This is a genomic window from Aeromonas sp. 2HA2 (assembly GCF_029237345.1).
GTDB lineage: Bacteria > Pseudomonadota > Gammaproteobacteria > Enterobacterales > Aeromonadaceae > Aeromonas > Aeromonas salmonicida.
On sequence record NZ_JAACGB010000013.1, the window covers coordinates 57,672 to 112,903 of the forward strand.

Genomic DNA, 55,232 nt, shown 5'->3' on the forward strand with positions numbered 1-55,232 from the left:
CAGGTACTTGCCTTCCAGAACTGTGTTGAACTCACCGATCTGGGTGACTGTCTTGTCTGCCTGGTTGCCTTCGCCATACACAACCGTTGCCGGTATATGGCTCACCTTGCCACCATCAACCATGCGGCTGAGGGTCGCGGTCCAGAAGGCTTCCAGCTCTTCGCTGGAGGGCAACTCCTTGCTCTCTGCCAATTTGGTCAGCAGTTCGGATTGCTCCGGATGCAGGATCCGCATGGGCGATGCATGGAAAATGCCCTTGAACTCACCGGCAAACTGGCGCACTACCCCGAACATCTCACCCATGTTGCCAGAACGCTGGCGCAGGGTGTCGGTCAGTTCGGTCAGCTGCTTGTCATTGGCATCGAAGGTGGCCTTGAGCTGCTCGCCCTTGGCGGTTTCGGCGGCGAGCTCGGCCTTGGCCTTGGCCAGCAACGCAGTCTGCTGGTTCTTGTCGGCCAGGAAGCGGGCTTCCCGTTCCTTGTTGAGCTGGGATTCGCTCAGGCTGGAGGCCTTGACCTGGTTCAGCAGGGCGTTAAGGTCCACCGGTTTCTCGGCGGCGGTCACCGGCAGGGTGAACAGGGTAGCTCCCGCAATCAGGGAGGCAATGGCGAGTTTGATTCCTTTCATGATGCTTTCTCCGCAGTTTGTACCGGCAGCTTGATCAGTGCGGGCGGTGCCTGCTTCTTGGCGATACGCAAGCCCTGTTCGACTGCACTGCGATACTCTTGTGGCAAGGCTTCCCACTGGCGGGTCTGCTTGTTCCAGACCCCTGTTTCCATGCCGTCCGGGGACTGGTAGAGCAGGGCGATGCGGCCCACCCGCAGGAATTCGTAGGTTTTCTCGCCGCCATCCTTGTCCAGACTGGCCTTGTAGGCCTCTATGGTGCGGCTGAAGCCCTCCTCGATCTGGTAGGCCTCCAGGATCTTGCGGTACTTCTCGGAGATGGTGACATCGGCCCGGTTCATCAGGTCGGTCAGGGCCGCCACGCGGTCCTCCCGTTCGACCTTCTGGAACGGCAGATCCAGCGATACAAACTGCTCGAGGGAGTCGATCATCTTGAGCATCAAGGGCACCACTTCGGTGCTGGTCTGATCGATCTGGGCAATCTGGCGCTGCATCGAGGCCAGCTCGCTGGCCTGGGAATCGACCATTTTGCCCACTTGTTCGTTGTAAGCGCGCAGGCTGTCCGCCTGACGCAAGGCTGCCTTGTACTGGGCCAGGGCAGACTCGGCAGATTCGGCGTAGGTGTCGATCTTCTGCTGGGAAACTTTGGATGCATTGTCGGTGGCGGCTTGAGCGTCCACTGCCTGACCGGCAGAGGCGGCACTCAGATTGAAGCTGGTCAGCAAGGCAGCGGATACCAGGCTGCCGAGGAGCGCTTTCTTCATTTTAATAGTCCTTGTCTTCATAGGATTACCCTATCTCCGTAACTTCCTTGGACGTTGGGCAAAGCCGGCCCGACCGGGCCGGCTTGGGTCATATATCAACGGCGTTGATTAGAACTTCTGGGTGTAGTCGAGGTAGTAGATGCGACCATCGATGCTGTACAGACTTGATGATTCTTCACGGTCATAAGTGAAACCATCGCTTTCCAGTGATGGACCTACGTTGAACATGTTCTTCACGCCGACCTGGATCTTGCCATCCCAGGGGGCTTCGACACCGACGTTCAGGTTCCAGGTAGTCTGGGACGCAATGTGACCCACTTCAGCACCGGTATCGGCGATGTAGTCCTGGCTCTGGGAGTCGATGTAGTTCGCACTCAGGTAGGTGTCCATGTTCCACCACTGGGGCACATTGACACCGACCCCAGTGTTGAAGCGCATCTGAGGCTTGCCTCTTTGGCCGACCTTGTCGATGACGGGACCACCGGCATACAGACCTTCCTTGTACTCCAGGATATAGGTACCACCGAAGTCATAACGCACCGTCGCCACGTTCAGGTCGTACTTGTAGTCCGCCTTGAAGTCCAGACCGCTGGTGTTCAGCTCACCCAGGTTGACCATGGGGGCGATGGCACCTTTGATTTTGCCCTGGCTGTTACGGACTATGTTGCTTGAGCCACCGTTGTTCAGCTCGTCATAGATGATGGACTGAAGTGAGTTCAGCTGGATGACATCGGTGATCTTGATGGTGTAGTAGTCCAGTGACAGATTCAGATCATCCAGCGGGCTGTAGGCCACACCGAAGTTCCAGGTATCGGCAGTCTCTTCTTTCAGGTTCTCATTGGCGGTACGGGTGGTGTCGTATTGGCGATTGGGACAGTCCGCCGCCGAGACGCCGTTTGCTGCGCAATAGACATAATCCTTGGCCCAGTCGGCAGAGAAGGAGTCAGCAGCATAGAGATCGCTCAGGCTGGGGGCGCGGAACGAACGGGACCAGGAGGTACGCAGCATCAGGTTGTCCAGCGGCTGGTAGCGCAGGCTGGTCTTGGGCGAGAAGGCGCTGCCAAAGTCGCTGTACTTGTCGTAACGACCGGCGACGTTGAGCTCAATCTCATCCGTGATGGGGACCAGTGATTCGATATAAGCAGCCGTTACATCACGAGAGCCACCGGATGAGTTGCCCGCTGAGCCTATGATGTTGCCAGCTTCGGACTGGGCATCGTACTTGTCGGCATAGACCCAGTCGTTGTACTCGGCGCCTGCGTACCAGCTGACCGGCCCTGCCGGCAGTTCGCCCATATCCCACTGGACACCGGCATACCACTGGTAGAAGTCCATGGTGGCCCGGCGACTGGTGTCGGCAGCCATGGAGGCAGTGGTGGAGGCATCAAATTCGCCACCGACGAATTTGCCATCTTCGACCGCTTTCTGGGCGGCGGACTTCAGTACATAACCGGTGCCGTTCTCCTTGTTGTCAGTCTTGGAGTACATGTAGCCGGCGTTCCACTGCATGTCGCCGACGCTTTCGGTGGCTAGGGTGCCTTCAAAACCCAGGTTCATGCTGCCGGTGGTGTCAGTGACCAAATTGTCACGGGGGCCGACGTTGTTGAAGCGGTAGTAGGCATAGGCAGCCTCGCCCAGGCCCTGGGTGGCGGCGGCATCCAGGCCGTTGTCGGTAAAGAACTGGGCGTTTTTAGGGTTGGCAGGGTCTATGGTGAAGGCGCCTGCTGCGGGTGCAAAGCGACCGAAACTCTCGACCCGGGAGGCAACGACTTGTGGCACGAAGTCAACGTTGTCGTTGATATGATAACGACCGTTCAAATAGAGGGTGTCACGACTGCGTGAAGCTGTCTTGGCCGCTACCTGGCCGTAGTTGAAGTTGCAACCGCCTTCGAAATTGGTGAAGGGTTCCTTGCAGGTGCCGTCTGCATTGGCTGCACCCGCCAGCGGACCATATTTCCAGATGGGGTCGCCATTGCCATCCAGGCCAGTGATCCCTTCCACGTTGCGGCCATAGACGCTGGGGGAGTCGTTGCCCTGTTTGGCGAGATAGTCGCGATCTCGGCTGTAAATGACGTCTTTTTGGTCGTGCTCGTAGACCGCCATCAGTGAGCCTTTCTCGCTGGCGACACCGGCGACGATGGAGCCACTCTTCTCGTCACCGCCCTCTTCGGTCGGGCTGCCAATGCGGCCCTGGAAGGTCAAGCCCTCATAGCCCTCTTTGAGCACCACGTTGATGACACCGCCGATGGCATCGGAGCCATAGATGGCTGAGCCGCCATCCAGGTTCACTTCCACCCGTTCAACCGCCGCCATGGGGATGGTATTGAGGTTGATGGCTGTGCCACCCATGGTGGGAGAGCCCGCTACCCGCTTGCCATTCAACAGTACCAGGGTGCGCTCCGAGCCAAGGCCGCGCAGGCCTACGGTAGCCTGGGATTGGAAAGAGCTGCCGGAGGAGGGGGATACACCACCGAAGGAGTTGTAGGAGGCTTGTTTCAGGTAGTCGGCCACTGTCTGCTGACCTGATTGCTCAATCTGGGCTTTGCTGACGGAGACAACAGGGGTGGCACCTTCCACATCGACGCGGGAGATGCGTGAGCCGGTAACCTTGATTTTTTGCAGCTTTTCGACGTTTTGGCCTTCTTCGGCCAAGACAGGGGTGGTCATAACTGCCGCGCTCGCCAAGGCAAACGCTACGGCAGCAGAGAGTCTGCTTTTCCTAAGCATCGCTTATATCCTTCCTGGTTGTTTTTTGTTTGCTTCCATACCGCCCTCGTTGGAGCGATGCGTAAGGCTTATCAATCTTTGGCTGGTGACGTCAATGGAGCAGGGGAAAAGCAGAGCGCCGAGTGCAAGCTGAGTGCAATAAGAGGAGTGTGTTATTTGTGTGGCGTCTTCTCAGTGAATAATTCTATGAATAACATTCAAAACAATGTGAAAATTTTGTTAAATGCCTTTTTTGTCGCCTAACTAAAAAGTGATGAACTTATTATTAATGCTGATGTCTCTTTGTATCTTGTTTTGTGAAAATGAGAAAAAAAAGGAGGAAACACTATTTTAGTGGCGATAGATACCATTGGTCGTTACCCGTAGAACAATATAGAGGTGTTGTGTTGATATCGTTTTCAATTCGGTGGGCTGGAAGCTAAAGCCATTTAAATTCATGTGGTTGGGTTTTCTTTAATAGCAGTTAAACAACTGTTTATTGTTTTTAAAATTTAATTGATAGCCAGCGTTTTGTTTTGATTTTTCTTTTTTAAATAAAAAACGTCATTTTCTTGCAGCTTTTACACCAAGTGGCCATTTCCATCGGTTTTACCCTTTCTTGTACTTGATTTTTGTTGCAGAGCTTTTACAGTGACCGAGCGGATTGTCTGCCAATAAACAGACTATCCAGTGAGTAATGCCAGGAAGGACAGGCAGGTCATCGGAATTGACTAGCCACACAAGAACAACAAGGACGAGGTTTCACCATGCTGTCGTATTTCTTACGTCGGATGCTCTTGATCATCCCGACGTTTCTCGGTATCACCCTGCTCGTCTTCTCCATCACCCGTTTCGTGCCGGGCGGCCCGGTCGAACGCATGCTGTTGCAGGCTCAGGTCTCACAGAATGAGACCGGGCGATCCAGTGGTAGCAAGGGGGCTCAGGCGCTCTCCGATGAACAGATCGAGGAGTTGAAGGCATTTTACGGGCTGGACAAGCCCATGCTGGTCGCTTATTGGGAGTGGCTGCAGAAGCTGGCTGTGCTGGATCTGGGGGAGTCGACCCGCTACTACGAGCCAGTATGGGGTCTGATAAAGGACAAGCTTCCCGTGACGGCCTTTTTCGGGTTGGCGACCTTTCTGCTCAGTTATGCGGTATCAATACCGCTCGGGGTTGCCAAAGCCCTCAGGCATAACAGCCGCTTTGACTCTTTAAGCTCAATGCTCATTTACATGGCCTATGCACTGCCCGCTTATGTGGTGGGGATCTTCCTCATCACAGTGTTCGCCTTCCATCTGGAGTGGCTGCCCATGGGCGGTTTTCCGGGGGACGACTTTGAATACATGGAGAGCAGCTGGGATCGGGTCCGCACCGTCTTTGCCCATGCCCTTCTGCCGCTCATCGCCTACGCCATCGGGGATTTCGCCATCCTGACCATGACCATGAAAAACAGCCTGATGGAGAATCTGTCGGCGGATTATGTGCGTACCGCCGTGGCCAAGGGGTTGCCGTTTCGCAAAGCGGTCACCGACCACGCCATGCGCAACAGCCTGATCCCCATCGCAAGTCACTTGGGGTCTGTGCTCACTGTTTTCTTCGGCGGCTCCTTCCTCATCGAGACCATCTTCAACATCGACGGTATAGGCCTGCTTGGCTACGAGGCGATCGTCGAGCGGGATTACCCTACCGTCATGGGCATTCTGGCCATCACCTCCATGTTGATGCTGGTGGGCAATATCGTTTCCGATATCTGCGTGGCCCTTGTTGACCCCCGCGTGCGGTTTGGAGAGTGAACGTGAACCAGAACCAGAACTCTCTTGTCATGCCGATGCTGATATCACGCCATGTCGTTTCCGATATCTGCGTGGCCCTTGTTGACCCCCGCGTGCGGTTTGGAGAATAACCATGAACCTCAACCCGGTTACGCTGAAAAAACTCAAGCGCTTCAAGTCGATCAAGCGCGGCTACTACTCCTTTGTCATCTTCACTGCCCTGGTGGTGCTCTCCCTGCTGGCTGAGCTGCTGGTCAACAGCCGGGCACTGATGGTGAGCTATCAGGGCCAGCTCCACTTTCCCACTTACGGTGATGTGATCCCGGGCCAGCACTTCGGGCTCGATTACGAGTACGAGACCAATTACCGCCAGCTCAAGGCCAAGTTCGCAGCACAAGGCAAAGGCGACTGGGTACTGCTGCCGCTGGTGCCCTGGAACCCTTATGAACAGGACTTCAAGGAGGATGCCTATCCCCCTTACGCGCCCAGTGTGGCGGAGCGCCACTTCCTCGGCACCGACACCAGCGGTCGCGACGTGCTGGCGCGGCTGGTCTACGGCTTTCGCATCGCAATCGGCTTTGCCTTTATCGCTCTGGCGGCCAGTTACGCCATAGGGGTGACCATAGGCTGCATGATGGGGTTCCTCGGCGGGCGCTTTGACCTCCTCCTGCAACGCTTCATCGAGATCTGGTCCCAGGTGCCGTTTCTCTACGTCATCATGATCCTGGTGTCGCTGGCCAAGCCCAACTTCGGCCTCTTTGTCGGCATCAACGTGCTGTTCGGCTGGATGGGGATCACCTGGTACATGCGCACCCTCACCTACAAGGAACGGGCACGAGACTATGTGATGGCGGCGCGGGCCTTGGGGGCCACCACCAAACGCATCATCTTCAACCACATACTGCCCAATACCCTGATGATGATCGTCACCCTGGCGCCGTTTGCCGTGGTGGGCAACATCTCCACCCTGACGGCGCTGGACTATCTGGGCTTTGGTCTGGCGCCGCCGACCCCGAGCTGGGGGGAATTGCTCTCCCAGGGCATCAACAATCTGGATGCCATCTGGATTGTCAGCTCAGTGGTGGCGGCGGTGAGTCTGGTGCTGATCATGGTCTCCTTTATCGGCGAGGCGATCCGCGAGGCGTTTGACCCGCGCAAATTTACCCGTTATCAGTGATAAAGCTGGCGCCACCGCGCGTCGGCATGCGCTGGGCTACGAACAGTAATTAATGAAGGGCGGGCTGCCACCACAGGCGGTCCCGGGAGCAAGGGATAAACCCGTTATCAATCAAGACCCCCAGTGCAGGGGCTAGACTTGGAAGTCAAACATGAACAATAAAATCAAATGGATAGGTGCTCTTTTTCTACTGGTAAACGGATCCTGGGTCTGGGCCGCCAATCTGCCCGCGGATCTCAAGTGGGAGACCAATGATACTGACCCGATATTCGCGTCTCCCAAGGCGCTGCCCGGTGGTGGCATCACCATGTTTGTCGACAGCTTTCCCCTGACGTTTCGCACCGTGGGGCCGGACTCCAATGGTTCGTTCCGCTCCTATATTCTGGATAACCAGCTGCGACTCATCAGTTTTCACCCCAATACCGGCAATCCCATACCATCGCTGGCGACCCACTGGGCCATAGCGCCAGACAGCCAGACCGTCTATTTCAAGCTGGATCCGCGCGCCAAGTGGTCCGATGGCAAGCCGGTCACTGCCGATGACTACACCTTCGGCTACGAGATGATGCGCTCCAAACACATCAAAGGGCCCTGGTTCAACAACTACTACACCACGGAAGTGGTGGCGGTAGACAAAATTGATGCCCACACCATTCTGGTCAAGGCGGGCAGCCGCAAGGCCAAGCTGGACCTGCTCAACACCACCGAGCTGTGGCCCCAGCCCAAACATTATTACAAGCTCGACCCCAACTGGGTGAAAAAGTACAACTGGGCCGTGGTCCCGACCACGGGTCCCTATGTGATGAGCGAGGTCAAGAAGGGCAAGTCCATCACCTTCAGCAAGCAGCAAGACTGGTGGGCCAAAGACGATCGTTACAACCAGCACAGATTCAATATCGACACCATCAAGGTGCAGGTGATCCGGGATCACAACATAGCGTTTCGCCACTTCCTGAAGGGGGAGCTCGATACCTTCGAGATGATATTGCCCAACTGGTGGCATGAAAAAGCGGTCACGCCGGAATACAAGAAAGGGTATGTGCAGAAGGTGATGGCCATGACCGACACCAAGCAGGGGGGGCAGGGGGTACACCTCAATGTCAGTAACCCCAAACTGTCGGACGTGAATGTGCGCCTTGGCATTCAGCATGCCATGAACCTCGACAAGATGATCGAGACGGTACTGCGTGGCGACTATGACAGGGCGACCACTTTCGGCTCGGGTTTCGGTGACTTTACCGACATGTCACTGCCAAGTCGGGCTTATGATATCACCAAGGCACGGGAGTACTTCGCCAAGGGCGGCTATGGCAAGCAGGGGCCGGACGGCATCTTGCAAAACGACAAGGGCGAGCGGCTGACCCTGGCGCTCACTTACACCACCCAGGAGCACTCCAAGCGACTGACTGTGCTCAAAGAGGAAGCCAAGAAGGCGGGCCTGGATCTGGAGCTCAATCTGGTGGATGGCGCCACCGGCTTCAAGGTGATGCTGGAGAAGAAACACGAGGCAGCCTGGCTCGGTTGGGGCGGCGGCGGTCTCTATCCCCAGTATTGGGAATCCTTCCATTCGGCCAACGCCAACAAGCCCCAGACCAACAACTTGTTCAACGTGGCTGACAAGGAGCTCGACACTCTGATCGACGCTTACAACATAGAGTTCGACATGGCCAAACGGGCTAAGCTCTCACAACAAATCCAGCAGCGTATCTATGATCTCGCCATCTTCGTGCCCGGTGTACAGCTCAACTATGTGCGGGCCAGCAGCTGGCGCCATGTGATGCTGCCCGAGGTGCCTGCCACCAGAAATACCCCGGATCTGCTCTACTGGCCCATGGATGGCTACCCCCACAGCAGCGGCGGCCTGCTCTGGCTCGATCCCAAGGTGAAGGAAGAGACCCTGAAAGCCAAGGAGGCAGGAGAGGCGCTGGCGCCCATCAACCTGCTCGACAAGACCTATGCACATCATTGATGCCATTGAGAAGGGAGCGGCTGTTATGCCAACCATACAGGCTCCCATCCTCGAGGTAAGCGATCTCGAGGTGGAGTTCGCCGTCGACGACGGCAAGATAAAAGTACTCGATGGGGTCAGCTTCTCTGTGGCCCCGGGCCAGACCCTGGGGATAGTCGGCGAGTCCGGTTGCGGCAAGAGCGTCACCTCCCTCGCCATCATGGGGCTCTTGCCCAAGCCCCATGGCCAGGTAGTAGCCGGTTCCATCCGCTTTCAGGGAGAGGAGTTGCTCACCCTGGCGCCGGATCAGATGTACAAGGTTCGCGGCAACCGTATTTCGATGATCTTTCAGGAGCCGATGACGGCGCTGAACCCGGTGCAGACGGTCGGTGATCAGCTGATGGAAGTGTTTCGCCTCCACAGGCCTGAGTACAGCAAGGTCCAGCGCAAGGAAGCGGCTATCGCCATGCTGCAAAAGGTGGGCATACCTGAGCCAACCCAGCGCTTTGCCGTCTACCCCCACAATCTGTCGGGTGGTATGCGTCAGCGGGTGATGATTGCCATGGCGCTCTCTTGCGAGCCGGACCTGCTCATCTGTGACGAGCCAACCACGGCGCTGGATGTGACCATCCAGGCCCAGATCCTGGAGCTGATGAAAGAGCTGCAGGCCCAGACGGGCATGGCCATCATTTTCATCACTCACGACCTTGGTGTGGTGGCGGAGCTGTGCGACGAGGTGGTGGTGATGTACGCCGGCCGGGCGGTGGAGCAGGCCGATGTCTTTGAGCTGTTTGACAGTCCGCGCCATCCCTATACTCATGGTCTGATGAGCTCAATCCCTCGGCTGGAAGATGTGCCCAAGAGCCTGCTAAAGACCATCAAGGGTCAGGTGCCCGCCCTGCACGAGATGCCGGCCGGGTGTCGTTTTTCCAATCGCTGCCCACACGCCACCGAGCTCTGTGTGATCGCCATTCCGGCGACCGAACAGCTCAATCCCCGCCATGGGGTTGCCTGTCACCATTGGAAGGGGCTGGCCGTATGAACACGCTTTTATCCGTGCGGGATTTGAAACAGCATTTTCGGCTGGGCGGTGGCTTTTTGCGCAAGCACTACACCGTTTATGCGGTGGATGGCATCAGTTTCGATCTGAAACAGGGGGAGACGCTTGGGCTGGTAGGGGAGTCAGGTTGTGGCAAGTCCACCCTGGGTCGTTCCCTGCTCAAGCTGTTCGAGCCGACTGCCGGCACCATCAGTTTCGAGGGACGGGATATCACCCAGCTCTCGCCCAGAGAGATGCGTTCCCTGCGCCAGGAGATGCAGATGGTGTTTCAGGATCCTGTAGAATCCCTCAATAGCCGCCATACGGTGGGCCAGATCCTGGAAGAGCCCTTCATCATCCACGGCAAGGGCGACAGCCAGCAGCGGCGAGAATGGGTATTGGCGCTGCTGGACAAGGTCGGTTTGCCGAAAAGTGCGGTGGATCGCTACCCGCACGAGTTCTCCGGCGGCCAGCGTCAGCGCATCGGCATCGCCCGCGCCATCGCCCTCAAGCCCAAGCTGCTGGTGTGCGACGAGGCCGTATCGGCCCTTGATGTGTCGGTGCAGTCCCAAATCGTCAATCTGTTGCTCAACCTGCAGCGGGAGATGAACCTCGCCATCATCTTCATCGCCCACGACCTGTCGGTGGTGAAACACATCTCGGATCGCATTGCCGTCATGTATTTAGGAAGGATTGTCGAGCTGGCGGATGCGCAAACCCTCTACCTGTCCCCTCGCCATCCCTATACCCAGGCGCTGATCTCGGCCATTCCGGTACCGGATCCGCGACGTCGCAACCAGCGCATCCTGCTGACCGGCGATGTACCTTCTCCCATATCGCCGCCCAGCGGTTGCCACTTTCATCAACGCTGCCCCCATGCCACGGATCTGTGCCGCAATACGGCGCCGAGCCTGCAGATTTGTGATGGGGATGCCCATGAGGTAGCTTGCCACACCCCCTTGCCGGTGGCTGAGGCGGTGCCGTTGGGAAAGGCGGTGTGATGTCGCTGCCGGCGTCACAGCTGGAAGGCAGGGAAGAGAAGCAATAAAAAAATGGGGCCTGTGGGCCCCATCTTCATGGTTGGAGTTCAGGTTTGGCCGTGGAACATCTGGCCAGGGCAGGACAGCGGCCCCGACAGGGGGGGGCTGTTGTACGGATTATAATGTGTGTAATTTTACTACTTTTAATGTACTTCCCTGATGCATCAGGCACCGTAACGGAAGTAGTACTCACGGGTTGACGGGGCGTAGGTGTCTTTCTCTACGGCGCCTTTTTTGCTGGTTGCACCCTTAAGGTGGAACAATACTGCCAGGTTCTCAAACATATATTCACCTCATCGCTCTGTTATCTAATTGTTTTTTGTGACCTGAGTCACAATTCGATCCTATGGCCTTATGTGATATGGATCAACTTTTTGAGTGGTAAAGTTACATAAATCATGGAAAAGGTTTTCAAACCCAGTTCTGTTCATGGAGACGGTTTCAGAGACATGCATCGCCGGATGGCGGTATTGGGATGCTCAAGCAGATGAAGGGTGGGTGGATCAAAGAAGGGGGGGGGGAGATGTTCCGATCCAGCTCCTCGGGAGTGTGCTGGCACGGCAGGTGACGGTTGCAAAAAAATACCCCGCACTGGGCGGGGTATAACTCATAGGGGGCAGCGGGCTCAACCTATTCTGCGAAAGATCAGAGGCCGACTCCCGCTGATGAGCTTGCAGGTTTACTTGGCCGGGATCTGTTCCAGCACATGGACCAGCAGCTGCCAGAAGCGCTCGACAGCCGGGATATGTACCTTCTCGTCCGGTGAGTGGGCGCCACGAATGGTCGGACCGAAGGAGACCATGTCCCAGTCCGGGTAGGCGCTCTTGAACAGGCCGCACTCCAGGCCAGCGTGGATCACCATGACGTTGGGCATCTCGCCGAACAGGGTCTGGTAGCTGTTGCGTACTAGTGCCATGACGGGGGAGTCCACATCCGGCGCCCAGCCAGGATAAGCACCGGTAAATTCGCAGCTGGCACCGGCCAGATTGAACAGGGAGCGAGTCATCTGCTCGACGCTCTCGCGACCGGAGTCGATGAGGGAGCGGATCAGGCACTGCACATAGATCTCACCTTCGAGCGTCTTGATGACGCCCAGGTTGGTGGAGGTCTCGGTGACGCCCGGGATGGCATCGCTCATGCGGATAACGCCGTTCGGGCAGGCCATCAGGGCGTCCAGCAGACGGGCCTGCAGGGTCTCGCTCATCAGTCTGGCCGGCTTGTCTTGAGCCGTGAGCAGCACTGTCAGGTTGGCTTCGGTGGCGGTCAGTTCGCTCTGGTAGATACCGGCGTAGCGATCGACCAGGGCCTTGAATTCATTGACGTGAGCAGTGGGCACCAGCAGCTTGGCACGGGCTTCACGCGGAATGGCGTTGCGCAGGGTGCCGCCATGGATCTCGGCCAGACGCACGCCCAGTGGCTCGGCAGCCTTGAGCAGGCGTACCAGCAGCTTGTTGGCGTTGCCACGACCGCGGTGGATGTCAACGCCGGAATGACCGCCACGCAGCCCCTTCACCTGCAATTCAAACCCTTCACCTTCGGTAGTGGCTACCAGCTCCAGCGGGAAGCGAATATTGGCATCCACGCCACCGGCGCAACCCATGTAGACCTCACCATCCTCTTCCGAGTCGGTGTTGAGCAGAATTTCGCCTTCCAGCCAGCCTGCTTCCAGTCCGAATGCGCCCGTCATGCCAGTCTCTTCGTCTGTGGTCAGCAGCACTTCCAGCGGGCCATGCTTGAGGCTCTTGTCGGCCAGCACGGCCAGGCAGCCGGCCATGCCCATGCCGTTGTCGGCACCGAGGGTGGTACCGCGGGCCGTCACCCAGTCACCGTCTATATAGGCATCGATGGGATCTTGGGTGAAATCATGCCGGGTGTCGGCGTTGGCCTGGGGCACCATGTCGATATGGGCCTGCAGCACCACACCCTTGAGGTTCTCCATCCCGGGGGTGGCCGGCTTTTTGATGATGATGTTGCCCACGGCATCTTGCTTGACCGCCAGACCTTCCTCTTGGGCCCACTGCATTATCCAGGCGCTTAAGCGGGCTTCGTGCTTGGAAGGGTGGGGAATGGAGCAGATCTGCTCGAAGAAATGCCAAATCAGTTTGGGAGAGAGAGAACTAAGCTGTGCCACGTCGGGACTCCTTACCAGCAAGGAAAATGATTGGGCCCCATCAACGGGCCGGGGAAGAGGATAACGATAATACAGTCAATCACACAAAAATGTGAGCGAACAGCGCAAATTGCGGGCGACTTGTGCTGACAATCTGGCGCTTCACAGCGTGCAGCCGATGTGTGAGTGACCAGACCCAGCACAAAAGAAATTATGTGATGCACATCACAAAAACATTGTGTTTATGGCGCCGGCTGGTAAATTAGTGACCGTGGTTCGCCACCCGTCAGGATGACGAGGAGTGCCTCCAGGGAACCGAAGCAAAGCAAGTGCGCCTCCATGGAACCGAGTATCTGTTCAAGGATTTGAGCCCGCATTAAAGGTACGTAACTTGTTAAGCAATCAGGAGTTTTACTATGTCCGGCAGCAATTCAACCTATTGGTTTGCCCAATCACTTTATACCCAGGGTTATAGCTACCCGAATCCCTTCGCTTACCGCTAAGCCAGGGGTGCCCCACAGGGGCAACACGCAAGATGCAGCAGCAGGTGAGCGAGGAATCTATCCTCCCCCTGCTATTTTTTTATCTGCAATTGGCGCCAGCGTCTGGTTATGCAGCGCGTGTGGCAGGCCAAAGCCGGATGGTGCGAGCGGGATGATGCAGTTTTTTCCTGCATTTCGCATACGTTTGCCAGTCAATTTATCCGCAAACGGTGCTATCATTCCGGCCCAACAGCCTGTCTGGGGTCTTACCTCCAAACGACATGGCCGCCAGCTATGCCCATCCCGCTTTCATTGAATCCGTTTTTGCTGCCGAGGTTCCAGCCCTGAGGCAGCCAACGTGCAAGCCGAATTCGGGAGACAGAGGCGCCAGCATTGACTCAGCCGCGCGTGAACGCGAGGCGATTATTTTTTAAGTAATTGTTTTATATAACTCTTCGAGATCGATAACATGCCGAAAAAATTCTACGTCTCATGGGATAACCTGCAACGTGAAGCGCGCCGTCTGGCCCGTCGTCAACTGCCTGTCAGCCAGTGGAAAGGGATCATAGCGGTTAGCCGTGGTGGTCTGGTGCCCGCCGCGCTGATGGCTCGCGAACTTGGCATCCGTAATGTCGAAACCCTGTGCATCTCCAGCTATGACCACAACAACCAGCGTGATCTGGTGGTGGTGAAGGCTGCCACCACCGCAGGTGATGGTGAAGGCTGGCTGGTGGTGGACGATCTGGTGGATACCGGTGGCACTGCCAAGGCAATCCGCGATCTCTATCCCAAAGCCAAGTTCATCACCATCTTCGCCAAGCCGATGGGTGAGCCGCTGGTGGATGATTTCGAGGTCGCCATTCCGCAAGACACCTGGATTGAGCAGCCATGGGATATGGCGCTGGAGTTCGCCCATCCAATCTGCGACGAAGAGTAATCACCACACAGGGCTCCCATCCGGAGCCCTGTTTTTTTGTGGTGTAACTGGCTGCCTGGCGTGAAAAGTGGTTAAGATGGGACCAATGCCTGACAGTATGAGTAATCGCTTTGGACTTGAATGATGACCTTAACCTGACCGAAAAGCTTTTCACCCGGGTAAAGAAGGTGCTGGAGACGTCTGAAATCTCCAACAGCAGCCCTGTGGAAGAGCAAGATGCCAATCTGGACGAGACCTTTATCGACGGCTCCATGTCGTCACACTGGTATCGTCTGCTGCGCCGACCCACCTGGGCCTGGCAGGGGGCGGATCCGGTCGAAGTGGAACAGACCCTGGCCTGCATCGCCATGGGAAAGGGTGAGCGTACCCACGAGCGTTACCTGGATACCATCAAGGGATATGTGCCCGGAAACTGGATCTACGAGTGGAGTCTGCTGGCTGGCAGTTACTTCAAGCAGGGGCGGGCACTCGCGGAGCAAGGTGACTCGGCGGCAGCCCTCAAAGACCTGCTCAAGGCTGTACGCTACTACTCCATCGCCAGCTATCCCCATCTCAAGAATGACGAGTTGGCCGATCAGGCTCAGCTGCTCTGCAACATGGCTTACCGCGAGGCGGGCCGTCTGTTCAAGGTCCCCCTCAAAGAGATACAGGTGCCATTTCGTGGCAAGAGCATTCAGGGCTATCTGCATCTGCCGACCATCGACAAACCCGTGCCTCTGGTCATCGTCAGCGGTGGCATCGATTCCTTGCAGGTCGATTTCCTCAGCCTTTACCTCAAGTATCTGGAACCCAACGGCATCGGCATGCTGTCGCTGGATATGCCGGGCATCGGCTATGCCGAACACTGGCCGCTGGTGCAGGACACCAGTCGCCTGCATCAGGCAGTGTTGAACCATCTTTCCGAGGTTGCCTGGGTCGATCATCAGCGCATCGCCATGGTGGGCTTTCGTCTGGCGGGCAATGTGGCGGCACGGCTGGCCTTCATCGAACCGTTCAAACTCAGAACCGTCGTCTGCATCGGTGCCGGCGTCAATCAGGTGTTCACCAATCAGGAGATGTTTGCCCGCTGCCCGCGCATGATGCGCGACGGACTGGCGAACCGCCTTGGGGCCGATGCGGCTCAGTGGGAGTTGCTGCGCACCAAGTGCCAGGTATTTTCACTCAAGACGCAAGGATTACTGGGGACTCGCACTTCCGTGCCGATATTAAGTATCGGACACAAGAAAGATTTTATTTGCCCCGAGCAAGATGTACGGGCGTTGGCAGCCGCCAGCCACAATGGCAAGGCGGTGGTGTTCGACAAACAACCCTTGCTGGAGGTGTACGACGAGGCGTTGAAAGAGATGATCGATTGGCTTAAAAAACACCTATGCACATGATGTAGCGCTAAAAACATAACGTCACCCAGGTGATGTGGCTTGTTCAACAGGGAGGTTAACATGTCAGAAAGAGTGACCTACAAGCGACTGCTGAGGCAGTTTGCCGCGATCGGCCCCTATTTACGTGAGGACCTGTGTGAAGAGGGCCGTTACCGTTTCGACTGTCTTTCCGTCTGTGTCAGTGCCAAGCCGGCACCGGACAAGCGGGAGTTCTGGGGCTGGTGGCTGGTGCTGGAACAGCAGGATCGCAGCTTCAGTTATCACTATCAGGTCGGTTTCTACAATGCAGAAGGGGAGTGGATCAACAAGCCGCTGCCCAAGAAGCACCAGGCAGAAGTCGAGCGAACCCTCAACCGCTTCTACAAGCTCATCAGTGACAAGCTCACCTTGCTGGAGTGCCAGCTGGCCCCTGCCGAGCAGGTGACCAACGAGCTGACGGTCACCGCCGCCTGATGATCTTGTGCCCTGCGAGTTGTCCATTCACTCGCAGGGCCATCTTTTCCACACTGCTTTCCTCCACTCACACACTCTCTCTTTAGTCCCTGTTGCAAGGCAACCATGTCTGGCCCCTTCCTTTATCCGAGTACAGCTCGCGGGCTTAATTGCCTTGCAGGGCAACAGGGCCGTGGGTATAAAGGGATTCCTAATTTTTCAGCCTTCTTGCTCCCATGGAAAACAGAACCATAGTCGTCAAACTGGGCACCAGCGTGCTCACAGGGGGATCCTCCCAGCTTAACCGTGCCCACATGGTGGAGCTGGTCAGACAGTGTGCCGCCTTGCATCGTCACGGCCACAGAGTCGTGGTGGTCACCTCGGGGGCCATTGCTGCCGGGCGTGAACATCTGGGCCACCCTCCGCTGGCGCCGACTCTGCCCAACAAGCAGATGCTGGCGGCGGTAGGCCAGACCCAGCTCATCCGGGTATGGCAGGACTTGTTCAACCTCTATGGGCTGCATATCGGTCAGATGTTGCTGACCCGCGCCGATCTGGAGGACAGGGAGCGTTACCTCAACGCTCGCGATACGCTGCGAACCCTGCTCGATCATCGCATCATTCCCGTCATCAACGAGAACGACGCCGTGGCAACAGCCGAGATCAAGGTGGGGGACAACGACAACCTCTCGGCTCGTGCCGCCATCCTGGCTGATGCCGATCTGCTGATCCTGCTGACCGATCAGACAGGCTTGTTTACTGCCGATCCGCGCAGCAACCCTGATGCACAGCTGATAGAAGAGGTGCAGACCATAGACGACACGCTGCGCAAGTTGGCGGGTGGCAGTGTCGGCGGGCTCGGCACGGGTGGCATGGCAACCAAGCTGCAGGCGGCCGACGTGGCGCGCCGTGCCGGGGTCAAGGTGGTGATCGCTACCGGCCAGATGCCCGAAGTGATAGGTCGTCTCGCCAGAAGTGAGCGTATCGGAACCCTGTTCCCGGCGCTCGCTTCCCCGCTGGAGGGACGCAAGAGCTGGATTTTGGCCGGCCCGCCCCCGCACGGTGAAGTCCAGGTCGATCAAGGCGCTGTTGCCGCCATGCAGGACAAAGGCTCCAGCCTGCTGCCCAAGGGGATCGTCTCCGTGAAGGGCGACTTCGTCCGGGGCGACGTGGTGCGCATTCTCGACCCCAAAGGCGTCGAGCTGGCGCGGGGCATCTGTCGCTATGATCACGTCGAGCTCAACAAGCTGCGCGGCGTGCATTCGGACAGCATCGAGCAGGTATTGGGTTACGGCTATGGGGCCGTGGCCATTCACAGAGATGATATGGTACTGCTCTAAGGCCGTTCGATAGAACGGGATAAATGGTCCATTCGCAGAGACGATATGGTACTGCTCCAGGGTGGTACCCAGAGTCGAGAGACAAAGGGATTAGGTTATGAGTCTGGAAAAAATGGGGCAGGCGGCCCGTGAAGCCGCCTATCAGCTGGCGACCATCAGTACGGCGCAGAAAAACCGGGCGCTGGCTGCTATTGCCGACGAGCTGGAAGCACGCAGCAGCCAGATCCTGGCTGCCAACGAGAAAGATATTGCGGCGGGCCGCGAGGCAGGCCTCTCCGAGGCCATGCTGGATCGCTTGCTGCTCAACCCGGCACGCCTTGCTGGGATAGTGGCCGATGTGCGCAAGGTGATCACCCTGGATGATCCGGTCGGTGCCGAGATAGATTGCCGGGTGCTGGAAAACGGCCTGCGCCTCTCCCGCCGTCGGGTGCCCATCGGCGTCATCGGCGTCATCTACGAGGCGCGCCCCAATGTGACCATAGATATCGCCAGTCTCTGCCTCAAGACAGGCAACGCCAGCATACTGCGTGGCGGTCGCGAGACCTTCCACTCCAATCTGGAACTGGTGCGGGTGATCCAGACCGCGCTGGCTGCATCCGGCTTGCCTGCCGAGGCGGTACAGTACATCGACAATCCGGATCGGGCGCTGGTGGGCGAGCTGCTGCGTCTCGATCGCTATGTGGACATGATCATCCCCCGTGGCGGCGCCGGGTTGCACAAGATGTGCAAGGAGAACAGCTCCATCCCCGTCATCATCGGTGGTTTTGGCATCAGCCATGTCTTCGTGGATGAGAGTGCCGATCCGGTGCGCTCATTGGCAGTCATCGAGAATGCCAAGGTGCAGCGCCCCTCGGCCTGCAATGCCCTCGATACCCTGCTGGTGCATGAGAAAATTGCGGCGAGCTTCTTGCCGCAGCTGGTCCGCCTGATGAACGAGCGCCAGGTGACCTTGGTGGCCGCTCCCAACGCCATGTCACTGCTGGCTGGTGCCGATAACCTGTGCGAAGCAGGCCCGGAAGACTTCGATACCGAGTGGCTGGGGTTGACCCTGGGGATCAAGCTGGTGGCGGACGTGAACGAGGCGCTGGCCCACATGCGCGAGCACAATGCCGGTCACTCCGATGCCATCCTCACCAATGATCTCGCCAATGCGGAGCGTTTCGTAAACGGCGCCGGTTCGGCTGCTGTCTACGTCAACGCCTCCACCCGTTTCACTGACGGTGGCCAGTTTGGCCTGGGTGCCGAGGTGGCGGTGTCGACCCAGATGCTGCATGCCCGCGGCCCCATGGGGTTGACCGAACTGACCAGCTACAAATGGGTGGGATTGGCGGACTATCTGATCCGCGCCTGATAGCACAACCAGAACGCATTGCATGATGCCGACCATGGTCGGCATTTTTGTGCTTTTTTCTTGCGCCCCATCAGGGGCTTGCATATAACTATCCAGCAGGCTGTGGCGATATTTTGCACACTGCGCTACCAACAAAAACGGGAGCAGATTCAAGGATGAAGCAAACAGATTGGATAAAGCGATTTGGTGCGCTCTGGTTGAGCTTGCCGCTCCTGTTCGGAGCGATTTTTTTCAGTGCCAGCAGCCACGCCAGTTGGGATCAGGATCTCTATCGTCAGCTTGGGTTGGCAGGCAAGCTCGACAAGCAGGTGTTTCGCAAGGCCATCGACAGTTACCAGAGCGTGCGCCACAAGCGCAAACCCATCCTCACCATCATTGATTACACCAAGCCCTCGACCCAGCGCCGACTGTTCGTGATCGACGTGAAACGCCACAAGTTGCTCTACCACACCTGGGTCAGCCATGGTCGCAATTCAGGTGAGCTGGCCGCTCGCCAGTTTTCCAATCAGCTGAATTCCAGGCAGAGTTCTCTCGGTGTCTATCGCACCGCCGAGACCTATCAGGGAAAGCACGGCTATTCACTGCGTCTCGATGGCCTGAGCCCGGGCAAGAACTGCAATGCCCGCAAGCGGGCAATTGTGGTGCACGGGGCCAGCTATGCCAGCCCGCAGCATCTGCGCAAATATGACAAACTGGGTCGCAGTTGGGGCTGCCCTGCGCTGCCCAAGGAGCTGTCCAGAGCCATCATAGACACCATCAAGGGTGGCAGCGTCATCTACGCCCACGGTTGAGCGCGTTTCTGAAAGAGATAAGGCCAGCAGAGTGCTGGCCTTGGTTCGTTGATTGGCGATGGAAGGGTTAGCGGACAACCAGCACGGGGCAGGGGGCGTGGCGCACCACTGACTCGGCGACACTGCCCACCAGCAGGTGGCTGAGGCCGGAACGGCCATGGCTGCCCATGACCACGAGATCAACCTTGTTCTCTTTTGCCTGAATGACGATTTCGTCGGCGGCGCGGCCGAAGCGTACTTCGAAGCTGGCCGCAATGGGCAGGGTGGCAACCAGCTCTTTCAACTGGGTCTTGGCCTGGCGTTCCATTTCGTGGGTGATCTCGACAGCGGTCATGTGCAGGATTTTGTAGCTGTCGAAACCATGCAATTGATCCACCACATGGATCAGCTTGAGCTCGGCCTGATGGCTCTGGGCCATGAACACCGCATAGTCGAGCACTGACTGGGACATCTGGGAAAAATCGACGGGGCAGAGCAGGGTTTTGATGGATGGCATGTGAAGGCTCCCCTATGGTTGGGTTACTAATGAATCTTATTGTCAATAATACCCATTCAGAGGGCAATAACCCTCGACTCGCTCGCAAAACAGGGAAAAAGAGGTGATTCGGTTCGAGATCCCCATATCATGTGGTATGGCTTTGGTGTACTCATCGCGCAGGCTGATCCGCCCGATGAGCGCATCGCCACCGAGGAAATGGTGAATCATGGTTCGTCTGCTGCTTTCGTTGCTGCTTCTCTTGTTTTGCTTGCCTGGCAGGGCCGACCCTTTGCATGTCTATTGCGATGACTGGCCCGGCTTTTGCCAGCCCGATGGGCGGGGCATCTATCTGGATATCGTCGGTGCCATCTATCAGCCCCATGGTTATGAGGTCGTCCCGCACATAGTGCCCTACAAGCGGGCGCTGGCGGTGGTGGCGCAGAAGGGGGGCGACATGGCGATGGGGGTCTATCGGGACGAGGTCAACGGTGTACGCCAGCCGGACTATCCCGCCTCTGCCGACGATCTGACTGTGCTCATGCTCAAGAAGTGGCAACCCCAGTGGCTGGGTGAAAACAGTCTGAAAGGGCAGGGAGTGCTGTGGCTGAGGGGCTGGGCCTTCGACAAGTACATCCCGGTCTCCATGCGCTGGTACGAGATTGACAGCCACGACATGGCGTTGCAACTGCTGTCCAAGGAGCGTTACCGCTACTACCTGACCGCCGGTGTGCTCTATTCAGCCGACTCCATTCCCGCCAACATGAATCGTACCTTCCTGCGCTGGATCCCGACCTACCCCATCTTTGCCGATACCGAGCGAGGGGCCCGCCTGCAGCAACTCTGGGATCAGGGCATGGTGCGCCTGATCCGCAGCGGCACCCTGGCCGAGATCTATCGACGTTATCAGCTCCATGATTACTATCGCGGTTTTATCAAGGAGCTGGAGCAAAGAGTCGAGCCAAGCGGTAACTGATGCAACTATAGAGGGAAAAGGAGTGAAGTAACTCATTCTCTGGTCGATAGAAAGATAAATCCATCGAAAATCCAGGGAGATAACATGCAAGTGCCCCTTCCATCAGCCGCTATCGGCCGCAGCGATACAGCTTCTACAGGCAGCCGTGCATCTGGCGACCCTCAAAGCAGAATTGCTCAATTAGAAGCAAAATCGGCAAAGATTAGGGAACAGATAAAAGCACTCACAGACAAGAAAGATGAGAGCGCGGCAGCGGATCCCCAATCAGCGAAAGCACAGCAAGAGCAGATCAAAGCCCTGCAACAACAACTGGAACTGATCATGGCGGAAATTGCTCGTCTGCAGGCGGAAGCCGCCAAGAAAGAGGAGCCGGCCCACAAGCGTCCAGAAGCTCCCGCTGCCGTCAATTCTGACAACTTGCCAATGAACAGCACATTTTCCATTACGGTTTGACTGTTCGTCACAGCGCCACGGCTCAGGACTGACATTATCCCTTCATCAACTGGTCGTAGAGGATAACGTTGATCGAGGCGCCAGGTTCATGCAGCCTTGCTGTGTAGTCACATAGACTAGATGCTTATTTTCCCTCTTATCCCTTGGCCCTCAGGCGCTTGGCCAGCCGGTCATAGAGGATCACATTGACCGAGGCGGCCAGGTTCATGCAGCCCTGGGTCGGGACATAGATCACCTCTTTCACCGCTGCGAAGCGGGCGGGATCCAGGGTGCCATCCTCGGGACCGAAGATGTAGAAGGCACGTTCAGGGTGGACATAATCTGGCAACGAAGTGGCCCCCTCGATAAGATCCACCAGCACAGGGGTGCAGCCGGTCGGCACAAAGTCCAGCAGCGCTTCGACTCCGAGCAGGGGGATCTTGTCCACCATCTGCTTGGTATCGGTAGCAAAACGGCGTGCCAGCTCGAAGCGGTTGCCCGTGTAGTAGACCTCGTCCGCCCCGTAGCAACCGGCGGCACGCATTACGGCCCCCACGTTCTCCGGTGACTTGGGATTGACCAGTCCGATGCAGCAATACGGGGATGCGTCCTCTGTTGGTGACTGTGGATGGGTTTGTCCCTCACAGCCGTAATCCGACACTTTCATCTCTCTCTCCTCTGTGGCGGGCGCATTATAAGCGGCACTCGCCCGCCCGCACATGAAAAGTGGCGCACATAGACGAGAAACCCGTCGCAGCTTGCCCGGTGATTTTTTGTGGCTGACCCGACATTTCTTGCACGAGAGGATGGCGGGAAAACGTTTTTCGGAAATAATAGACAAACGTTTGTAACTGGATGTTTGTCTATGACTGAGCGTGAACAAGAGATCCTCGCCCTGCTGCGCCAGGATCCCATGATTGCCCAGCAGGAGCTGGCGGATCGCCTCGGCATCAGCCGCTCGGCGCTGGCGAGCCATATCTCCAGCTTGATGCGGCAGGGCTATGTGCAGGGGCGGGGCTATGTGCTGCGGGAAGGCCCCTACGCCGTGGTGATCGGCGGCGCCAATATGGATATCTGCGGCTGCAGTCATGACAACCTGCGTATCGGCGATTCCAACCCCGGCAAGGTGCGCACCTCCGCCGGCGGTGTGGGGCGCAACATCGCCGAGAACCTGGCACGGCTCGGTACCGACACCCGGCTGCTGACCGCGGTGGGCAACGATCAGTACGGTCATCATCTGCTGGAAGTGAGCCAGCGCGCCGGCGTTGATGTGCGCCAGGTGCTGGTGCTGGAGGGGCAGGCCACCTCCTGTTACCTCAGCCTGCACGATGGCAGCGGCGAGATGAGCTGCGCCGTCAACGACATGGCAATCATCGACCAGCTCACACCGGCCCGGCTTACCCCGCTCACCGGTTTCCTTGGCGCGGCTCGGCTCTGGGTGCTCGACACCAACCTCGCCACCCACACCCTGGACTGGCTGTTCGAGCGCCAGGGTGAGCACATCATCTTCGTCGACACCGTCTCTGTGGCCAAGGTGGAGAAGATCCGCCCCTGGCTGCACCGGATCCACACCCTCAAGCCCAACCGCAGCGAGGCCGAGCAGCTGTGCGGCTTCACCATTGCCGGGCCCGATACCTGGCCCATGGCGGCAGCCTGGTTCCACCGCGCCGGGGTGCAGCGGCTGTTCCTGAGCCTCGGCGATCAGGGGATTTTCTACAGCGACGGGGAGTGCCAGGGCCATCTGCCCGTGCTCGGCAGCCCGGTCGTCAACGTGACCGGCGGCGGTGATGCCTTCATGGCTGGGCTGGCCCACGCCTGGTTGCAGGAGAGCGACATGACCGATACCACCCGCTTCGCCCTCGGCTGCGCCGCCCTCACCGTCAATTGTTCCGATACCGTCTTTTCCGGCCTATCCAAGGCCGCCGTTGAACGCATGCTGGAGGAGTACCCATGTTGAACGCTTACCTCGATATCCAACCTGAAGTCGCCGCTGCCCTGGCCGCCGGCAAACCTGTCGTTGCCCTGGAGTCCACCATCATCTCCCACGGCATGCCCTATCCGCAGAACGTGGAGACGGCGCGCCAGGTAGAGCAGGTGGTGCGGGACAACGGCGCCGTGCCGGCTACCATCGCCATCATCGATGGCCGCCTCAAGGTGGGTCTGGATGAGGGGGCGCTGGAGGCGCTGGGCCGAGCCGGCCACGCCGCCACCAAGTGCAGCCGCCGCGACATCCCCTTCGTGCTGGCCAACAAGGGGCTGGGGGCGACCACGGTGGCCTCCACCATGATCATTGCCGCCATGGCCGGGATCCGGGTGTTCGCCACCGGCGGTATTGGCGGCGTGCACCGCGGCGCCCAGGAGACCTTTGACATCTCCGCAGACCTGCAGGAGTTCGCCCAGACCCCGGTGGCCGTGGTGTGTGCCGGTGCCAAGTCGATCCTCGACATCGGCCTGACCCTGGAGTACCTGGAGACTCAGGGTGTACCCGTCATCGGTTATCAGACCGAGGAGTTGCCCGCCTTCTACACCCGCGAAAGCGGCTTCAAGGTGGATTACCGCCTCGAGAGCCCGGCGGCGATCGCCGAGGCGTTGCGTCTGAAGTGGGAGCTTGGGCTGGCCGGTGGCGCCGTGGTCACCAACCCGATCCCGACCCAGTTCGCCATGCCCAAGGCCGACATAGATGCCGCCATTGCCCAGGCGCTGCGGGAAGCTGACGAGCAGGGGGTCAAGGGCAAGGCATCCACCCCCTTCCTGCTGGCGCGGGTGTGCGAGCTGACCGGCGGCAACTCGCTGGCGGCCAATATCCAGCTGGTGCTGAACAACGCTGCGCTGGGGGCGCGTATTGCCGCCAGCCTGTAACGACTCGCGGTGAATGCAAAAGAGGGCCTCTTGGCCCTCTTTTCTATTTCGGCTCTGTGATCGCCCGGTGGATTATTGCAATACCAGCCGACCATGCAGCGGCTGCACGGGCCTGTTGTTGGGGTGGTGCATCACCGCCTTGAAGGCATCGATCTGGGCTTGGCTCACCTGCACCGGCTGCTTCATCACCAGCCAGCGCACCCCTTCCGAGCAGGGTGGAGTGGTCAGCGAACCGCTGAAGCGGTAGTAGTCGCGATTGGCTGGCAGCAGCAGCTCGGCCGAAAGTGGCGCCTTGAGGGCGTGGATCTCGCCCGTTTTCGCTGGCAACTGATCCCAGGCCCGGGTCAGCACCGGATTGGCCTTGCCCGCTTCGAACATCAGGGCCAGCACGGCGATCTCGCCCTTGGCATTGGTGTGCACCAGGTGCCCCTCCAACGGATAGGATTTGCCCTTGATGAGGTTTTCACTGGGAGCGTGGAAGTGGAACTGCTTGAGCTCGAAGCGCATGCCATCGAGCATCAAGGTACTGCCCGGGGCATAGCCGACTTGTACTGTATGGCCATTGTTGACCAGGGTTTTACCGCCCGCCAGATAGTGGAACTGCAGTGGAGCCAGCTTGGCGTCTACCAGACCGTCGAGGTCTATCGGCGACTGGTTGCTGCCTGCACACTGGCCAAATTCCGGCGTCAGTTTGGCCCATTGTGCCGGCCCTGCCTCACCGCTGTACTCCCAGTGCGGGGTGGCAGCGAAGACGGCGGGGCAGAGCAACAGAGAGCAGGCCAACAGAGACTTTCTCATCATACATCCTTATCGTGATTGAAAAGCACAGCCATCCGCTTCCTTAATAAGTGAAGGAACAGTGGATGGCATTATCTAAAATGCGGGATACAGAATGTTAGACAGTATTTTTATTATTAACAGCCGTATGACAGATCATATTTATTATGCATATAAAATGGATCTAATTAACAGGTGGCTGCCACTGCATATTGAATAATCGCTTTATTCAATGACAGCAATCTAATTAATCGGCTGTTGTTGTGGATGAATTTGTTCATAATTCAACCATCGAAATTCAGCTCTTTTTTGCCTCGCAAGTCCCCGCCACCAGTCCGTCTGAAATATAATAATTCATTGTTTTTATTGTGGTTTTGTTGGTCTCGTTTGATCTTGAGCAAATAATACACAAGCGTTCCCGGTCAGGCTGAGGTTGCTGTTATGCACAGCCACAAGGGAGAGAGAAAAATGAATAAATATTATTTGTTGCTGGCGTTGGGCTTGCCGGGGATGGGGTGGGCAGTCGAACCGATCCAACCTGTCGAGGCAGCCAAGGTGGGATCGCCAGAGAAAGTCGAGCTGGGCAAGATGTTGTTCTTCGAGCCGAGGCTCTCCAAATCCGGCGCCATCTCCTGCAACTCCTGCCATAACCTGGCGACCGGCGGCGTGGACAATCAGGTCAGCTCCCTCGGTCACAAGTGGAAAGAGGGACCGATCAACTCCCCCACAGTGCTCAACTCCAGCCTCAACTTCGTGCAGTTCTGGGATGGCCGCGCCAAGGATCTGAAGGCGCAGGCGGCAGGCCCCATCGAAAATCCGCTGGAGATGGCCTTCACCCACAAGCTGGCGGTGGATACCCTGCATACCCTGCCCGAATATCGCAGCCGTTTCAGTGCCGTCTACGGCAAGGCGGACTTTGGCATCGATGAGGTGACAGACGCCATCGCCGCCTTCGAAGAGACTCTGGTCACCCCCAACGCGCCGTTCGATCGCTGGTTGAAGGGAGACGGCAAGGCGCTGACGGCGCAGCAGTTGAAGGGCTATCAGCTGTTCAAGGAGAAGGGCTGCACTGCCTGCCACAACGGGGTGGCCATCGGTGGCAACTCCTATCAGAAGATGGGGCTGGTCAAGCCGTTCAAGACCGACAACCCGGCCCAGGGCCGTGGCGGCGTGACGGGCGAGAAGCAGTTCATCGGCTGGTTCAAGGTGCCGACCCTGCGCAATATCGAGCTGACCTACCCCTATTTCCACGATGGTTCAGTCTGGGATCTGAAGGAGGCGGTGCAGATAATGGCGGACATCCAGCTGGGCCAGGCGTTGAGCGAGCAGGAGGCCGACGACATGACCGCCTACCTCAAGAGCCTGACCGGCAAGCAGCCCCGGATAGTGCTGCCGATCCTGCCGCCCTCCCGACCCGATACCCCCAGGCCTCAGGTCAAGAGCTGACCGGGTCGTGAGTCTGAATCCAGGCGGGGCTGAGGCCCCGCTTTTTCATGGCTCTATCTCTCTGATAACACAGCCAAAGTACCGTATTCAGCATAATGACAAGGGGATGACAATCCCCCAGCTGGCGGCGGGGATTTCACCGATTTGCAGCCCTCTTCACAATTTCAACACGCTCACAATCTGTTCGATTGCCTAACTCATCCGACCTGGTGTCAAATCACTCCGCCCAATACAAGGAGTGGCATAATAATGAATAATATCAATAAATTAGTTCTGGCTATCGGATTCACTCTCACCACCTTTCCGGCCCTGGCGGCAGGCTTCCAGTGCAAGGATCACGTCAAGCTCGGGGTCCCTGGTCAATCCAGTCAGCTGTTGTGCCGGGACGGTTATGCCGCCGGATACAACTATGACACCAAGGTCGCAGACTGGGTCTCTTACCGTATGACGGCGACCAGCGCCCAGGGTCAGGTGCCGCGCAAGGATGCCTTCGCCGAAGACAGGGAGGTGCCGGTGCAGTTCCGCGCTACTCTGGCGGACTACAAGGGGTCGGGCTACGACAGGGGTCATCAGGCGCCCGCCGCGGACATGCGCTCCACCACCGCTACCATGAAGCAGAGCTTCCTGCTGACCAACATGACGCCGCAGTTACCGGCGCTCAATCAGGGGGCCTGGCGTATTCTGGAAGAGAAGACCCGCCAGTGGGCCATCGCCTATCAGGATGTTCAGGTGATCACGGGCCCCATCTTCACCAACTCCGATGCTGCCATTGGCAACGGTGTGACTGTGCCCCACGCCTACTACCGGGTGGTGATGGATGTGGCCAACCAGGAGGCAATCGCCTTCGTGCTGCCGCAACAGAACATATCGGCCAGCCGGCTTGCGGATTACATAGTGACTGTGGATGCGGTGGAAGAGCAGACCGGACTGGATCTTTTCGCCGAGCTGCCGGATGAACAGGAAGAGGCCATGGAGTCCCGGCTGATGGCCATGTGGGGCAACTGACTCGCGGTAACGACAACAGGGGCCTGGGCCCCTGTTGTCAGTCGTTCAGGTCGTCACCTATCTTCTTGACGGTGTCCCGGGTGCCGTGACCAATTTCGCGGGTCACATCCCGGGTGGTGTGGCCAATCTCGCGGGTCACGTTGCGGGTGGTATGCCCCACGGTTCTGCCCGCCTCCTTGATGTCGGCACATCCGCTGGTCAAGGTGCCCAGGGTCAGGCCGAGTGCCAACAGTGCCATGCAGTTACGCATCATGCCGTGCTCCTTCAGGTTTCATCGTTATATCCGATCTGCGACGGGCATTATGGCCCCGTGTGCAGCGGGCGGGCAACCAGCAGGGTATGGCCCGGGCCCGGGATCTCGTGCTCCTCCTCCACATGGAAATGCGCCTCGCGCAGGCACTGGTACATCTGTTTGGAGTGATAGAAGCGGCTATTGCCGTTGGCCAGACAGGTGAAGTAGAGGGAGGTGGCGTTGAGACTGAAACTGGCGGCTTCGAAGGTCTGCCGGTCCCAGAACAGCTCCAGGATGCAGACTCTGGCGTCCGGTTGCATGGCCAGCCGGATCCGGTTCAGGATGGCGACTATCTGTTCGTGGCTGAAGCAGTCGAGGAACTGGCTCATCCACCAGATGTCTGCCTCGCCGGGCAAGGAGCCAGCTTGCAGCAGATCCACCCCATGACCCTGCACTCGATCGCCGAGACCCGCCTCTTCAATATTCAGGCGGGCCAGTGCCAGCTGCTCGGGCAAGTCCAGAATGGTGACGAGCAGGGCGGGATCCCGCTTGGCACAAGCGATGGCCCACTTGCCGGTATTGCCACCGAGATCGTAAAGGTGGCTTGGTTCATAGCTGAATACCTTGTCCTGGGCCTGCTGGAACGCCCAGTCGGAGTAGAAGTGATCAAACGCAAACCAGCTGCTGCGGGCAGGCTCCGGCAGCTCGCTCAAGTGCGGGTAGAGGGTCTGCCAGGGGCCGAATTCCTGCAAGCCGGCCGGTGTGCCCTGACGGATGGCATCGAGCAGGTGGGCGAGGGGCTGATAGCAGACATGCTGGGTGAAGTCGAGATTGACCCGGCTCATGGCATCGTGCTGCAGATATTTGCCGACCCGGCCCAGCACATAGTGCTCGCCGGCCAGGTAGCAGAGTCCGCCGCCGAGCCCCATGTCCAGCAGAACGCTGACGGCATATTCACTCAGCTCGCACGCCTGGGCTATGTCTGCCAGCGGCGCGCCCTGCTGGCCACGGGTCTCGAGAAAGGCGAGCACCCCGGTTTCACGCAGACACCAGCTGGCCTGGAACAACATGGGCCCGAAGGCGATCTTCTGGGCCGCGCCTATGGCCTCCAGCGCGTTGTAGGGGTCTGCTTGATAATGGTTCACGGGGTGGCTCCTGCCGGATTAACGGCTCTGTGCGCGGGCGAGTTCGGTCTGGATGGCCTGATTCAGGCCCAGCACCCAGCGGTTATAACTGCGATGAATGCTGCCCTTGCCCTTGTCATCAAGGTTGATGCTGCTCACATAATTAATGGAATAGTCGTGGCTGCTATATGGAATATCGATCACCGCCTGATGCTGGCGTACATTGACCTGGCCACGAATAAGTCCCGGCTTCTCTTTTTTCATCACCCAGCTCTTGCTGATCCCCGCCGTGATAATGGCGTTGGCCACCTGATCTTCGGTCAGATTGAAGGCAACCGGGTTGGCGGCCATATTGCGAATGGGTTGGCTGGTGGAGCAGGCGGCCAGCAGGGCGCAGGCCAGCAACAGGGATATTTTATTAATAAGTTTCATAATATTTCCTTGCGACGACATTCAATATTGAGGGCATGGCAATGAGACAACACAAATCATTTATTTTCAATCACAATGCCAACGGATAATCTGCGCCAGCTATTATTTTTGACGAATAATGGTATTATTCGCGCAGCATTAATGTGATGACTCCAATTGTTAATTTCTATGGAGCAGGCACTGCCCAGCGGGTGAGTGCTTTTGACCGTCTTCGCGCTTACGCCAAATGTTAAGGACAGGTTGCCTGAAATATGCTCTCTTTTTCGCTGCAAGCTAGTCAGGCACTGTCACCGGGTCTGGTCGACGAACGCGACTGGCAGGCGTGGGCGCAGTGGGGTCAATGGCCTGCGGCGGCACCATTTCCTGCCACTCCTCTGTTGCCCATGATGATGGCGCGTCGCCTGAGCAAGGGCTCCCGGTTGGCGGTGCAGGTCGGTTTGAGCCTGCTGGCTCGCTATCCCGTCGATTACGCCATCTTCGTCAGTCGACACGGCGAGCTGGCTCGTTCCGTGACACTGTTGCAGGCGCTGGCGGCCAGACAGACGCTCTCACCCACGGATTTTTCCATGTCAGTCCACAATACGGCCGCCGGCCTCTGTTCAATCCAGGGCCAGGCCGCCATTCCCATGACGTCGCTGGCGGCGGGGGAGGGCGGATTGATGGCGGGGTTCACCGAGGCGGTCGCGGCCTTGCACGCCGGTGCCCAACAGGTGCTGCTGGTGGCGTTCGAGGGGCCTGTGCCGGATTTTCATCGCCCCTGGCTGCCAGACGAGGCGCCACCCCATGCACTGGGGCTGATATTGCAGGCCGGTGAGCAGTGGTGCTGCCAAGTTGCGAGTGGCGTGAGTCCGGGATCCGGGGCAACTTCGACTTTGCCTCAGTCGCTGGCCTTCTGGCGGGCCCTGCTGCGGCATGAATCGGCACTGACCCTTTGCAATGGCCGGCAGGCGTGGAGATGGCAGCGTTGCTGAACCGGGCTTGGCGGTTGATCGGCACGGCGCTTGGCTTCACCCTGTTCGGGGTGGGCGGTCTGCTGCTCACCCTGTTCTGGTTTCCGTTGCTGGCGCTCTGCCTGCGCGGTGAGCGACGGCGTACCCTGGCCCAGCTGACCATACGCCACAGCTTTCGGCTGTTTCTCGGTGTGCTGCGCGGCTGGGGCGTGCTGGATTATCGGGTGAGCGGCATGCCCGCCGACTTGCGCGGCGCCCTGGTAGTGGCCAATCACCCCAGCCTGCTCGATTACGTCATGCTGGCGGCCGAGATGCCGGTGTGTGACTGCATCGTCAAGCAATCCCTCTGGCGCAACCCTTTCGTGGGCGGCGTGGTCAGGGCGGCAGATTATATTCCCAACGTAGAGGCGGAGCGCCTCTTGCCCCTGTGCATGGCGCGGATCCAGGCCGGCGGTCTGTTGCTGATCTTCCCTGAGGGCACCCGCACCACACCGGGGGAGCCCATCAAGTTGCAACGGGGCGCTGCCCAGTTGGCGGTGCGCAGCCAGGTGCCCCTGCAACCGGTGCGGATCCACTGCAACACCCGATTTCTCACCAAGCAGGACAAATGGTTCAAGATCCCGGAAAATAAGCCGACCTTCACCATAGAATTCCTGCCGCAAGTGGCGCCAGACGAGGTGGTCGCCACCGGACAGAGTAGCGCTCTGGCCGCGCGCCAGTTGACCCGTTTTCTCACCCGGACCCTGCAAACAGGGCCCCAATGACAGCGTATGGAACAGTTATGCAAGACCTGCACCTAGAGATCAAACAACTCATCATCGACAGTCTCAACCTCGAGGGACTGACCCCTGAAGATATAGACAGCCAGGCCCCGCTGTTCGGTGATGGCCTGGGACTGGACTCTATCGATGCGCTGGAGCTGGGCCTTGCCATCAAGGGCCGCTACGGCATAGTGCTCTCCGCCGAGGATGAGAATACCCGTCGTCACTTTGCCTCAGTCGCCGCTCTGGTCGCCCTGGTGCAGGCCCAGTCGAAAGGGGAGGTCTGAGCCATGACCCGTGACGACATCTTTGCCCAGATCAAAACCGCCCTCATCGATCTATTCGAAGTCGATGAAGAGGCCATCACTCCCGAGGCACGCCTCTATCAGGATCTCGAGCTCGACAGCATAGATGCCATCGATCTGGTGGTGCACCTGCAGAAGCTGACCGGCAAGAAGATAAAGCCGGAAGAGTTCAAGTCGGTGCGCAGCGTCAATGACGTTGTGGATGCGGTCGAGCGTCTGCTCGCCGGCGCCTGATGCGGATGCGCGCCAGATCATGACGCGCTGGCTCTCCTGGCTGGCCGGTGGTGCCCTCCTGCTCTACCCGCTGGCGGTGTACTGGGGGCTGACTCACACCAGCCAGACTCCGCTGCTGGTGGGTCTGCTGGTCATCTTCTCCTTGCGGCTGCTGCCGGGTCTGCTCAAGCGGAGGGTCCGGTTTGGTCCCCTGCCCGAGTGGCTCTGGCTGGGTCGCCTGCTGGCCTGCATCGGTCTGGGGCTGACCCTGCTGTCGGCGCTGTTCTCTGCCCGCCACTGGTTGCTCTATTACCCGCTGGCGGTGAGCCTGGCGCTGCTCTGCCTGTTTGGCTGGAGCCTGACTCGCCCCATGAGCCTGGTGGAGCGGCTGGCCCGCTTGCAGGATCCCCGCCTGCCGGATGTTGCCATCGGCTACACCCGGCGGGTGACCCAGATCTGGTGCGGCTTCTTCGTGGTCAATGGCGCCCTGGCGGCTTTCACCATCTGGTACGGCGATCTGGCGCTCTGGAGCCTCTACAACGGCCTCATCAGCTATGGGTTGATGGGCACTTTGATGGCGGGAGAGTATCTAGTACGCCGGCGGCTGATGAAGAGGCTGGCCCCATGACCCTGTTGCAAACGCTCTGGCAGCGGGAAGATGACCTGCTGGTGGCATTCGGCCAAGGTGGCGAGGTGACCCTGGCCGAGCTGCGCCTGGGCAGCCTGCAACTGGCTCGGGCCATGGCCCGCCCCGGGCAGCCGCGCGCGCGCTGGGCGCTCTGTTTCGATGACAGCCTGCTGTTTGCGCAAGCGTTGCTCGCCTGTGCCCTCGGCGGTCATCAAGCCATCTTGCCGGGCCATCAACGGGTGGCCGGGCTGCTGGCGCTGCGGGATCAGTTTGACGGCCTGCTCACCGATGGCGAGCTGCCAGTCGATGGGCTTGATGTGCCCCAGTTGCGGCTGCCGCTGGCCGATTGCCATGACGAGCTGGATGCAGAGCGCGCCGACCTGGCTCCCGAACGTCTCGACCTGACCTTGTTCAGCTCGGGCTCCACCGGCGAGCCCAAGGCGATCCCCAAAGCCTGGCCCCAGCTGGAGGCAGAGCTGAGAGTGCAGATGGCGCTCTGGGGACAGGTTCTGGCCGACACCCGGGTGCTGGCCAGCGTCAGTCACCAGCACATCTACGGCCTGCTGTTTCGCATCCTGCTGCCCCTGGCCCTGGGGCGTCCGTTCGATCGCCGCAGCATTGACTATCCGGAGCAACTGGCGGTGCAAACCGCCCCCTGGGTGCTGATCGCTTCCCCCGCTTTTCTCAGCCGGCTCGATCCGGCCATTCCCGCCGCTGGCTGCCGCCTTATCGTCTCCTCCGGCGGGCCTCTGCAACCCGGGGATGCCCATCAGGCCCGGGCCCTGCTCGGCCAGCTGCCGGTGGAGATTTTCGGCAGCAGCGAGACCGGCGGCATCGGCTGGCGCCAGCGCCACCAAGTACAGACCCCCTGGGCGACGCTGCCCGGGGTTGAGGTGCGGGTCGGCCCGGATCAGGGCTTGCTGCTGCGCTCCCCCTTCCTGGCAGAGGATGGCTGGCTGGCCTGCGCCGATCGCATCCTGATGACGGGGGCAGGGTTCGAGCTGCTGGGGCGCCAGGACAGGGTGATCAAGTTGGAGGAGAAGCGCATCTCCCTCGACGAGGTGGAGGCGCGCCTGCAAGCCCTGCCGGAAGTGGAGTTGGCCGCCGTGCTGCCTCTGCATCAGGGCCAGCGCCAGATCCTCGGCGTCGTGCTGGTGCTGAGCGAGGTGGGTGCCGCCCGTTGGGCTGAGCTGGGTCAGGGCCGCTTCCTGCTGGCCCTGCGCCAGCAGCTGCGCCCCTGGCTCGAACCGGTCGCCCTGCCGCGCAGCCTGCGCCGGGTTGACCAGATGCCGCTCAACGCTCAGGGCAAACGCCCCTGGCCACAACTCAAGGAGCTGTTCGATGAGCCTCTCTGCTGACACTCTGCCGATGAACTCGCTGCCGACAGTGCTGGGCTGCGAGACGCTGGCCAATGGCGTGCGCCTGCACCTGCGGCTCGATCCTGAGCTGCCCTGGTTTACGGGCCACTTTCCCGGCGCGCCCCTGCTGCCAGGGGTCACCCAGATCCACTGGGTCATGCACTATGCCGCCAGCCGGCTCAACCTGAGTCTGCCGTTTCACGGGCTGGATCAGCTCAAGTTCCAGCGTCCGCTGCGGCCGGGGGCCGAGTGCAGCCTGAGCCTGCAGTGGCAGCCACAAAAGGATCAGCTCGTTTTCAGCTACGCGCTGGGGGATGAGCTGGCGAGCAGCGGACGGGTGCGCTTCATCCCATGACGCCCTGCATCCTGATCCCCTGTTACAACCATGCCGGCCCGCTGGCCGCCGTGCTGGATCGGCTGGCCGAATATGAGCTGCCCTGCCTGCTGATCGACGATGGCAGCGAACCCGTCGCCGCCGCCGCGCTGGATGGGCTGGCCGCACGCTACCCCTGGGTCACCCTGCTGCGCCATTCGCACAACCAGGGCAAGGGCGGCGCCGTGATGACGGGGCTGCGCCACGCCCATGGCCTCGGTTTCAGCCACGCCCTGCAGGTGGATGCCGATGGCCAGCACGATCTGGCAGACATTCCGGCCCTGCTGGCCGAGGCGCACCGGGATCCCGATGCGCTTATCTCGGGGTGCCCTGTCTATGACGATTCCGTGCCCAAAGGGCGCCTCTATGGCCGCTACATCACCCATGTCTGGGTCTGGATCGAGACGCTGTCGTTTACCATCAAGGACAGCATGTGCGGCTTTCGGGTCTATCCGCTGGCGGCCAGCTGTGCGCTGCTCGAACGGGTGGCGCTCGGCAGGCGGATGGATTTTGACACCGAGGTGATGGTGCGCCTGCACTGGGCCGGGGTGGCGGTGCGTTTCGTACCGACCCGGGTCATCTACCCCGCCGATGGCAGCTCCCATTTCCAGCTCTGGCGCGACAACCGCGACATCTCCTGGATGCACACCCGACTGGTGTGCCGCCTGTTGTGGGATCTGCTGTTGCGCCTGGCGAGCGGGCCCCGCCGCCTCTGGTCATGGGCGACCCGGCTGTGGCGCGAGCGCCGGACCCACTGGTCGCGCACCCCGGAGCGCGGTTCATTGCTCGGCATGCAGATCATGCTGGCCAGCTATCGTCTGCTGGGGCGGCGGGGCTTCTCCTTATTGCTCTACCCCGTTATCGGCTACTTCTGGCTGACCGGCCGCGCCCAGCGTCAGGCATCCCAAGCCTATCTGGCCCGGCTTGAGGCCTTCTCCCGCACTCAGGGCATACGGCTCCCCCCTGAGCCGAGATCGAGCTTTCGCCACTTCCTGCGCTTTGGCGAGGCGGCGCTCGACAAGCTGGCCGGCTGGCGCGGCGACATAGCCGAGGATCAGGTCGAGCTGGTGGGGAGGGAGCACTACGAGGCTGCCATCAACAGCGGCAAGGGCTTGCTGCTGCTGGGCTCTCACCTCGGCGATCTCGAGCTGTGCCGGGCCCTTGGCAGTCGCAAGGGGGAGGTGCGCATCAATGCGCTGGTCTTCACTCGTCACGCGGCCCGCTTCAACGCCCTGCTCAAGCAGATCAACCCGGATTCACGGCTCAACCTCATTCAGGTGCAGGAGATGGGGGCCGATACCGCCATCCTGCTCAAGGAGAAGCTGGATCAGGGGGAGTGGGTGGTGATCGTCGGCGATCGCACCTCTGTGACCCGGGAGAAGCGGGTGGTCTGGGCCGATTTTCTCGGCGCGCCGGCCCCCTTTCCCCTCGGTCCCTTTGCCCTGGCCAGTGTGCTGGGTTGCCCGGTTTACCTGATGTTCGGCCTCAAGGAGCAGGGGCGCTTTCGGGTGCATTTCGAGCCCTTTGCCGACAGCCTCAGTCTGCCGCGCCAGGGACGACAACAGATACTCGCGTCCCGGGTGCAGGCCTATGCCGATCGCCTGCAGCATCACTGCCTGCGCGCCCCGCTGGACTGGTTCAACTTCTTTGATTTCTGGCAGCTGACCGATGAACAAGAGTGAGATGAAGTGCGTCACCTTCGGCGCCGAGCCGTTGACCATTGAAGATGTGGTGGCGCTGGCAGAGCGCCGTGCCCGCCCGGCATTGAACCGGGATCCCGCCTTTATGGCCCGCATCCAGCGGGGGGCTGATTTTCTCGATAGATTGCTGGCCGAGGAGGGGGTCATCTACGGGGTGACCACAGGCTACGGGGATTCGGTGACCCGACCCGTGCCCGCCGAGCTGGTGCCCGAGCTGCCGCTGCACCTGACCCGCTTCCACGGCTGCGGGCTGGGGGAGGATCTTGACCTCGATGCCGGTCGCGCCGTGCTGGCGACCCGGCTCTGCTCCCTGGCGCAGGGAGTCTCCGGCGTCAGCCCGGGTTTGCTCGAGAGGCTCTGCTGGCTGCTGGATCAGGATCTCATACCGCGCATACCGGAAGAGGGTTCCGTCGGTGCCAGCGGCGATCTGACACCGCTCTCCTACGTCGCCGCCGTGCTGGTGGGGGAGCGCGAGCTCCATCACGATGGCGCGCTGCGTCCCGCCGCCGAGGTCTATCGGGAGCTGGGGGTCACCCCCCTGACCCTGAGGCCCAAGGAGGGACTGGCGCTGATGAACGGCACCTCGGTAATGACGGCGCTGGCCTGTCTTGCCTACGCCCGCGCCGACTACCTGATGCAACTGGCTACCCGGATCACGGCGCTGGTGAGCGTCGCCATGGGGGGCAACGCCTTCCACTTCGACGAGCGGTTGTTTGCCGCCAAGCCCCACCCCGGCATGCAGGGGATAGCGGCCTGGCTGAGGTCGGATCTGGTGGCCGGCGAGCTGCCGCGCCACAGCGACCGGCTGCAGGACAGATACTCATTGCGCTGCGCCCCCCACGTCATCGGTGTGGTGGCCGACAGCCTGCCCTGGTGGCGCCAGCTCATCGAAAACGAGCTCAACAGCGCCAACGACAACCCGCTGATCGACGGGGAGGGGGAGCACGTGATGCACGGTGGCCACTTCTACGGCGGCCACATCGCCATGGCGATGGACAGCATGAAGACTGCCATCGCCAATCTGGCGGACCTGCTGGATCGCCAGCTGGCCCAGCTGGTGGACACCAAGTTCAACGGTGGCCTGCCGAGCAACCTCTCGGGGGCGCCGGCCGGGCGGCAGATGATCAACCACGGCTTCAAGGCGGTGCAGATCGGCGTCTCGGCCTGGACTGCGGAGGCGCTCAAGCAGACCATGCCCGCCAGTGTCTTCTCCCGCTCCACCGAGTGCCACAACCAGGACAAGGTGAGCATGGGCACCATAGCGGCGCGGGATGCCCTGCGGGTGCTGACCCTGACCGAGCAGGTCGGGGCCGCCTGCCTGCTGGCGGCGGTACAGGGAGTCGAGCTGCGCCTGGCCCAGCCCACGCCCTTCACCCGGCCGCTCAGCCCGGCCTTGGCCCATATGGTGCAGCAGGTGCGGGCCGAGTTTGCGCCTCTGCTGGAAGACAGGGCGCTGGAGCAGGAGCTCAGGGCGCTGATCGCCCGCATTCGCCTGCGTCACTACCCCCTCTATCAGGAATCTTCGTTATGAGCCGTACCCGGATTGCGCCTGAACCCTGGCAGATCAGCACTGAAGTGGAAGTGACCATACCGTTTCACGATGTGGACATGATGGCTGCATTGGTCTGGCAGGGGCACTCCCTATGAGACAACCCATGCAGAATGAACCCTGGCAGATCAGCGCCGAAGTGGAAGTGACCATACCGTTTCACGACGTGGACATGATGGCGGTCGCCTGGCACGGTCACTACTTTCGCTACGTAGAGCTGGCCCGCTGCGCCCTGCTCGACCTTATCGATTACAACTACCCGCAGATGGAGGCCTCCGGCTACCTCTGGCCCATCATAGATACCCGGATGAAGTACCTGGCACCGCTGCGCTTCGGACAGAGGGTGCGGGTGCGCGCCACCCTGACCGAGTACCAGAACCGGTTGAAGATCGACTACCTGCTGAGCGATGCCGCGAGCGGCACCCGCACCAGCAAGGGCTACAGCATCCAGGTGGCGGTGAGCAAGGAGAGCGGCGAGATGTGCCTGGCCTCGCCCCAGGTGCTGCTGGACAAGCTGGGGGTGAGCCAGTGAAGCCTCTTCTGAACCGCGTGATGGTCGGGCTGACCCTGCTGCTGGCGTTGCCGCTGCAGGCGGCTCCACTGAGCCGTGACCAGGTGCAGCAGTTGCTGACTCTGAGTCAGGCCAGGCAGGCGCATTTCGAGCAAGAGAAGCAGGTGGCGGGGCTGAGCCAGCCGCTCAAGGCCTCCGGCGAGCTGCTGCTGGTGCGCGATCTCGGACTCTGGTGGCAGCAGCAGAAGCCCTTTGCCCTGACTCTGACCCTGACGCCACAACGCATGGTGCAGCAGATGGCGGGTCAGCCCGCCACCGTCATCGACAGTCCCCAGCTGCTTGAATTCAGCCAGATGCTGCTGGCGCTGTTCGGCTCGGACGAGGTGACCCTGAGCCGCTACTTCAAGATCGATTTTCAGAGCACGGAGGCGGGCTGGCAACTGCTGCTGGTGCCGACCCTGACGCCGCTGGACAAGGTGTTCGCCAGCCTCACCCTGAGCGGGCAAGGGCAACTGGATGAGCTGGTCATTGCCGACAAGCAGGGTGACAGCACCCGCATCCGTTTCAGCGCCTGGCAGGAGCGAAGCCTGCCACTGACCCACGAGGAGCAGGCCCGCTTTGCTGCCCACTAGCCCCGCATCGCACCCTGCCACTGCCAGTGGTTTGGCCGGGAGAATCGACCTTGCTGCAATCTGAAACCATCTGGCGCCGGCTTGGTACTATCTGGATCGGCCTCTGCCTGCTGCTGGTGGCCGTGCTGGTCTGGCAGCTGCCCCACAGCCGCATCAACACCAGCCTGATGGATCTTCTGCCCCACGAATCCCGCAGCGATCTGGATCCGGCGTTGCAGCAGGGCTTGCTGCAACAGCTCGATCGCCAGCTGGTCTGGATGCTGAGCCTGCCTGCCGGACAGAACGGGCAGGCGGCGGCCGAGCTGTGGGTAAAACAGCTCGACCAGATAGCGGCCTTCTCCCATATCAAGGGCTATCAGCCCGAGCTGGCCTCCGCCTGGCAGGGCTATCTGCACAGTCTCGCCTGGCAGCGGCTGGATGAAGCGGGCCGGGCCCGGCTGGCGGCTGGCGCCGAGGGCTGGAGCCAGTGGGTGCTTGGCCAGATCTACTCGCCCTTTGGCGGCGTTTCCCGCGCCGAGTGGCAGAGTGATCCGCTGTTGTTGACCCGGGCCGGGGCGCTGGCAGAGGCTCGCGGCCCCATGCAGCTCAAGGAGGGCTGGCTGGTCAGCCGGGACAAGGCGGGTCGCGACTGGTTCATGGTGCGGGCCGAGCTGGATCTCTCCGCCTTCGATATTCAGCGCAATCAGGGGTTGCTGAGGGTGCTCGACAACGCCGAGCACCGGCTGGCCGAAGCCTATCCCGGTGCCGAGCTGCTGCGCCGTGGCACCCTTTTCTACAGCCAGCACGCCAGCAACCTGGCCCAACAGGACATCTCCACCATAGGGCTTGGCTCCATGATCGGAGTCATTCTGCTTATCTGGGGCGTATTTCGCTCGACCCGGGCGCTGCTGCTCTCCCTGTTACCCATCTGCGTTGGGCTGATGTGGGGGCTGGGCACTGTGCTCATCCTGTTTGGCGAGATCCATCTCTTCACCCTGGTGATCAGCAGCAGCCTCATCGGCATCGCCATCGACTACGCCATCCATTTCCTGTGCGAGCGACGGCTGCACGGCGACGACGAGACGCCGCATCAGACCCGACTACGGCTGCTGCCGAGCCTCTCGCTGGCGGTGTTGACCACCCTGATCGGCTATGGCCTGCTCTGGTTTGCCCCCTTCCCCGGGCTGCAACAGCTGGCGGTGTGCGCACTGGCGGGCCTGTTCAGCGCCTTCATCACTGTGCTCTGCCTGTTCCCGCGCTGGTCGGGCCCCCTGCCGACCCGGCCCTTGCGCAGTCAGCCACTGCTGATGGCCTGGCTCAGAGCCTGGCAGCAGCGTCGCCTGGTGCGCATCGGCCTGCCGCTGCTCTGCCTGCTGCTGGCCACTCTTGGCATCAGCCAACTGCAGGTGGATGACGACATACGCCGGCTGCAACCCTTGCCGGTGGAACTGCAGGCGCAGGAGAACCAGATCAAGGCCCTGACCGGTCAGCAGGGTGGCATGCAGGGTTTTCTGGTGACGGGTACGGATGCCGAGCAGGCGCTGCAACGGCTGGAGCGACTGGATGATCAGCTGACCGAGCTTAAAAATAGCGGCGCATTGCGGGACTTTGTCTCCCTCAGCCGCTGGCTGCCCTCGCTGGCGCGCCAGCAGCAGGATGCGGCCGCCATTCGGGCCCTGTTGCCCCGGGTGGTGACCCGACTGCAAGAGGCCGGAGTGCCAATACCAGCAGGGGGGCAAGGGCCCGACCGTCAGCCTGACTGGTTGACCCCGGCAGCCTGGCTTGCCAGCCCGGTCAGCGAGGGGAGCCGTCTGCTGTGGCACTCGCTGGAGGATGGCCGCGTCGCCATCTGGGTGCCGCTGGTCGGGGTGCAGGACGAGGTCGCCCTGACGGCGCTGGCAGCTGCCGAGCAGGGTATCTACTGGCAGGATCAGCGCAGCGAGTGGAGCCAGTTGTTTGCCCACTACCGGATCAAGCTGGCCGAACTGCTGCTGCTGGCCATCGGCCTGGTGGCCCTGCTGCTCTGGCGGCGGATGGGGGCAGCCAGGGCGTGCCGGGTGCTGCTGGTCAACCTGATTGCTCTCGCCATGGGGCTGGCGCTGCTCGCCGCCTGCGGCCAGCCGCTCACCCTGTTTGGTGTGCTGGCGCTCAGCCTCATCTTCGGCATCGGCATCGACTACGGGCTCTTCTTTGCCCACTGTGGCAACCAGCTGGCGCGGCAGAGTTCCACCCTGCTCGCCATCCTGCTGGCCAACCTCACCACCCAGCTGGCGTTCGGCTTGCTGGCGCTGAGTCACACCCCCGCCATAGCGGGCTTTGGTCTGGTGTTGAGCGGCGGTATCTTTACTGCCTTCCTGTTGTCGCCTCTGGTGCTGGACCGCGTGCAACCGGATGGCGCGGTGCGGGAGCCCCAGTTGCCAGGGCAGGATAGCCGGGAGCCAACATGACAATGAGATCACTGTTTGTATTACTCATCTTTTTGCTGGGGGGCTGCAGCAGCCAGCCGGCCCCCACCGCCTATCTCGACAAGAGCAGCGTCATGGTGCTGCCTGCCCCCGTGCTTGCTACCCCCTTCTATCGCCAGCAGTTGCTGACGGCCACTGTGGGTGAGGGTGCCCATCAGCTGATGACTGTGCTGGAGGCCGATGGCAGCCAGTTGACCCTGGTCGGCCTGACCCCGACCGGGATCCGGCTGTTTCGGGTGCGTTACGACCAGCAGGGCATAGCGACTCAGCAGCTGAGCCCGCTGCTCGCCACCGGCATGCCGCCAGTGACCCAGGTGCTGGCGGACGTCATGCTCTGCTACTGGCCACTGGCCAGCTGGCAGCCGCAGTTGCCGCCGGGCTGGACGCTGCGGGACCAAGGGCTGACGCGCCGGCTGCGCGCCCCCGATGGCGTCCTGGTCACCGAGATCGGGTACCAGGACAAGGGCGGCGTGCGGGAGCCGGTCAGCCTGCAACAGCATGTGTTTCACTACCGTTTGCAGCTGGAGACCCTGTCCCAATGAGTTGTTATATCGCGGCCTACGGCCTCATTTCGGCATTGGGGGAGGGCAGGGATGCCAGCGCCGAGGCCCTGCTGGCCTGGCAGGCAGAGGGGAGCACGCCGCTCACCCGCCACAACCAGACCTTGCTGGATGGTCGCCTGACCCCTGTGGGGCGGGTCGAAGGTGCGCTGCCCGAGATACCGGCGGCGTTGGCCCCTTATGCCTCGCGCAACAACCGCCTGCTGCTGGCGGCGCTGGTGCAGATCCGCCCCGCTCTGGACAAGGCGCTGGCGGAGTTTGGCCCTGCGCGGGTAGGCCTGGTGCTTGGCACCAGCACAGCCGGGATCGGCGAGGCCGAGCTGGCGATCGCCGCCGCCCGGCGGGGGGAGGCAATTCCCCCGGCCTTTGACTATCGCCAGCAGGAGCTGGGCTCCCCGTCCGAATTTCTGGCCCGTTATCTCGACATCTTTGGGCCTGCCTACACCCTCTCCACCGCCTGCTCTTCCAGCGCCCGCGCCTTCATCAGCGGTCAGCGGATGCTGGCGGCCGGACTGGTGGATGCGGTGATCGTCGGTGGCGCCGACAGCCTGTGCGGCTTGACTATCAACGGTTTTGACAGCCTGGAGTCCCTGAGTGGCAAACTCTGCCAGCCATTCGACAACGGCCGCCAGGGCATCAACATAGGCGAGGGGGCTGCGCTATTTTTGCTGAGCAGACAGCCTGCGTCGCTGGCCTTGCTGGGGGCTGGCGAGTCGTCCGATGCCTGGCATATATCTGCCCCTCATCCGGACGGCGTGGGGGCCGAGGCAGCCATGCAGATGGCGCTGGCGCAGGCCGGTATAGCGCCTGACCAGGTGGGTTACATCAACCTGCACGGCACGGCCACTCGCCTCAATGACGCCATGGAGAGCCAGGCTGTGCATCGCCTGTTCGGGGACAAGGTGCCCTGCAGCTCCACCAAGCCGCTCACCGGCCATACCCTGGGCGCTGCCGGTGCCATTGAAGCTGCGCTCGCCTGCCTGCTGCTGGAGCGGGCCCTGCCGCTACCTATCCAGCGGATGACGACGGCGGACCCGGCGCTGGCACCCATCCGGCTGGTGAGTGGCGCCACTCGGCTTGCGGCACCCCGGGTCCTCTCCAACTCCTTTGCCTTCGGTGGCAACAATGTCAGCCTGCTGTTCGGGAGATCACTCTCATGAATGAGCGCATACCGCTGCCCGCCATCGAGGCCCTGTTGCCCCATCAGGCCCCCATGCTGCTGCTTGACCACATCTGCACCGTGGATGCGAGCCAGGTGCGCTGCGAGACCCGGGTCGGCCCCCGACACGCCTTGTTGCTCGATGGCGAGGGCAATTTGCCCGCCTGGGTCGGCATCGAGCTGATGGCCCAGACCATAGCCGCCTGGGCCGGCATGCAGGGGCGATTGCGCGGCGAGCCGGTGCGCATCGGCATGCTGCTCGGTACCCGCAAATATCGCTGCCAGCCCACCCGCTTTGCGGCGGGAGCCCTGCTCACCATAGAGGCCAGCTGCCTGTTGCAAGACGGCGGCATGGCCAGTTTTGAATGCCGGATCCTGCAAGATGGGCAGGAGTGTGCCACTGCGCGCCTCTCGACCTATCAGCCCGCACCCGGCGAATTGTCCGATTTGTTAGCGTAAGGAAGCTTCATGATCTCTACCGTATTGGTCACGGGCGCCAGCAAGGGGATAGGCCGCGCCATCGCCCTCAAGCTGGCTGCCGACGGTTTTTTCGTCGTCGTGCACTACCACGGCGACCGCGCAGGTGCCGAGGCCACCTTGGCGAGCCTGCAAGCCGCAGGGGGACAGGGGCGCCTGATCCAGTTCGACATAGCCGATCGTCAGGGCTGCCGCGAGCGGCTGGAAGCCGACATGGCCGAGCATGGCGCTTATTACGGCGTGGTCTGCAACGCCGGCATCATACGTGACGCCGCCTTCCCCGCCCTCACGGACGAGGATTGGGACGGGGTGTTGCACACCAATCTGGATGGCTTCTACAACCTGCTCAAGCCCTGCATCATGCCGATGATTGGCCTGCGCCGGGGCGGCCGCATAGTGACCATCTCCTCGGTTTCCGGCCTGATGGGCAACCGTGGCCAGGTCAACTACAGTGCCGCCAAAGCCGGCATCATGGGGGCTACCAAGGCGCTGGCGCTGGAGCTGGCCAAGCGCAAGATCACGGTGAACTGCGTGGCACCCGGCCTCATCGATACCGGTATGGTCGATGCCGAGGTGAAAGAGGAGGCAATGAAGCTGATCCCGCTCAAGCGGATGGGGCAGGCCGACGAGGTGGCGGGGCTGGTCTCCTACCTGATGTCGGATATCGCTGCCTACGTGACCCGGCAGGTCATCTCCATCAACGGGGGCATGGTATGACACTGATGCAATGGCTCTCCTGCCTGATGTCGACTCCAATTGGTGCTGTCTCTGTGGCTCGCCAGATCATCTCTGTGAATGGCGGTATGGTATGAAGCGGGTAGTAGTAACTGGCATGGCCGGGGTGACGGCGTTCGGCCAGGACTGGCCAAGTGTGCGGGCAAAGTTGCAGGCGGGACGCAATGCGGTGGTGACCATGCCGGAATGGGCCATCTACGAGGGGCTCAACACCCGGCTGGCGGCGCCCATTACCGACTTTGTGCTGCCTGCCCACTATCCACGCAAGAAGACCCGGGCCATGGGGCGAGTCTCCCAGCTGGCGACCGTGGCCACCGAGCTGGCGCTGGCGCGGGCTGGGCTTATCGACCACCCTGTGCTGACCGGCGGTCGCACCGGCATCGCCTATGGCTCCTCCACTGGCAGCACGGATCCCATCCGCGCCTTCGGGGTCATGCTCAACGACAAGAGCACCTCCAGCATCACGGCCACCACCTATGTGCAGATGATGCCGCACACGGCGGCGGTCAATACCGGCCTCTTCTTCGGCCTGCGCGGGCGGGTGATCCCCACCTCCAGCGCCTGCACCTCCGGCAGCCAGGGGATTGGCTACGCCTACGAGTCCATCAAGCACGGCTATCAGACCCTGATGGTGGCCGGCGGGGCGGAGGAGCTCTGCCCGTCTGAAGCCGTGGTGTTCGATACCCTGTTTGCCACCAGCCAGATGAACGACAACCCCGAGCTGGCGCCGCGGCCGTTCGATCGGCAGCGGGACGGGCTGGTGATAGGCGAGGGGGCGGGCACCCTGGTGCTGGAGGAGCTGGAACATGCGCAGGCGCGTGGAGCCACCATCATCGCCGAGCTGGTGGGGTTTGCCACCAACTGCGACGCTGCCCATGTGACCCAGCCCCAGCAGGAGACCATGCAGCTCTGCATGGAGATGGCGCTGGCCCAGGCAGGGCTGCTACCGGCCGACATCGGCTACATCAGCGCCCACGGCACGGCCACCGAGCGGGGCGACATTGCCGAGAGCCACGCCACCGCCGCCATCTTTGGCGACAAGACGCCTATCTCGTCGCTCAAGAGCTTCTTCGGTCATACCCTGGGGGCCTGCGGTGCCGTTGAGGCATGGCTGTCGCTGGAGATGATGCAGGAGGGCTGGTTTGCCCCCACCATCAATCTGACCGAGCCGGATCCGGCCTGTGCCCCGCTGGATCATGTGGTGGGCAACGGTCGCGCGTTGGCGGTGGACTATCTGATGTCCAACAACTTCGCCTTCGGCGGCATCAACACCTCCCTCATCTTCAAACGCTGGTCCTGAAGCCATGCGCCTTGCCTGCGGGCAGGGCGCCTGTACAGCCTGGGTTTGGTCTTGATGAATTAAGATGCCTCCCATTTTTAGGGAGGCATAATGTCTGTTCCATCTGCTGTTTTCTCTGTTCAACCCCACCTGCGCCGCGGCTTCAATGCGCTCTTGCTGTCCACCCTTTTATTGGCGCTGCCTGCGCCGGCCATGGCCGATGATGAATTTCGGCTGGGCAAGACTCTCTTGCTGGGAGTGGGCGACCATGCCGCCATTATTCCTATCATCGTCTGCCGACCTGCCAAGTCCATCATGGTCAAGGCAGGACGGGAATTGACCCTTGACCGGGTCAAGGTGTTTTATGGCCACGACAGCAGCAAGACCCTCACTTTTGACAAGGATCTGAAAGCGGATCAGGAGTCGGACTGGAAATCCCTCGGCAGCCGCCTATGCATCAAGCGGATCGAGGTCTATGGCAATTCGGAGGGGAGCAAGGCCGGGGTCAAGGTATACGGCCGCAAATAAGAGATGGACGGGGGTTCACATCCCCCGTCCATTTACCTATTTCTTGGGGCGAAACGGCTTGATGACGGCTTCATCGCACTCGAGGTAGGGCCCATCCATGAGGTCGATGCAGTAAGGGATGGCGGGGAAGACCGCATCCAGGCACTCACGGATGGACTTGGGCTTGCCCGGCAGGTTGACGATGAGCGAACTGCCGCGCAGGCCGGCGGTCTGGCGCGACAAAATGGCGGTTGGCACGAACTTGAGGGACTCGGCCCGCATCAGCTCGCCAAAGCCCGGCATCATGCGATCGCACACCGCCTCCGTGGCCTCCGGGGTCACATCCCGTTTGGCCGGGCCAGTGCCGCCCGTGGTGACAATGAGGCAGCACTGCTCCTGGTCTGCCAGCCGGCTCAGGGTTGCTTCAATCTGATCCTGTTCATCCGGGATCACCTGATAGACGGGTTCCCATTCAGAGGTCAGATACGCGCCCAGCGTCTCTATGATGGCCTTGCCGGAGAGGTCTTCGTAGATGCCTGCACTGGCGCGATCGCTGACGGTGACGATGCCGATTTTTGCCTTGCTCATGGTCTGCTCTTGGTTGCGCTGAATAAGTGGCAAATAAAATAACATAATCAGTGAGATATGTTAAACGAGGCCAGACATTGGCGAGTGTGGTGCTCAACATCGAGTGCCGAATGAAAAGCAATATTGCAGGTTCCCTTTCAATAAGACATAAGGCCAGGGTGTCGTCGCCATAAAAATGTATAAACAGATTAAGGGAAAATATTCAGGAATAATCGGTTGATCCATAACGAATAAGCCGGTGGCAGCTTGCCGCTGCCGTCATTTTTTGGCGCAATCGGGTTCGAAAGAGGGCTGTATGGATTGAACCAGGCGGGTAATCGTCTTATATAACTTCTTATACGGTTGGTTGAATTATGAGCTGGTCGTTGTTGTTTGAGTATCACCATGCAGCGGCTGGCCGCGGGAGGGCATATGGAGTTGCCTGATTTTGATACCTTGAGACGGTTGGCTGTGGCGGAGCCCGAGCGGCTCGACGAGTTGCTGCGCCAGCAGATAGAGGGCTTGATCGACCGGGTCAGCCCAGAGCAGCAACAGCGGCTGCGCGGCCTGCAGTTTCGTATCGACTGTCAGCGTCAATTGGCCAAGAACAACATGGACAGCTGTATTCGTATTGCGGCCATGATGCACGATTCCTTTTATTCCATGCGCAGCGAGATGATCCAGCTCAATGCCAATCTCTATGCAGATCAGGCGCCCGTCTATCGGGAAAATAATGTTGTTTCTTTCTTTGATTATTACCACAAGAAGAAATAACGCCCTTCATTAATAATTCAGCTAAATATTATTTTAGATAATATATTCGTTACCAGGTGAGGCTCGCCTGGTGACGTTAATTTATCTGGAGTTATTTGTAATCCATTTGATGTATTTTAGTGGCATCGGCTGTTTTGTTAAAAATTGATTATTGCCGTGATCGGTGTGGATGAATGGCGCCGACAGTTAGGCTAATATGGCGATACTTTAAATTTGCTACGACTCGAAGGGATTATGAGAAGTATCACACCAAGGCGGGTGCTGTCGCGGGAGCAACAGACAGAGATCACCCGCATCATCGTCAAGGCGGGCCAGATGCTGGCCCAGTTCGGGGCGGAGAGCCGCATCATAGAGCAGACCACGGTTCGGCTCGGCATGGCGCTCGGGCTGGAGAGCGTCGAGATGGCCATCTCCTCCAGTGCCATAGTGCTCACCAGCCTCTATCAGGGCAGTTGTGTCACCACTACCCGCCGGGTGCGGGAACACGGTATCAACATGCAGGTGGTATGCGAGATCCAGCGTATCTGCATCATGGCGGAAAAGGAGCTGATAGGGGCGCGCGAGGTGCGTCTGCGGCTCGACGGCATAGTGCCGTTTCATTACCACCCCTGGCTGGTGGTCCCCATGGTGGGGCTCTCCTGTGGCGCCTTCAGCCTGCTGTTTGGCGGTGACTGGCCCATCTTCATGGTGACCTGTCTCTCCGCAGCCGTAGCGATGCGGGTGCGTCAGCTGATCGCCCGCCATCACCACAGCCCGCTCATCAACTTTGCCGCGACCGGTTTTATCGCCACCTTGCTCTCCTCCAGTGCCACCTTCTTCAACTGGGGCGCCCAGCCCTATCTCGCCATGGCAGCCAGCGTGCTCTTGCTGGTGCCGGGTTTCCCGCTCATCAATGCTGTCTCCGACATGGTGAAGGGTTACTTCAACATGGGGCTTGCGCGCTGGGGCACGGCAACTCTGCTTACCATCAGCGCAGCCATTGGCATCATTCTGGCCATGTCGGTGACCGGTATCTGGGGGTGGAAGGTATGAAGGACTTTGACTCTGTATTGGCCAGCAGGAACGGACTTGACCTGCTGACCATCAGCGCGCGGATCAACATCGGCATCATTCTGGCCATGTCGGTCACTGGTATCTGGGGGTGGAAAGTATGATGGACCTGATCTGGCTACTGGCCAAGGATGCCTTCTGGTCTTCCATTCCGGCCGTGGGGTTTGCCATGTTGTTCAACGTGCCGCCGCGTATGTTGAAGTACTGTGCCATGGGCGGTGCCCTGGCCCACAGCTTGCGTACCCTGCTCATCCATTACGGTATGCCCATCGAGTGGGCGACCCTGGCGGCGGCGACCACGGTCGGCTTTGTCTGTGTCTACTGGTCCCGTCGCCTGCTGGCGCCACGTCCTGTGTTCAGCGTCGCCTCCATCATCCCCATGATCCCCGGCAGCTATGCGTTCAAGACCATGATCGCCGTGGTGGAGCTCAATATCTCGGGGGTGACCATGGAGCTTATCCAGAGTGCGGTGGAGAACGGCCTCAAGGCGTTGTTTATCGTGGGGGCCCTCAGTTTCGGTTTGGCGATCCCCTCTCTGGTCGTGTACCGTAACCGGCCCATTATTTGACAGACGCTGTGAGAGGCTGACCCCATGAAGATTTCCATGATTGCAGCCATGGCGCACGATCGCGTGATAGGCCTGGATAACCAGATGCCATGGCACCTGCCGGCGGATCTGGCCCACTTCAAGCGGGTGACCCTGGGCAAGCCTGTGTTGATGGGGCGCAAGACCTTTGAATCCATTGGTCGGCCGCTGCCAGGGCGGCGCAATCTGGTGATCAGCCGCAATCCCGATTACCGGGCCGACGGGGTGGAGGTAGTCGATTCTGTCGAGGCCGCGTTGGTGCTGCTGGCAAACGCCGGGAATGTGGACGAGCTGATGGTGATCGGCGGTGGTCATCTCTATGGCCAGCTGCTGCCACGGGCTGACAGCCTCTATCTGACCAGAATCGATCTGGCGGTGGCCGGGGATACCCGCTTCCCCGCCTTCGAGGAGGACGAGTGGCATTGCGTTGAGCGCGAACCCCATGAGCCCGACGAGAAGAATCCTCATCCCTACTGCTTCGAAACCTGGCAGCGGCGCTGAGATCTCCGGGTCACCGTTGAAAATGAAAGGCCCCCTGTGCTGCACAAGGGGCCTTTTTCCTTGCTGCAACTGGGCAGCCCGAGAGACATCCCATCTATCAGGGGTGCACTTGGCTCTTCCTCCTCTTTCTGTCTCTTTTCTCCCCAATCAAATCATTAGGGTTGTAATGATTTTGCAGGTTTTTCCTGCGAGGGGATCACTGCATCCGAGAATCGCACCATAACAGCCCGACTCCATTGGATTTTGCCCTAACAAGGGCGATTAATATATTAGTTATCTAATCAAAAAAGTATGCTGGCATGGGTCATGCTTGTCGATTTGTGGGTTTTTATTGTCAAAAATAAATGATTAAAATCAATATCTTATGTTTTCATTGTTTTATGTGGACTCTTATGGTTCTTTCGTTTTTGGTGTAAGTTGCTTAGTGTAGTAAGTAATTGGTTAGCGTTCGGCGGGTTAATTATCAAGATGCCGACAATAAAAATAGGACAGTATGACAGTCAAACTCGAAGTCAAATCACTCTATAAAATCTTCGGAGAACAGCCGGAGAAAGTCTTCAAATTGCTGGAGAAAGGGCACGACCGCGCCAGCATTTTGAAAAAGACGGGTCAAACCCTGGGTGTGCATGGGGTGGATCTCGCCATCCACGAGGGAGAAATCTTTGTGGTAATGGGCTTGTCCGGTTCGGGCAAATCTACCCTGGTGCGTCTCTTCAACCGTCTTATCGAGCCGACCCGTGGTCAGGTGTTGATCGACGGTGAGGACATCGCCGCCATCTCGGACAGCGAGCTGCGTCAGGTAAGGCGCAAGAAGATCAGTATGGTGTTCCAATCTTTTGCCCTCATGCCTCATCTGAGCGTGCTGGAAAATGCCGCCTTTGGTCTGGAGCTGGCCGGTGTGCCGCTTCTCGAACGCCAGGAAAGTGCCCGCCAGGCACTCAATCAGGTGGGTCTGGGCCAGTGGGTGGACTCCTTCCCCGATGCCCTCTCCGGTGGCATGAAGCAAAGGGTTGGTCTGGCCCGCGCACTGGCCAATGACCCCGACATACTGTTGATGGATGAGGCTTTCTCCGCGCTGGATCCGCTGATCCGCACCGAGATGCAGGATGAACTGCTCAAGCTGCAGGCCAGCCATCAGCGCACCATCGTCTTTATCTCCCACGATCTGGATGAAGCGATGCGCATCGGTGATCGCATCGCCATCATGCAGGACGGTCAGGTGATCCAGATCGGGACACCCGACGAGATCCTGAGCCAACCGGCCAACGATTATGTGCGTGCCTTCTTTCGCGGCGTGGATCTGGCCAATGTGTTCAGTGCCCGCGATATCGTCAGCCGCAAGCAGATGCCGCTTATCAAGAAGCACACCACGGATGGCCCGGCTAATGCCCTGCGTCAACTCAAGGAGCAGGATCGCGAATTTGGTTATGTGGTGGATCGCAGTCGTCATTTTGTCGGCGTGGTATCCCTCGCGTCTCTTGCGCGCACAGTTGCCAGCAAGGGGAGTCTTGAACAGGCCTTACTGGATGAAGTGACGCCGTTATTAGCGGATACCCCGCTGCATGAGTTGATCAGTCTGGTGGCGGCTGCACCTTGTCAGGTGCCGGTCATTGAGGAGGATGGAACCTATCTGGGTCTTATCTCAAAGGCGAATCTACTCAACACCCTGGACAGGAGTACACCGGCATGAAGCAACTAATTTCTCTCTGTCTGGCGGCCCTGCTGCTGGCAAGCAATCCGGCCTGGGCTGAAGAGGTAACCGCCAATGCTCAGGATAGTGTGGTCAGCAGCGAGGTAACGGATGCAGCAGCAGATCCTTGGGGCAGTACAACCGAGACTGCGGTAGCCAGCAATGACTGGCAGACCGAGATCGTCTCGAAGGCGGAAGAGCCCGCTTTTGACCCTTTGGATCCTTTCCAGCATGCCTGGGTACCACTCGACCGTTGGGTTGAACAGGGTATTGGCGCGTTGGTGAGCAACTTCCGCCCCCTGTTCCAGATCATCCGGGCTCCGGTCGAAGTGACGCTAAATGCGCTGACCAGCGCGCTGCAGAGTATTCCTTCTTCCATCATGGTTGGTCTCTTGACTCTGGTGGCCTGGCAACTGGTCAGTGGGCGAATGGCGTTGGGAACACTGGTCTCGCTGATTGGTATAGGCCTCATTGGTGCCTGGTCTGATGCCATGGTGACCCTGTCGCTGGTACTGACCTCGCTCTTCTTCTGCATTTTGATCGGGCTGCCGGTGGGCATTTTGCTGGCTCGTAGCGAAAAGGCAACAGCCTGGACCCGGCCGCTGCTGGATGCCATGCAAACTACCCCGGCTTTCGTCTACCTCATTCCCATCGTTATGTTGTTCGGTATTGGTAATGTGCCCGGGGTCGTCGTCACCATTATTTTCGCGCTGCCGCCGATGATCAGGTTGACCATTTTGGGTATTCGTCAGGTACCTGAGGACCTTGTTGAAGCAGGTCACTCATTTGGTGCCAGTCCCTCCCAACTGTTGTTCAAGGTGCAACTGCCGCTTGCCATGCCCACCATCATGGCCGGGGTCAATCAGTCGCTGATGCTCTCCCTCTCCATGGTGGTCATTGCGTCCATGATAGCCGTGGGTGGCCTGGGGCAGATGGTATTGCGCGGTATCGGTCGTCTCGACATGGGGATGGCTTCGGTGGGGGGGCTTGGCATAGTCCTGCTTGCCATAGTGCTGGATCGTATGACTCAGGCGATGGGTCAGTCCAATTCCGGGCATGTCGGCCGCTGGTATCAGCATGGCCCGATTGCCTTGCTGCTCGCACCGTTCGGGCAGCGCAACAAGACTCACACTAAAGGAGAAAATGTATGAAAACCATCACCAAGGGATTGACGCTGGGTACTCTGTTGCTGAGTACGGCCGCCATGGCCGGCGTGACAGTTCAACCCATCCAGAGCACAGTGCCGGAGGAGGCGTTTCAGACCCTGCTGGTGAGCAAACTGCTGGGTGAGCTGGGCTATGACGTCAAATCTGCCAAAGAGGCGGATTACAATGTGGGTTATGCCTCGGTCGCCAGCGGCGATGCGACCTTTCTCACGTTCAACTGGAATCCGCTCCACAAAGACAAGTATGAAAAGGCCGGGGATGATGCCAAGTTCTACCGCAAGGGAACTTATGTAACCGGCGCGGCCCAGGGCTATCTCATCGACAAGGTCACTGCCGACAAATACGGCATCACCAACATAGCCCAGTTGAAGGATCCCAAGCTGGCTGCGCTGTTTGACAGTGATGGTGATGGCAAGGCTGACCTGGCTGGTTGCAACCCGGGCTGGGGCTGCGAGATGGTGATCAATCATCAGCTCAAGACTTACGGTCTGGATCAGACTGTGACTCATCAACAGGGGAATTACTCGGCCATCATTGCCGACACCATCACTCGTTACAAGGAACACAAACCGGTGTTTTACTACACCTGGACGCCTTACTGGGTAAGCGGCGAGCTGGTGCCGGGCAAGGATGTGGTATGGCTGGAAGTGCCTTATACCGCTTTGCCGGAGGGGCGTAAGGGTGACACCAAGTTAGCGAATGGCAAAAACTATGGTTTTGAGATGAATACCATGCACATAGTTGCCAACAAGGCGTTCGCCGAGGAAAACCCTGCTGCCGCCAAGCTGTTTGCCGAAATGAAGCTGCCCATCAATGACATCAACGTGCAAAACGGTTTGATGAAGCAGGGGCAGAACAAGCCGGCAGATATTGAGCGTCATGCTAATGCCTGGATCAAGGGACACGAAGCCCTGGTCAACGACTGGTTGACTCAGGCTCGCGCCGCCAAGTAAGCGGATAATCAGGGCGCAAGAAGGTGCCACGCTATCAGGGCGCGCCTTCACGCGCTGAATATCACCCATAAAAGCGCCCGGCAGTTGCCGGGCGCTTTTTTATTGTCAGAACCCTGAAGAGGGATCAGATACCTGAGCCGTCGTGCTCGCCGCTCTCTTCGTGCAGGCCGCACTCGCGCTTGAGGCCGAAGAAGCGGGTCTGCTCCTCGCTCATGCCCGGCTCCCACTTGGTGGTGGTGTGCACGTCGCCGACCGAGAGGTAGCCTTGTTCCCACAGTGGGTGGTAGGGCAGGTCGAACTCCTTGAAGTAGTAGAAGACGTCCTTGTTGCTCCAGTCGATGACAGGCAGGAACTTGAAGCGACCGCGCTGGATTGCCAGCACTGGCAGCTTGCCACGGCTGCCCGCCTGCTCCCGGCGCAGGCCGGAAAACCAGGTCTGGGCCCCCAGCTCGCTCAGGGCGCGGTCCATGGGTTCCACCTTGTTGAGCTGGTTGTAGCGGGTGATCCCCTCCACCCCCTGCTCCCACAGCAGGCCGAAACGCGCCTCCTGCCAGGCCGGTGACAGTTCTGCCCTGTGTATCTTCAGATTGAGTGCCAGCCGTTCGGTCAGCTCATCGATAAAGCGGTAGGTCTCGGGGAAGAGATAGCCGGTATCGGTGAGTACCACGGGTACGTCGTTGCGCTCACTGCTCACCAGGTGCAGCATCAGCGCGGCCTGGATGCCGAAGCTGGACGACAGCACATGTTCCCCCGGCAGCTTGGCCAGTGCCCAGCGCACCCGCTCGGGGGCGCTCATGGTGTCCAGCTCCCGGTTGAGGGGGGCCAGCACCTCTGTCTGCTCTTCACGGCCGAGGGTCAGCAGGGCTTGCAGGTCAAGACGGCCATTTTCAGTGACATCAAGCGGCATAGAAGTCCCTCGCTGAGTCGATAACGGGGGCCACCACACCAGTGCGGATCACGAAGTCACCGAAGCACTCCGCCGCAGTGCGTTCGGCAGCCCAGCGGCCGATCAGCCGATCCAGCTCGGCCAGGATCTGCGGCTCAGTGATGTTCTCCTGATAGAGGCGCGGGATGCGTGTCCCTTCTAGATTGCCACCCAGGTGCAGGTTGTAGCGGCCCGGTGCCTTGCCCACCAGACCCACTTCCGCCAGCATGGCGCGGCCGCAGCCATTGGGGCAGCCGGTGACCCGGAAGATGATGGCATCATCCGCCAGCCCGTGCTTGGTGAGCAAGCCCTCGATGTCGGTGACAAACGCCGGCAGCATACGCTCTGCCTCGGCCATCGCCAGCGGGCAGGTGGGCAGGGCCACGCAGGCCATGGACTGCTTGCGCTGCTCGCTCACGCCGTCATCCAGCAGGCCGTATTGACGCGCCAGGACTTCGATGCGCGCCTTCTCGCCAGCGGGGACGCCGGCGATGATGAGGTTCTGGTTGGCGGTCAGGCGGAAATCCCCCTGATGGATCTTGGCGATTTCCAGCATGCCGGTCTTGAGCGGCTTGCCCGGGAAGTCCAGCAAACGGCCATTCTCGATAAAGAGGGTCAGGTGGTGCTTGCCATCGATCCCTTCGACCCAGCCGAAGCGATCGCCACGGCTGGTGAACTCATAGGGACGACTCTCGGCGAAGGGGATACCTGCGCGGCTCTCCACCTCGGCCTTGAACGCCTCGACGCCAACACGTTCGAGTGTGTACTTGGTCTTGGCGTTCTTGCGGTTGACCCGGTTGCCCCAGTCACGCTGGGTGCTGACCACGGCGGCCGCCACCTCCAATACGTGGGAGAGGGGAATAAAGCCAAAATCACTCGCTTTGCGCGGGTAGGTGCTGGTGTCGCCGTGGGTCATGGCCAGACCCCCGCCCACCAGCACGTTGAAGCCCACCAGCTTGCCGCCTTCGGCAATGGCCACGAAGTTGAGATCGTTGGCGTGGATATCCACGTCGTTGTGAGGTGGGATCACCACTGTGGTCTTGAATTTGCGCGGCAGGTAGTTGGAACCCAGGATTGGCTCCTCATCCCCACCCAGCTTCTCGCCATCCAGCCAGATCTCGACATAGGCGCGGGTCTTGGGCAGCAGGTGCTCGGAGATTTTTGTGGCCCACTCGTAGGCTTCCTGATGCAGTTCAGACTCCACCGGATTGCTGGTGCAGAGCACGTTG

The 55,232-nt window shown here is 59.9% G+C and carries 56 protein-coding genes and 1 pseudogene (2 of these 57 cut by a window edge); 44 read left to right on the forward strand and 13 right to left on the reverse strand.

Annotation, left to right across the window (positions count from 1 at the left end):
• The 3 genes from GWQ29_RS16215 to GWQ29_RS16225 all read right to left on the reverse strand — a co-directional run.
• Nucleotides 1-627 carry the 5' end (the start) of a MotA/TolQ/ExbB proton channel family protein gene (locus GWQ29_RS16215; protein WP_159167081.1) on the reverse strand. 747 nt of this gene lie to the left of the window's left edge, so only the first 627 of its 1,374 coding nucleotides appear in the window; the start codon lies at nt 625-627; its stop codon lies off the left edge, out of view.
• Nucleotides 624-1,388 (reverse strand): DUF3450 domain-containing protein, encoded by a 765-nt coding sequence (locus tag GWQ29_RS16220; RefSeq protein ID WP_111588389.1) that lies wholly within the window; start codon nt 1,386-1,388, stop codon nt 624-626. The genes GWQ29_RS16215 and GWQ29_RS16220 overlap by 4 nt, the downstream gene beginning before the upstream one ends.
• 108 nt (nt 1,389-1,496) lie before the next feature.
• A complete protein-coding gene (locus GWQ29_RS16225; RefSeq protein WP_275919843.1) occupies nt 1,497-4,115 on the reverse strand; it encodes a TonB-dependent receptor in 2,619 nt (872 codons plus the stop codon).
• Nucleotides 4,116-4,861: 746 nt separating this feature from the next.
• Between GWQ29_RS16225 and GWQ29_RS16230 the strand changes: the two genes are divergently transcribed.
• The 5 genes from GWQ29_RS16230 to GWQ29_RS16250 all read left to right on the forward strand — a co-directional run bounded on the left by GWQ29_RS16230 (nt 4,862) and on the right by GWQ29_RS16250 (nt 11,031).
• Nucleotides 4,862-5,887, forward strand: a complete 1,026-nt coding sequence (locus tag GWQ29_RS16230) for an ABC transporter permease subunit (RefSeq protein ID WP_275919844.1) — start codon at nt 4,862-4,864, stop codon at nt 5,885-5,887.
• A gap of 112 nt (nt 5,888-5,999) precedes the next feature.
• Nucleotides 6,000-7,043 (forward strand): ABC transporter permease subunit, encoded by a 1,044-nt coding sequence (locus GWQ29_RS16235; protein ID WP_275919845.1) that lies wholly within the window; start codon nt 6,000-6,002, stop codon nt 7,041-7,043.
• 151 nt (nt 7,044-7,194) lie between these two features.
• On the forward strand, nt 7,195-9,012 hold the full coding sequence (locus GWQ29_RS16240; protein ID WP_275919846.1) for an extracellular solute-binding protein: 1,818 nt from the start codon (nt 7,195-7,197) through the stop codon (nt 9,010-9,012).
• Between the two features lie 25 nt (nt 9,013-9,037).
• A complete protein-coding gene (locus tag GWQ29_RS16245; protein ID WP_275919847.1) occupies nt 9,038-10,033 on the forward strand; it encodes an ABC transporter ATP-binding protein in 996 nt (331 codons plus the stop codon).
• A complete protein-coding gene (locus GWQ29_RS16250; protein WP_275919848.1) occupies nt 10,030-11,031 on the forward strand; it encodes a dipeptide ABC transporter ATP-binding protein in 1,002 nt (333 codons plus the stop codon). The genes GWQ29_RS16245 and GWQ29_RS16250 overlap by 4 nt, the downstream gene beginning before the upstream one ends.
• 718 nt (nt 11,032-11,749) lie before the next feature.
• Here GWQ29_RS16250 and GWQ29_RS16255 read toward each other — a convergent pair.
• Nucleotides 11,750-13,201: an aminoacyl-histidine dipeptidase gene (locus GWQ29_RS16255; protein ID WP_275919849.1), complete on the reverse strand. Its 1,452-nt coding sequence runs from the start codon at nt 13,199-13,201 to the stop codon at nt 11,750-11,752.
• Between the two features lie 930 nt (nt 13,202-14,131).
• On the opposite strand from GWQ29_RS16255, the gene gpt reads away from it, so the two are divergent.
• From gpt to GWQ29_RS16285, 6 genes are all read left to right on the forward strand, one after another.
• Complete coding sequence (gpt, locus tag GWQ29_RS16260) at nt 14,132-14,599, forward strand: xanthine phosphoribosyltransferase (RefSeq protein ID WP_005317860.1); 468 nt, start codon at nt 14,132-14,134, stop codon at nt 14,597-14,599.
• Nucleotides 14,600-14,709: 110 nt separating this feature from the next.
• Nucleotides 14,710-15,978: an esterase FrsA gene (gene frsA / locus GWQ29_RS16265; RefSeq protein WP_059168164.1), complete on the forward strand. Its 1,269-nt coding sequence runs from the start codon at nt 14,710-14,712 to the stop codon at nt 15,976-15,978.
• A gap of 60 nt (nt 15,979-16,038) precedes the next feature.
• Nucleotides 16,039-16,431, forward strand: coding sequence for a sigma factor-binding protein Crl (gene crl / locus GWQ29_RS16270; protein WP_275919850.1), 393 nt, complete (start codon nt 16,039-16,041; stop codon nt 16,429-16,431).
• Nucleotides 16,432-16,646: 215 nt separating this feature from the next.
• A complete protein-coding gene (gene proB, locus GWQ29_RS16275; protein ID WP_021139788.1) occupies nt 16,647-17,750 on the forward strand; it encodes a glutamate 5-kinase in 1,104 nt (367 codons plus the stop codon).
• Between the two features lie 97 nt (nt 17,751-17,847).
• A complete protein-coding gene (locus GWQ29_RS16280) occupies nt 17,848-19,101 on the forward strand; it encodes a glutamate-5-semialdehyde dehydrogenase (RefSeq protein ID WP_111588395.1) in 1,254 nt (417 codons plus the stop codon).
• 155 nt (nt 19,102-19,256) lie between these two features.
• Nucleotides 19,257-19,892 carry a murein L,D-transpeptidase catalytic domain family protein gene (locus GWQ29_RS16285; RefSeq protein ID WP_275919851.1) on the forward strand — a complete coding sequence of 212 codons (636 nt, stop codon included), beginning with the start codon at nt 19,257-19,259 and terminating at the stop codon, nt 19,890-19,892.
• Nucleotides 19,893-19,959: 67 nt separating this feature from the next.
• Here the strand turns inward: GWQ29_RS16285 and GWQ29_RS16290 are convergent, their stop codons facing one another.
• Nucleotides 19,960-20,388 (reverse strand): universal stress protein, encoded by a 429-nt coding sequence (locus GWQ29_RS16290; RefSeq protein ID WP_265420864.1) that lies wholly within the window; start codon nt 20,386-20,388, stop codon nt 19,960-19,962.
• 208 nt (nt 20,389-20,596) lie between these two features.
• Here GWQ29_RS16290 and GWQ29_RS16295 point away from each other — a divergent pair, with 208 nt between their 5' ends.
• Both GWQ29_RS16295 and GWQ29_RS16300 read left to right on the forward strand, forming a co-directional pair.
• Nucleotides 20,597-21,343 carry a hypothetical protein gene (locus GWQ29_RS16295; RefSeq protein WP_265420865.1) on the forward strand — a complete coding sequence of 249 codons (747 nt, stop codon included), beginning with the start codon at nt 20,597-20,599 and terminating at the stop codon, nt 21,341-21,343.
• 84 nt (nt 21,344-21,427) lie between these two features.
• The gene (locus GWQ29_RS16300) at nt 21,428-21,796 is read left to right on the forward strand and encodes a FlxA-like family protein (RefSeq protein ID WP_265420866.1); all 369 of its coding nucleotides are present in this window, start codon (nt 21,428-21,430) and stop codon (nt 21,794-21,796) included.
• Between the two features lie 136 nt (nt 21,797-21,932).
• On the opposite strand, the gene GWQ29_RS16305 is transcribed toward GWQ29_RS16300, so the two are convergent.
• Complete coding sequence (locus tag GWQ29_RS16305) at nt 21,933-22,442, reverse strand: RNA methyltransferase (RefSeq protein WP_265420867.1); 510 nt, start codon at nt 22,440-22,442, stop codon at nt 21,933-21,935.
• 198 nt (nt 22,443-22,640) lie between these two features.
• On the opposite strand from GWQ29_RS16305, the gene GWQ29_RS16310 reads away from it, so the two are divergent.
• Together GWQ29_RS16310 and GWQ29_RS16315 are read left to right on the forward strand one after the other, a co-directional pair.
• Nucleotides 22,641-23,732, forward strand: coding sequence for a PfkB family carbohydrate kinase (locus GWQ29_RS16310; protein ID WP_058393692.1), 1,092 nt, complete (start codon nt 22,641-22,643; stop codon nt 23,730-23,732).
• Entirely contained in the window at nt 23,726-24,634 is a 909-nt protein-coding gene (locus GWQ29_RS16315; RefSeq protein WP_265420868.1) for a pseudouridine-5'-phosphate glycosidase, read from the forward strand. The genes GWQ29_RS16310 and GWQ29_RS16315 overlap by 7 nt, the downstream gene beginning before the upstream one ends.
• Before the next feature lie 72 nt (nt 24,635-24,706).
• Here the strand turns inward: GWQ29_RS16315 and GWQ29_RS16320 are convergent, their stop codons facing one another.
• Nucleotides 24,707-25,432: a carbonic anhydrase family protein gene (locus GWQ29_RS16320; RefSeq protein WP_275919852.1), complete on the reverse strand. Its 726-nt coding sequence runs from the start codon at nt 25,430-25,432 to the stop codon at nt 24,707-24,709.
• A gap of 447 nt (nt 25,433-25,879) precedes the next feature.
• Here GWQ29_RS16320 and GWQ29_RS16325 point away from each other — a divergent pair, with 447 nt between their 5' ends.
• Nucleotides 25,880-26,857, forward strand: a complete 978-nt coding sequence (locus tag GWQ29_RS16325) for a cytochrome-c peroxidase (RefSeq protein WP_275919853.1) — start codon at nt 25,880-25,882, stop codon at nt 26,855-26,857.
• A 249-nt stretch (nt 26,858-27,106) separates the two neighbouring features.
• Nucleotides 27,107-27,862 (forward strand): DNA/RNA non-specific endonuclease, encoded by a 756-nt coding sequence (locus GWQ29_RS16330; protein ID WP_265420871.1) that lies wholly within the window; start codon nt 27,107-27,109, stop codon nt 27,860-27,862.
• Between the two features lie 37 nt (nt 27,863-27,899).
• Here the strand turns inward: GWQ29_RS16330 and GWQ29_RS16335 are convergent, their stop codons facing one another.
• Genes GWQ29_RS16335 through GWQ29_RS16345 form a run of 3 tightly spaced genes read right to left on the reverse strand, consistent with a single transcriptional unit; the run spans nt 27,900 to nt 29,650 of the window.
• Complete coding sequence (locus GWQ29_RS16335) at nt 27,900-28,115, reverse strand: hypothetical protein (RefSeq protein ID WP_005317818.1); 216 nt, start codon at nt 28,113-28,115, stop codon at nt 27,900-27,902.
• A 47-nt stretch (nt 28,116-28,162) separates the two neighbouring features.
• Nucleotides 28,163-29,239: a methyltransferase gene (locus GWQ29_RS16340; protein ID WP_275919854.1), complete on the reverse strand. Its 1,077-nt coding sequence runs from the start codon at nt 29,237-29,239 to the stop codon at nt 28,163-28,165.
• An 18-nt stretch (nt 29,240-29,257) separates the two neighbouring features.
• A complete protein-coding gene (locus GWQ29_RS16345; RefSeq protein WP_275919855.1) occupies nt 29,258-29,650 on the reverse strand; it encodes a hypothetical protein in 393 nt (130 codons plus the stop codon).
• A 251-nt stretch (nt 29,651-29,901) separates the two neighbouring features.
• On the opposite strand from GWQ29_RS16345, the gene GWQ29_RS16350 reads away from it, so the two are divergent.
• The 19 genes and pseudogenes from GWQ29_RS16350 to GWQ29_RS16435 all read left to right on the forward strand — a co-directional run bounded on the left by GWQ29_RS16350 (nt 29,902) and on the right by GWQ29_RS16435 (nt 45,812).
• Nucleotides 29,902-30,621, forward strand: coding sequence for a beta-ketoacyl synthase chain length factor (locus tag GWQ29_RS16350; protein WP_275919856.1), 720 nt, complete (start codon nt 29,902-29,904; stop codon nt 30,619-30,621).
• Nucleotides 30,606-31,364: a lysophospholipid acyltransferase family protein gene (locus GWQ29_RS16355; RefSeq protein ID WP_265420875.1), complete on the forward strand. Its 759-nt coding sequence runs from the start codon at nt 30,606-30,608 to the stop codon at nt 31,362-31,364. The genes GWQ29_RS16350 and GWQ29_RS16355 overlap by 16 nt, the downstream gene beginning before the upstream one ends.
• Before the next feature lie 17 nt (nt 31,365-31,381).
• A complete protein-coding gene (locus GWQ29_RS16360; RefSeq protein ID WP_170946543.1) occupies nt 31,382-31,648 on the forward strand; it encodes a phosphopantetheine-binding protein in 267 nt (88 codons plus the stop codon).
• Nucleotides 31,649-31,651: 3 nt separating this feature from the next.
• Nucleotides 31,652-31,900: an acyl carrier protein gene (locus GWQ29_RS16365; protein ID WP_275919857.1), complete on the forward strand. Its 249-nt coding sequence runs from the start codon at nt 31,652-31,654 to the stop codon at nt 31,898-31,900.
• Nucleotides 31,857-32,507 (forward strand): hypothetical protein, encoded by a 651-nt coding sequence (locus tag GWQ29_RS16370; RefSeq protein WP_265420876.1) that lies wholly within the window; start codon nt 31,857-31,859, stop codon nt 32,505-32,507. Before GWQ29_RS16365 ends, GWQ29_RS16370 begins: the two co-directional genes overlap by 44 nt.
• Nucleotides 32,504-33,865 (forward strand): AMP-binding protein, encoded by a 1,362-nt coding sequence (locus GWQ29_RS16375; protein WP_275919858.1) that lies wholly within the window; start codon nt 32,504-32,506, stop codon nt 33,863-33,865. Before GWQ29_RS16370 ends, GWQ29_RS16375 begins: the two co-directional genes overlap by 4 nt.
• Entirely contained in the window at nt 33,849-34,220 is a 372-nt protein-coding gene (locus GWQ29_RS16380; RefSeq protein WP_275919859.1) for a hydroxymyristoyl-ACP dehydratase, read from the forward strand. The genes GWQ29_RS16375 and GWQ29_RS16380 overlap by 17 nt, the downstream gene beginning before the upstream one ends.
• Nucleotides 34,217-35,920 (forward strand): glycosyltransferase family 2 protein, encoded by a 1,704-nt coding sequence (locus tag GWQ29_RS16385; RefSeq protein ID WP_275919860.1) that lies wholly within the window; start codon nt 34,217-34,219, stop codon nt 35,918-35,920. The genes GWQ29_RS16380 and GWQ29_RS16385 overlap by 4 nt, the downstream gene beginning before the upstream one ends.
• Entirely contained in the window at nt 35,907-37,469 is a 1,563-nt protein-coding gene (locus GWQ29_RS16390; protein ID WP_275919861.1) for an aromatic amino acid ammonia-lyase, read from the forward strand. The genes GWQ29_RS16385 and GWQ29_RS16390 overlap by 14 nt, the downstream gene beginning before the upstream one ends.
• Nucleotides 37,470-37,480: 11 nt before the next feature.
• Nucleotides 37,481-37,576 (forward strand): annotated as a pseudogene (locus GWQ29_RS21260) (acyl-CoA thioesterase); the annotation flags it as partial.
• Nucleotides 37,577-37,593: 17 nt separating this feature from the next.
• Nucleotides 37,594-38,019: a thioesterase family protein gene (locus tag GWQ29_RS16395; protein ID WP_099994176.1), complete on the forward strand. Its 426-nt coding sequence runs from the start codon at nt 37,594-37,596 to the stop codon at nt 38,017-38,019.
• Between the two features lie 20 nt (nt 38,020-38,039).
• Complete coding sequence (locus GWQ29_RS16400; RefSeq protein WP_275919876.1) at nt 38,040-38,630, forward strand: outer membrane lipoprotein carrier protein LolA; 591 nt, start codon at nt 38,040-38,042, stop codon at nt 38,628-38,630.
• Nucleotides 38,631-38,680: 50 nt separating this feature from the next.
• Nucleotides 38,681-41,056, forward strand: coding sequence for an MMPL family transporter (locus tag GWQ29_RS16405; protein ID WP_275919862.1), 2,376 nt, complete (start codon nt 38,681-38,683; stop codon nt 41,054-41,056).
• Nucleotides 41,057-41,058: 2 nt separating this feature from the next.
• The gene (locus GWQ29_RS16410; protein ID WP_345893349.1) at nt 41,059-41,616 is read left to right on the forward strand and encodes a DUF3261 domain-containing protein; all 558 of its coding nucleotides are present in this window, start codon (nt 41,059-41,061) and stop codon (nt 41,614-41,616) included.
• Nucleotides 41,613-42,794, forward strand: a complete 1,182-nt coding sequence (locus tag GWQ29_RS16415; RefSeq protein ID WP_275919864.1) for a beta-ketoacyl-[acyl-carrier-protein] synthase family protein — start codon at nt 41,613-41,615, stop codon at nt 42,792-42,794. The genes GWQ29_RS16410 and GWQ29_RS16415 overlap by 4 nt, the downstream gene beginning before the upstream one ends.
• Nucleotides 42,791-43,252 carry a hotdog family protein gene (locus tag GWQ29_RS16420; RefSeq protein WP_275919865.1) on the forward strand — a complete coding sequence of 154 codons (462 nt, stop codon included), beginning with the start codon at nt 42,791-42,793 and terminating at the stop codon, nt 43,250-43,252. The genes GWQ29_RS16415 and GWQ29_RS16420 overlap by 4 nt, the downstream gene beginning before the upstream one ends.
• A 9-nt stretch (nt 43,253-43,261) precedes the next feature.
• Nucleotides 43,262-43,987, forward strand: coding sequence for a 3-ketoacyl-ACP reductase FabG2 (locus GWQ29_RS16425; RefSeq protein ID WP_005317763.1), 726 nt, complete (start codon nt 43,262-43,264; stop codon nt 43,985-43,987).
• A 91-nt stretch (nt 43,988-44,078) separates the two neighbouring features.
• Nucleotides 44,079-45,305: a beta-ketoacyl-ACP synthase gene (locus GWQ29_RS16430; RefSeq protein ID WP_271774322.1), complete on the forward strand. Its 1,227-nt coding sequence runs from the start codon at nt 44,079-44,081 to the stop codon at nt 45,303-45,305.
• Between the two features lie 90 nt (nt 45,306-45,395).
• Nucleotides 45,396-45,812: a DUF2541 family protein gene (locus tag GWQ29_RS16435; protein ID WP_219597710.1), complete on the forward strand. Its 417-nt coding sequence runs from the start codon at nt 45,396-45,398 to the stop codon at nt 45,810-45,812.
• Nucleotides 45,813-45,848: 36 nt separating this feature from the next.
• Here GWQ29_RS16435 and mog read toward each other — a convergent pair whose 3' ends face one another.
• On the reverse strand, nt 45,849-46,379 hold the full coding sequence (mog, locus tag GWQ29_RS16440) for a molybdopterin adenylyltransferase (RefSeq protein ID WP_099994170.1): 531 nt from the start codon (nt 46,377-46,379) through the stop codon (nt 45,849-45,851).
• A 411-nt stretch (nt 46,380-46,790) separates the two neighbouring features.
• On the opposite strand from mog, the gene GWQ29_RS16445 reads away from it, so the two are divergent.
• The 8 genes from GWQ29_RS16445 to proX all read left to right on the forward strand — a co-directional run bounded on the left by GWQ29_RS16445 (nt 46,791) and on the right by proX (nt 53,078).
• On the forward strand, nt 46,791-47,132 hold the full coding sequence (locus GWQ29_RS16445; RefSeq protein ID WP_021140758.1) for a DUF3135 domain-containing protein: 342 nt from the start codon (nt 46,791-46,793) through the stop codon (nt 47,130-47,132).
• Between the two features lie 234 nt (nt 47,133-47,366).
• Complete coding sequence (locus GWQ29_RS16450; RefSeq protein WP_256685167.1) at nt 47,367-48,164, forward strand: threonine/serine exporter family protein; 798 nt, start codon at nt 47,367-47,369, stop codon at nt 48,162-48,164.
• Nucleotides 48,161-48,286, forward strand: a complete 126-nt coding sequence (locus GWQ29_RS16455; protein ID WP_265420889.1) for a hypothetical protein — start codon at nt 48,161-48,163, stop codon at nt 48,284-48,286. Before GWQ29_RS16450 ends, GWQ29_RS16455 begins: the two co-directional genes overlap by 4 nt.
• Nucleotides 48,283-48,750 carry a threonine/serine exporter family protein gene (locus GWQ29_RS16460; protein ID WP_005317742.1) on the forward strand — a complete coding sequence of 156 codons (468 nt, stop codon included), beginning with the start codon at nt 48,283-48,285 and terminating at the stop codon, nt 48,748-48,750. The genes GWQ29_RS16455 and GWQ29_RS16460 overlap by 4 nt, the downstream gene beginning before the upstream one ends.
• A gap of 24 nt (nt 48,751-48,774) precedes the next feature.
• Entirely contained in the window at nt 48,775-49,269 is a 495-nt protein-coding gene (gene folA, locus GWQ29_RS16465; RefSeq protein ID WP_059111377.1) for a type 3 dihydrofolate reductase, read from the forward strand.
• 493 nt (nt 49,270-49,762) lie between these two features.
• Complete coding sequence (proV, locus tag GWQ29_RS16470) at nt 49,763-50,959, forward strand: glycine betaine/L-proline ABC transporter ATP-binding protein ProV (RefSeq protein ID WP_111588425.1); 1,197 nt, start codon at nt 49,763-49,765, stop codon at nt 50,957-50,959.
• Nucleotides 50,956-52,110, forward strand: coding sequence for a glycine betaine/L-proline ABC transporter permease ProW (gene proW, locus GWQ29_RS16475; RefSeq protein ID WP_234576559.1), 1,155 nt, complete (start codon nt 50,956-50,958; stop codon nt 52,108-52,110). The genes proV and proW overlap by 4 nt, the downstream gene beginning before the upstream one ends.
• Nucleotides 52,107-53,078 carry a glycine betaine/L-proline ABC transporter substrate-binding protein ProX gene (gene proX, locus GWQ29_RS16480; RefSeq protein WP_111588427.1) on the forward strand — a complete coding sequence of 324 codons (972 nt, stop codon included), beginning with the start codon at nt 52,107-52,109 and terminating at the stop codon, nt 53,076-53,078. Before proW ends, proX begins: the two co-directional genes overlap by 4 nt.
• 124 nt (nt 53,079-53,202) lie before the next feature.
• Here proX and GWQ29_RS16485 read toward each other — a convergent pair whose 3' ends face one another.
• Both GWQ29_RS16485 and cysI read right to left on the reverse strand, forming a co-directional pair.
• Nucleotides 53,203-53,985 (reverse strand): phosphoadenylyl-sulfate reductase, encoded by a 783-nt coding sequence (locus tag GWQ29_RS16485; protein ID WP_275919866.1) that lies wholly within the window; start codon nt 53,983-53,985, stop codon nt 53,203-53,205.
• Nucleotides 53,975-55,232 carry the 3' portion of an assimilatory sulfite reductase (NADPH) hemoprotein subunit gene (gene cysI, locus GWQ29_RS16490; RefSeq protein ID WP_275919867.1) on the reverse strand. 455 nt of this gene lie beyond the right edge of the window, so only the last 1,258 of its 1,713 coding nucleotides appear in the window; its start codon lies beyond the right edge, outside the window; its stop codon occupies nt 53,975-53,977. The genes GWQ29_RS16485 and cysI overlap by 11 nt, the downstream gene beginning before the upstream one ends.

Excerpts from the sequence above, each read along its gene's own strand:
- GWQ29_RS16395 (WP_099994176.1), top strand. The coding sequence starts at position 37,594 with ATGCAGAATGAACCCTGGCAGATCAGCGCCGAAGTGGAAGTGACCATA.
- GWQ29_RS16360 (WP_170946543.1), top strand. The coding sequence starts at position 31,382 with ATGCAAGACCTGCACCTAGAGATCAAACAACTCATCATCGACAGTCTC.
- mog (WP_099994170.1), bottom strand. The coding sequence starts at position 46,379 with ATGAGCAAGGCAAAAATCGGCATCGTCACCGTCAGCGATCGCGCCAGT.
- GWQ29_RS16400 (WP_275919876.1), top strand. The coding sequence starts at position 38,040 with ATGGTCGGGCTGACCCTGCTGCTGGCGTTGCCGCTGCAGGCGGCTCCA.
- GWQ29_RS16330 (WP_265420871.1), top strand. The coding sequence starts at position 27,107 with ATGAATAATATCAATAAATTAGTTCTGGCTATCGGATTCACTCTCACC.
- GWQ29_RS16350 (WP_275919856.1), top strand. The coding sequence starts at position 29,902 with ATGCTCTCTTTTTCGCTGCAAGCTAGTCAGGCACTGTCACCGGGTCTG.
- GWQ29_RS16345 (WP_275919855.1), bottom strand. The coding sequence starts at position 29,650 with ATGAAACTTATTAATAAAATATCCCTGTTGCTGGCCTGCGCCCTGCTG.
- GWQ29_RS16300 (WP_265420866.1), top strand. The coding sequence starts at position 21,428 with ATGCAAGTGCCCCTTCCATCAGCCGCTATCGGCCGCAGCGATACAGCT.
- GWQ29_RS16450 (WP_256685167.1), top strand. The coding sequence starts at position 47,367 with ATGAGAAGTATCACACCAAGGCGGGTGCTGTCGCGGGAGCAACAGACA.
- GWQ29_RS16250 (WP_275919848.1), top strand. The coding sequence starts at position 10,030 with ATGAACACGCTTTTATCCGTGCGGGATTTGAAACAGCATTTTCGGCTG.
- GWQ29_RS16310 (WP_058393692.1), top strand. The coding sequence starts at position 22,641 with ATGACTGAGCGTGAACAAGAGATCCTCGCCCTGCTGCGCCAGGATCCC.
- GWQ29_RS16320 (WP_275919852.1), bottom strand. The coding sequence starts at position 25,432 with ATGAGAAAGTCTCTGTTGGCCTGCTCTCTGTTGCTCTGCCCCGCCGTC.
- proX (WP_111588427.1), top strand. The coding sequence starts at position 52,107 with ATGAAAACCATCACCAAGGGATTGACGCTGGGTACTCTGTTGCTGAGT.
- proB (WP_021139788.1), top strand. The coding sequence starts at position 16,647 with ATGGAAAACAGAACCATAGTCGTCAAACTGGGCACCAGCGTGCTCACA.
- GWQ29_RS16240 (WP_275919846.1), top strand. The coding sequence starts at position 7,195 with ATGAACAATAAAATCAAATGGATAGGTGCTCTTTTTCTACTGGTAAAC.
- GWQ29_RS16455 (WP_265420889.1), top strand. The coding sequence starts at position 48,161 with ATGAAGGACTTTGACTCTGTATTGGCCAGCAGGAACGGACTTGACCTG.
- GWQ29_RS16425 (WP_005317763.1), top strand. The coding sequence starts at position 43,262 with ATGATCTCTACCGTATTGGTCACGGGCGCCAGCAAGGGGATAGGCCGC.
- GWQ29_RS16385 (WP_275919860.1), top strand. The coding sequence starts at position 34,217 with ATGACGCCCTGCATCCTGATCCCCTGTTACAACCATGCCGGCCCGCTG.
- GWQ29_RS16485 (WP_275919866.1), bottom strand. The coding sequence starts at position 53,985 with ATGCCGCTTGATGTCACTGAAAATGGCCGTCTTGACCTGCAAGCCCTG.
- GWQ29_RS16420 (WP_275919865.1), top strand. The coding sequence starts at position 42,791 with ATGAATGAGCGCATACCGCTGCCCGCCATCGAGGCCCTGTTGCCCCAT.
- GWQ29_RS16430 (WP_271774322.1), top strand. The coding sequence starts at position 44,079 with ATGAAGCGGGTAGTAGTAACTGGCATGGCCGGGGTGACGGCGTTCGGC.
- GWQ29_RS16245 (WP_275919847.1), top strand. The coding sequence starts at position 9,038 with ATGCCAACCATACAGGCTCCCATCCTCGAGGTAAGCGATCTCGAGGTG.
- GWQ29_RS16460 (WP_005317742.1), top strand. The coding sequence starts at position 48,283 with ATGATGGACCTGATCTGGCTACTGGCCAAGGATGCCTTCTGGTCTTCC.
- GWQ29_RS16415 (WP_275919864.1), top strand. The coding sequence starts at position 41,613 with ATGAGTTGTTATATCGCGGCCTACGGCCTCATTTCGGCATTGGGGGAG.
- GWQ29_RS16280 (WP_111588395.1), top strand. The coding sequence starts at position 17,848 with ATGAGTCTGGAAAAAATGGGGCAGGCGGCCCGTGAAGCCGCCTATCAG.
- proW (WP_234576559.1), top strand. The coding sequence starts at position 50,956 with ATGAAGCAACTAATTTCTCTCTGTCTGGCGGCCCTGCTGCTGGCAAGC.
- GWQ29_RS16390 (WP_275919861.1), top strand. The coding sequence starts at position 35,907 with ATGAACAAGAGTGAGATGAAGTGCGTCACCTTCGGCGCCGAGCCGTTG.
- GWQ29_RS16290 (WP_265420864.1), bottom strand. The coding sequence starts at position 20,388 with ATGCCATCCATCAAAACCCTGCTCTGCCCCGTCGATTTTTCCCAGATG.
- GWQ29_RS16230 (WP_275919844.1), top strand. The coding sequence starts at position 4,862 with ATGCTGTCGTATTTCTTACGTCGGATGCTCTTGATCATCCCGACGTTT.
- GWQ29_RS16325 (WP_275919853.1), top strand. The coding sequence starts at position 25,880 with ATGAATAAATATTATTTGTTGCTGGCGTTGGGCTTGCCGGGGATGGGG.
- GWQ29_RS16355 (WP_265420875.1), top strand. The coding sequence starts at position 30,606 with ATGGCAGCGTTGCTGAACCGGGCTTGGCGGTTGATCGGCACGGCGCTT.
- GWQ29_RS16435 (WP_219597710.1), top strand. The coding sequence starts at position 45,396 with ATGTCTGTTCCATCTGCTGTTTTCTCTGTTCAACCCCACCTGCGCCGC.
- GWQ29_RS16370 (WP_265420876.1), top strand. The coding sequence starts at position 31,857 with ATGACGTTGTGGATGCGGTCGAGCGTCTGCTCGCCGGCGCCTGATGCG.
- crl (WP_275919850.1), top strand. The coding sequence starts at position 16,039 with ATGTCAGAAAGAGTGACCTACAAGCGACTGCTGAGGCAGTTTGCCGCG.
- GWQ29_RS16380 (WP_275919859.1), top strand. The coding sequence starts at position 33,849 with ATGAGCCTCTCTGCTGACACTCTGCCGATGAACTCGCTGCCGACAGTG.
- GWQ29_RS16220 (WP_111588389.1), bottom strand. The coding sequence starts at position 1,388 with ATGAAGAAAGCGCTCCTCGGCAGCCTGGTATCCGCTGCCTTGCTGACC.
- gpt (WP_005317860.1), top strand. The coding sequence starts at position 14,132 with ATGCCGAAAAAATTCTACGTCTCATGGGATAACCTGCAACGTGAAGCG.
- GWQ29_RS16285 (WP_275919851.1), top strand. The coding sequence starts at position 19,257 with ATGAAGCAAACAGATTGGATAAAGCGATTTGGTGCGCTCTGGTTGAGC.
- GWQ29_RS16305 (WP_265420867.1), bottom strand. The coding sequence starts at position 22,442 with ATGAAAGTGTCGGATTACGGCTGTGAGGGACAAACCCATCCACAGTCA.
- proV (WP_111588425.1), top strand. The coding sequence starts at position 49,763 with ATGACAGTCAAACTCGAAGTCAAATCACTCTATAAAATCTTCGGAGAA.
- GWQ29_RS16315 (WP_265420868.1), top strand. The coding sequence starts at position 23,726 with ATGTTGAACGCTTACCTCGATATCCAACCTGAAGTCGCCGCTGCCCTG.
- GWQ29_RS16225 (WP_275919843.1), bottom strand. The coding sequence starts at position 4,115 with ATGCTTAGGAAAAGCAGACTCTCTGCTGCCGTAGCGTTTGCCTTGGCG.
- GWQ29_RS16235 (WP_275919845.1), top strand. The coding sequence starts at position 6,000 with ATGAACCTCAACCCGGTTACGCTGAAAAAACTCAAGCGCTTCAAGTCG.
- GWQ29_RS16295 (WP_265420865.1), top strand. The coding sequence starts at position 20,597 with ATGGTTCGTCTGCTGCTTTCGTTGCTGCTTCTCTTGTTTTGCTTGCCT.
- GWQ29_RS16365 (WP_275919857.1), top strand. The coding sequence starts at position 31,652 with ATGACCCGTGACGACATCTTTGCCCAGATCAAAACCGCCCTCATCGAT.
- GWQ29_RS16445 (WP_021140758.1), top strand. The coding sequence starts at position 46,791 with ATGGAGTTGCCTGATTTTGATACCTTGAGACGGTTGGCTGTGGCGGAG.
- GWQ29_RS16335 (WP_005317818.1), bottom strand. The coding sequence starts at position 28,115 with ATGATGCGTAACTGCATGGCACTGTTGGCACTCGGCCTGACCCTGGGC.
- GWQ29_RS16410 (WP_345893349.1), top strand. The coding sequence starts at position 41,059 with ATGAGATCACTGTTTGTATTACTCATCTTTTTGCTGGGGGGCTGCAGC.
- folA (WP_059111377.1), top strand. The coding sequence starts at position 48,775 with ATGAAGATTTCCATGATTGCAGCCATGGCGCACGATCGCGTGATAGGC.
- GWQ29_RS16375 (WP_275919858.1), top strand. The coding sequence starts at position 32,504 with ATGACCCTGTTGCAAACGCTCTGGCAGCGGGAAGATGACCTGCTGGTG.